The sequence below is a fragment of the Hyalangium sp. genome (assembly GCF_045802625.1).
GTDB lineage: Bacteria > Myxococcota > Myxococcia > Myxococcales > Myxococcaceae > Hyalangium.
Window position 1 is genome coordinate 1 of sequence record NZ_JBJMQP010000029.1, and the last position, 57081, is coordinate 57081.

A 57081-nucleotide genomic window follows, 5' to 3' on the forward strand; every position below is an offset into this window, starting at 1 on the left:
ACCGCTTCGGCATGCAGGGGGTCACTCTGGAGATCCCCGGTGGGCTGGTGGAGCCGGGAGAGGATCCGGCGGTGGCGGCGGCGCGGGAGCTGGAGGAGGAGACGGGCTACGTGGCGGGCCGGGTGGTGCCGCTGGGCTCGGTGCACCCCAACCCGGCGCTGCAAGCCAACCGGTGCCACTCGTTCCTGGCGCTGGACTGCGTGAAGCGCCACGAGGGCCGGCAGGACCACGGCGAGGACATCACCGTGGAGCTGTTCCCTCGCGCGGAGGTGCCTCGACTCATCCTCGAGGGGAAGATCACCCACTCGCTGGTGGTGGTGGCCTTCTTCCTGGAGCGGCTGCGCGCTGAGGCTCCCAAGTAGCTGAGCGTTCCTGCATGCTGGAGGCATGAGCAGAGCTCCTTCGTGGGTGCGCCTGGCCCTACCTTCCCGCAAAGCAGACGGCGACACCCGCCTGCTGAAGAACAAGGCCCAATTGGACGCGAATGGCGACCCCGTATTCGACAAAAGCCCAGGCAACGGTCCCAGGTTCCTCCTCGACGGCACGCTGATCAAGCGATACGTGCCGCCAAGTGTGAGCTTTCCGTAGAAGACAGGGACCGATGGAAGATGGCACTCAAGATAGATGTAGCGCAGATTCGCGATGAGTTGGTGAAGGCTTTCAGATTCGGAGAAGAGGCCCGAGTGCGCGAACTGATACCGCAACTGGGCAGCGGACCCAAACAGGTGAGGGCCGAGCTGGAAGCCATGCTGAGGAATGAGGATTCTCTCGTGAGACAGGCGGCAGCGTTTGGCCTAGGTGAGTTAGGCGGAGCAGCAAGCGTCAGGCGATTGGAGGAACAGCTCACCATCGAAGAAGCACGCGGGAGTTATGGCGGCGACGCTGTCATAGAGGACATCGTCCGGGCGCTAGGGCGCATTGAGGGAGCGAGTGCACGAACTCCTCTGGTCCGCAGACTGGAGCGACTGGCGGCCACGCCCCAGCCCGAACCCTCGGATGTTATCTGGTTGGCACGCGCCCTCTGGAAACGACGACACTCCGATATGCTCCCTGTCGTCCGGCGCAGCCTGGAAACAATTTCGCTGCCTGCGCCCCATGGGTTGCATGGGTTGTTGCCATTGCTGGAAAAGTCTCCAGCCGATCTGGATGCATGGGCGCGCGACCCAATGGTTCCTATTGCCCATAAGATCGAAGTGCTCGTGGTGCTTGAGGAGGATGTCCCGGATACGCTGATACCGATCCTGCCCGCGTTCATCTCCACAGCCGAAGCATTGAGCGAACCATCGTTGCGCCAGAGTCGCGACGAGACCTACTACTGTGAGCACTTGCTTCGCCTGCTGCTCGCGGATCGTGAGCGCCTGCTGCCCGCGCTCCCGGCGAACGCCCGTTCGGCGGCGCGCACCGTCGCGCGCAGACTCATCACTGTGACCTTTCCCAATCCGTCTACTGCAGCCGCAGTCGTGCTGGGAATTATCGGGCGTCCCGAGGATGCGGTCTTCCTGGAAGCCCACTGTCCAGAGTACCCGACCCTGGCCAAGGTCTTTCGTGACGCCGCGCAGGCGCTACGAGCCCTCCACTGAGTTGCGCTGAGTGGAGGGCTCCGCCAGCGTGCCCCGCTACGGCGCCGGGGCCGGTTCGCAGCCGCAACCGCACGCGTCGAAGAACGCCTGTTCCCCCGTGTTGCACATGAACCGGAGCGTCGCGCACTGCGTGGGATCCTGCGAGACGTAGCGCCGGTTCGGATCCTGGTAGTTGCAGGCGGCCTTCGCGGGCTGGCACCCGCAGCCACAATCGTTGAAGAACGCCGTGTAGCCCTCGGAGCACCGGACGTCGGTCGCCGCGCACTTGTCGGGCTCCCGCGAGACGTAGCTCAGCCGCGGATCCTGGTCGTCTTCACACTTGGGCTTCTTGTCCTTGTCCGGCTCGGCGCAGATGCCGCCGCAGTCGCGCCCACCCGCGTTCGGATCGCAGTCGTCGTTCGGATCATCCACGCAGAGGAGGCCCTCGGGGCACGGGATGTTGGCGAAGCCTCCGCAGAACTGCCCCTCCCCCGGCTTCTTCTCCTTCGTCGCATTGGTATCGGAGAAGGCCACGCTCTCCTGAGCAGCCTCGGCGTCCGTAGAACATGCCATCTGCTCGGCAGCCCCCAGGCACAGCAGTCCTAGCGCCAGCAATCGAATGGACATGAAATCCCCCTTTCAGCCGCGTGAGATGGCCCTCCGGGGGGGCATCCGGAAGGGGGGAGGCAAGCGGACAGCCTCTCCTCCGGGAGCCTCCCCCCCCACCCTCTCGGCAGGCTCCCGCCGCGCAGGTCTTGCGCCCTCGCGCACCCCTTGCGCACCCGGGCTGCCTTTCCGCTGGCGCTCCCAGCGCGAGGGCCGCTGGCTCGGAACATGAAGGAAGGGGCTCTCTCTTGCCCTCCCTGGAGCCCCCGACATGAATGCTGCGCCATCCCCGGGCTCCCACGCGTATGTTCTCCCGAGCCCCATGGCGCAAGGACTCGACACAGAGGAGGCGGCTCGCCGCCTGCGGGAGTATGGCCCGAACGAGATCCACCGGGCGGCCGCTCGGCCGCGCTGGCGCGTCTTCCTGGAGCAGTTCCGCTCGCCAATGATCGGCTTGCTGCTGGCCGCCTGTGCCGTCTCCGCGCTGCTGGGCGAGCACGCGGATGCCATCGCCATTGGCACCATCGTCGTGCTCAACGCGATCATCGGCTACGCCCAGGAGTTCAAGGCCGAGCAGGCGCTGCTGGCCCTGCGCTCGCTCACCGCGCCTCGGGCCCGCGTCCAGCGCGATGGGTTCCCCGTGGTCCTGCCCGCGGCGGAGATCGTCCCTGGGGACGTGCTGCTCCTGGAGGCGGGGGATGTGGTGGCCGCGGACGCGCGCCTCGCGGAGGCCCACTCCCTGGCGACGAACGAGGCTCCCCTCACGGGCGAGAGCGTCCCGGTGGACAAGTCCACGCAGCCAGTGCCTCAGGACACTCCGCTCGCGCAGCGCACGAACCAGGTGTTCCTGGGGACGGCGGTGGCGCGCGGCACGGGCCTGGCGGTGGTGACAGCCACGGGCATGCGGACGGAGCTGGGCCACATCGCCCACCTGCTGGCCTCAGCGGAGGAGACGGAGACGCCGCTGCAGCGGAGGCTCACCCGGGTGACGAAGACATTGCTGCTCGCCTGCGTGGGCATCGTGCTGCTGGTGGGGGTGCTGGGGCTGCTGCGCGGCATGGGCTGGCTGGCGGTGCTGCTCTCCTCCATCTCGCTGGCGGTGGCGGCCGTGCCCGAGGGCCTTCCAGCGGTGGTGACCATCGCGCTCGCGATGGGCGTCCAGCGGATGGCGGCCCGGCACGCGCTGGTGCGCCGGCTCCAGGCGGTGGAGACGCTGGGCTCGGCGACGGTGGTGTGCACCGACAAGACGGGCACGCTCACCACCGGCGTCATGAAGGTGCGCGAGCTGTGGGGAGCCGACGAGCAGGCCCTCCTGAGGACGGCGGCGTCATGCAGTGACGCCTCCCTCGGGCCGGAAGGAAAAGAGGGCACGGGAGACCCCACGGAGCTGGCCCTGCTGCGAGCGGCAGCGGAGCGAGGCCTCCGGAGAGAGGACCTCGAGCGCGAGCACCCCCGCGTGGCCGTGCAGCCCTTCGACTCGGACCGCAAGCGCATGTCCGTGCTGCGCTCGGATGGAGTGCTCTCCGTGAAGGGCGCACCCGAGGTGCTGTTCTTGCTCTGCCGCCAGGGTACCGAGGGCGCCCGCGAGGCAGCCGAGGCCATGGCGTCGCGAGGCCTCCGGGTGCTGGCGGTGGCACGGGGCTCGGGCCCCGAGGAGGCCCGGCTCGAGCTGCTGGGCCTGGTGGGGATGGCGGACCCTCCCCGCCCCGAGGCGGTGGAGGCGGTAGCGGCGGCGCGGGCGGCGGGAGTCCGCACGGTGATGATCACAGGAGATCACCCGGTGACGGCGCTGGCCATCGGGAAGGAGCTGGGCATCGTGCGCGAGGGAGAGGATCCCTCCGAGCTCATCCACGCCCGTGTCACCGCCGAGGAGAAGCTGCGCATCGTCCGCCGGTGGAAGGAGCGCGGCGAGGTGGTGGCGATGACGGGGGATGGCGTGAACGACGCGCCCGCGCTGCGCGAGGCGCACATCGGCATCGCCATGGGGCGCACGGGCACCGAGGTGACGCGCGAGGCGGCGGACATCGTCCTCACGGATGACAACTTCGCCACCATCATCGCCGCCATCCGCGAGGGCCGCGCCATCTACGAGAACATCCGCAAGACGCTGGTGTACCTGCTGGTGGGCAACGTGGGCGAGCTGCTGGTGATGTTCATCGCCTCGCTGGTGGGCCTGCCGCTGCCGCTGGTGCCGCTCCAGCTCTTGTGGATCAACCTCGTGACGGACAGCCTGCCGGCGCTCGCGCTGGTGATGGATCCGGCCCGCGCGGAGCTGCTGGAGGATCCTCCTCGCCGCCCGGACGAGCCGATGCTTGGAGCGGCGCAGTGGCGCACCATCCTGGTGGTGGGCTTGATCGAGGCCTCGGTGGTGCTCGGCGTCTTCCTGTGGGCCAATCCCTCGGTGTACCTGGAGCGAGCCCGGGCGCTGGCCTTCTCCACGCTCATCTTCGCGGAGCTGATGCGCTCGTTCGCCGCGCGGAGCTCCACTCGCCTCTTCTGGGAGGTGGGCGCCTTCACCAACCGGGTGCTGCTCGGCGTCATCACCGTCTCCGTCCTGCTCCAAGGCGCGCTCTACCTCTTCCCTGCCGTACGGGGCCTCTTCGAGCTGGCCCCCCTGGGATGGCTGGATCTGGCGCTCGTGTTCGCGCTGGGGCTCATTCCGGTGACGGCCCTGGAGCTCGCCAAGCTGCTGCGCCGCTGGTTCCGCTCCCGCCCGGCGCACTGAGCCCGGCGGGGTTGCGCCGTCGCGCACTGAACGTCCTCGGCGTGTGTCTCCTGGCGAGCACTTCACTGAGAGCAAGGGGTCGGCAGTCCGGAGGGCCGTTCCTAGCTTGACTCTCAAGACCCCCACCGGAGCCAGCGTTCCATGATTGGGCTCGCAGAGACCTACCCGATGAGCGCAAGTGTGCCCCTCCCCGCAGTGCGACGGTGGGTCGTGTTCGAGCACACCGTCGAAGGACTCTTCCTCGTGGCCCTGCGCGGCCGGCTCTCGGCGGCGGCGGCGGCGAGCCTGCGCCGGACGGGGCTGGACCTGTCGAAGAAGCTCCTGCCGGCCTATCCCTTCGAGATCTGGAAGCAGTGCCTGGAGATCGCCGTCCGGGATCTCTACTCGCACCTGCCGCGGCCCGAGGCGTGGCGGCGGATCGGCCACGCCCTCGTGGAGGGCATGGCGCGGACGGTGATCGGCCGGGCGACGGCGGGAGTGGCGCGGCTGCTCGGGCCGCTCCGGGCGCTGCGGCGGCTGGAGGCCACCCTGAAGAGCGCGGACAACTACGTGGAGGCGCGCATCACCGAGCGCTCCGCCACCTGCCTCGAGGTGTCGATCAACGAGGTGATGGGCCAGCCCACCTACTACCAGGGCATCCTGGAGGCGAGCCTGGCCATGACGGGAGCCAAGGGAGGCCGGGTGGAGCTGCTCTCGTGCGAGGGCGGCGGCGCCACCTTCCGCGTGCAGTGGAGCCCGTAGCCCCGCTCAGCGCTTGGAGCCCTTGCGGCCGCGGTTCCAGGTGCCGGAGCGGCCACCGGACTTGTGCTCGAGCTGCACCTGCTCGATGACCATGCCCCGATCCACGCTCTTGCACATGTCGTAGACGGTGAGGGCCGCCGCGCACGCCGCGGTGAGGGCCTCCATCTCCACGCCGGTGCGATCCACGGTGCGCACCTGGACGCGGACCTCCAGCCCGGCCTCGAAGGGCTCGAGCGTCACCTCCACGCCGGACAGCGCGATGGGGTGGCACAGCGGCACCACGTCCGGAGTGCGCTTGGCGGCCATGATCCCGGCGAGCCGGGCCGCGGCCAGCACATCCCCCTTCTCCACCTTGCCCTGCTGGATGCGCGCCAGCGTGGCGGGGAGCATGCGCAGGCGCGAGGTGGCCACCGCCACGCGCTCCGTCTTCTTCTTGCCCCCCACGTCCACCATCTTCACCGCTTCACCCCCTGGGCCACGGCGGCCAGCAGGTCCTCGACGATGTCCTCGGGATCCTCCAGGCCCACGGAGACGCGGATGAGGCTCTCGTGGATGCCGGCCGCGGCACGCTCCTCGGGAGTCATCCGGCGCGCGCTGGCGCTGGCCGCGTGCATGACGAGCGTGCACACGTCCCCGAGCGACGGCCCGGGCCGAGCCACCTTCAGCGCCTCCAGGAAGCGATAGCCCTCGGGCCGGCCCGCGCCTTTGATCTCGAAGGCGACCATGGGGCCGAAGCCGCCCTCCAGCACCTCGCGAGCCACGGCGTGATGGGGGTGCGAGGGCAGGCCCGGATAGAGCACGCGCTCCAGCAGCGGAGACTCCGCGAGCCGCCGGGCCACATGCGCGGCGTTCTCGAAGTGAGCCTTCATCCGCACGTGCAGGGTGCGCAGGCCGCGCTGGGTGAGCCACGCCTCGAAGGGCCCGAGCACATCTCCCGCCATCAGCCGCAGGGAGCGCAGCGGAGCCAGCCGCTCGCGCGAGCCGCTCACCGTGCCGGCCAGGGCGTCGCTATGGCCGTTGATCCACTTCGTGGCGGACTGGACGGCATAGTCCGCGCCCAGCGCGAGCGCGCGCTGCCCATAGGGAGACGGGAAGGTGGCATCCACCGCGAGCGTGGCCCCCACCTGCTTGCACGCCCTGGCCAGGGCGCGGAGGTCCGGCACGGAGAGCAGCGGGTTGGTGATGCTCTCGGCGAGCACATACTTGGGCCGCAGCTCGACGATTCGCTCGGGCGCCTTCGGATCGCTGAGGATGAGCGCGTGCAGCTCCACGCCCGCGCGGGCACACAGCGTCTTGTACAGCAGGCGCGAGACGCCGTAGCCGTCCCCGGGCATGACAATGCGGTCCCCGGCCTTGAGGTTCTGCACCTCGAAGACAGCCCGAAGCGCCGCCATACCGCTGGCGTAGGAGACGCACGCCTCGGCGCCCTCGAGCGCCGCCACGGACTCCTCCAGCAGCGCGGTGTTCTGGGCGCTGATGCGTGAGTAGACGTAGTCCTTGCCGTCCAGGGCCCCGTCCAGCTCCTCGCTGCTGTCGAACCAGCCCACGGTCGACATATGGATGGCGGGCACCAGCGGCTGGGATGTGCTACCCGCCAACCGGCTCCCCGCGTGTACCGCCACTGTCCTGGGATTCAGCCGCTTCTCGCTCATGGCTCTCGTCTGGAGGGGGGGGCTGGGGCTCACTCGCCCTGCTCGATCAGCCAGCGCTCGGCTTCGATGGCGGCCATGCAGCCAGTGCCCGCGGCGGTGATGGCCTGCCGGTAGACGCTGTCCTGCACGTCTCCGCAGGCAAACACGCCGGCGATGTTGGTCCGGGTGCTGCCCGGCTCCGTCTTCAGGTAGCCGTTCTGGTGCGTCTCCAGCACGCCCTGGAAGAGCTGGGTGTTGGGCACATGGCCGATGGCGACGAACAGGCCCGTGGCCTTGAGCAGCTGCGTGTCGTTCGTCTTCATATTGCGCACCACCGCCCCCGTCATCCCCTTCTCGTTGCCGAGCACCTCGTCCACCACGCTGTTCCACATGACGGAGATCTTCGGGTTCTTCAGCACGCGCTCCTGCATGATCTTCGAGGCGCGGAAGGTGTCCCGGCGGTGCAGCAGGGTGACGTGGCCGACGATCTTCGCCAGGTACGTGGCCTCCTCCATGGCGGTGTCGCCGCCGCCCACCACCAGCACGTCCTGCTTCTTGAAGAAGGCGCCGTCACACGTGGCGCAGGCGGACACGCCCCGGTTCTTGAAGGTGTCCTCGCCCTTGACGCCCAGCCACTTGGCGCTGGCGCCCGTGGCGATGATGACCGTCTCCGAGCGGTAGCTCACGCTCTCGCCCTGGATGAGGAAGGGGCGCGAGGACAGGTCCACCTTGACGACATTCTCCATGTGGATGCGGGTGCCAAAGCGCTCGGCCTGCTTCTGGAAGCGCTCCATGACCTCGGGGCCTGTAATCCCCTCGGGGAAGCCCGGGTAGTTCTCCACGTCCGTGGTGATCATGAGCTGGCCGCCGGGCACCCGCTGCGGGTCCTCGAGCGTGGGCCCGCCCGCGAACATCACCGGCTCCAGGTTCGCGCGAGCCGCATAGATGGCCGCGGTGTAGCCCGCAGGTCCCGAGCCAATGATGGTCACCTTGTTGATCTTCTCGTCCGCCACGGCTGTAGCTCCTCTCGGAAGGGGGCCGGAAAGTACCAGAGCGCCCGGAGCGCGTGGTACGAAGGTGCTCCATGGATGCCTCCTTCCTCAAAAAGGTTGCGCTCTTCGAGGGCTTGACCCAGGGCCAGCTCGCCAAGGTGGCCTCCATCGCCCAGCCCCAGCAGTTCGAGGCCGGCGCCTTCATCTTCCGCGAGGGAGACACAGGTCAGGAGATGTATGTCATCGCCGAGGGGCGGGTGCGCATCTCCAAGAACGTGCCGGGGATTGGCGAGGAGGCGCTCGCCATCCTGGAAAAGGGCCAGTATTTCGGGGAGATGGCGGTGATTGATGACCACCCGCGCTCGGCGGACGCCATCGCCCACACGGGGTGTACGGTCTGGGCGATTGAGCGCTCGAAGCTGGACCAGCTGATGTTCACGGACAAGGAGCTGGCCTACGTGCTGCTGTGGACCTTCGTCCGCACGCTCTCCGGGCGGCTCCGGGAGACGGGCGACAAGATCAAGGCGTTCTTCGCCATCTCGCGCTTCTGAGCGGCCTGCGCCATGCTGGGCGAGCAACCCGCCTCGGAGGCGTCCATGCCCGACACCTATCGCATCGCGCGGCTCCCCATCCGGCTGCGCGGCTTCATCTCGCCGGACACGAACTCGCAGTTCGAGGGCTTCGTCGAGCCGGGCGACTACTTCGTGCTCGAGGAGAAGCCGGGCTTCCCCACTCCGGACACGGACTACGCGCGGCTCGAGGTGCCCACCCTGGGCGCCCTGGACACGTGGATCTGCGTGCGCTCCAGCGCCCAGCGGTTCGCGGAGCTTCGCGATGAGGACAAGCCGCCCCCGGCCGTGCGGCTGCCCTTCGACACCGAGCCGCTCGCCGTGGACGAGGGGCGGCTGACCACCCTGCTGGCGGACTTCCGGGACTACCGCTACGAGCTCGACGAGCCGCGCTACCCGTGGCCGCTGCCGAACATCCGCCTGCCGGTGGCGCCGCCCCAGGTCAACAACTGCTGCACGTTCGCCGAGGCGCTGACGGTGAAGGCGTTCGCCGACGCGCACGGCTCGGCCTTCACGTGGGATGCCACCCGCCACCGGCAGATGATGATCTCCTCCACGGAGGACTACTTCTCGCCGACGACGGCCGCCATCGAGAGCGGGATGGCCCTCCACGCGCCGAGCCCGGAGGTGCCGCCGCACCCGTGGACGATGATTCAAGGCTGGCGCAACCAGTGGCGCGACGGGCACACCTTCCTGATCGTCGACCACCACCCCGAGACGGACAAGGTGCTGATCCTCGAGTCCAACTGCGCCCATGGGCTCGACGGCGTCGGCTACCGGGGCATTGGCAACCTGCGCGACAAGGGGCTCCAGCCGCCCGCGAAGTGGTGGACCCTGGACAGCGTGTGGACGTGGCGCAAGGTCCGCACCACGTACCTCTTCCGGCAGCAGGCCTGGCTCAAGGTCAAGAACCGCAAGCTGTCCGGGCTCGAGGGCGCTCCCCGCTGAGCAAGGGCCATGAACCCGCTCTGGATGCTCGAGACGCCCTCCCCGCCCGCGGATGCTCGCATCCAGTACGGGGAGAAGGCACACCAGTTCGGGGACCTGCGCCGGCCTCGTGGCCCCGGTCCCCACCCAGTCGTTGTCATGGTGCACGGGGGCTTCTGGCGTGCCCGGTATGATCTGGAGCACGTGGGCCACCTGTGCGCGGACCTCGCGCGGCGCGGCTACGCCACCTGGAGCCTCGAGTACCGGCGCGTTGGCCACGAGGGCGGAGGGTGGCCGGGCACTTTCGAGGATGTCGCTCGGGGCCTGGACTTCCTGCGCACCCTGGCGGGATCCCACCCGCTGGATCTGTCACGCGTGGTGACCATGGGGCACTCCGCGGGAGGACACCTGGCGCTCTGGCTCGCCGCGCGTGCGCGCCTCCGCCCGGGAGAGCCGCTCCACACCTCGGAGCCGTTCATACCTCGCGGCGTGGTGGCGCTCGCCGGCGTGGTGGACCTCGAGCGAGGCCACGCGCTGCGGCTGAGCCATGACATCGTGACGGAGTTCCTCGGAGGCTCGCCCACCCAGGTGCCCGAGCACTACCGCCTCGGCTCTCCCGCCGCGCTCGCGCCGCTCGGAGTGAGACAGGTCCTCATCCACGGCACCGAGGACGACACCGTCCCCTTCTCCCTCAGCGCCGGCTACCACGCCCGCGCGGCGGCGCTCGGGGATGACGTGCGGCTCATCCCGCTCCCAGGCGCCGGCCACTTCGAGCCCATCAACCCGCTGGCGAAGGAGTGGCCCCAGGTGGTGCAGGCCGTCTCCTCGCTGCTGTGAGCGCCCCGGCGCGCCTCAGAAGCCCTTCATCCACCCGCCATCAATGGCGATGGACTGGCCGGTGATGTAGCCCGCGCGATCCGAGGCCAGGAACGTCACCAGCGCGGCCAGCTCCTCCGGGCGGCCCAGCCGCTTGGCCGGGATCTGCGCCGTCATCTGCGCCAGGGGGAGCTTGAACTCCCGCAGGCGCTCGGTGTCGTGGTAGCCGGGCAGCACGGAGTTGACGGTCACGCCGTGCTCGGCCAGCTCGAGGCTCGAGGTCTTCGTGAGCGCCAGCATTCCGGCTCGGAAGCCGCTGGAGATGCTGAGCCACGGCTGGGGCTCGCGTGCGTACACCGAGGTGAGGAGGATGATGCGGCCCCACTTGCCCTGCTTCATCACCGGGGCGGCGGCGCGGATGGCCTCCACGGCGCTCATCCACAGGCTCTGGAAGCCCTCCTGCCACTGCTTGTCGGTGACCTCCAGGATGCCGCCCGACGGCGGGCCGCCGGTGTTGATGACGAGGATGTCCAGGCCCCCGAGCGCCTCCTTCACCTTGTCCACCACGCTCTGGGTGGCCCCCGGCATGGAGAGATCCGCCGCGACTCCGAGCGCGGCGCCCATGTTCGCGGCGGCGGCGCGGATCCGCTCCTCGCTGCGCGAGCAGAGCGCCACCCGCGCCCCCTCCCTCACCATCTCCGAGGCCACGGCGAACCCCAGCCCCGCCGAGGCCCCCAGCACCAGGGCCCGCTTACCCTTCAAGCCTAAATCCATCCGAGTGCTCCTCTACGAAGGGAACGAGCCGCTCGCGGACGAGCCGGGCAGCGCGATCCAGATCCACTTCCTCCGCGCGGGAGAGGCCCTCGGACAGCTCGGACACAATCCCTCCGGCGATGGAGCCCACCTCGTACGCCAGGCGATACGGCACGCGGCTGAAGCTCACCAGAGTATAGCGGCTGAGGAACTGTCCCGGGAACGCGTTGAGCAGCAACTTCTCCACCTGCTTCTCCAGCAGGAAGCGCGGGTTGGCGGTGCTGTCGCGCATCTCGATGAAGTTCTCCACGGCCATGTCGGCGATGGCGTCCGCGTTGGACTTGCGCAGGCGGAAGAACTCGGAGAAGGCCTCCTCCCAGCGCGAGTGGCGCGAGAGCAGCCCATCGAGCACCCCGCAGTCCTCGAAGCCGCAGTTCATCCCCTGCCCGAAGAAGGGGACGATGGCATGCGCCGCGTCTCCCAGCACCAGCGCCCGGCCGCCCACATGCCACGGCTCGCTCTTCACGGTCACCATGGACCCGGTGGGGTGGTGGAAGAAGTCGTGGGTGAGTTCGGGGATAAGTGGGAGGGCGTCCGGGAACTTCTCCTGGAAGAAGGCGGAGACCTTCCCGGGAGAATCCAGCGACGCGAAGCTCACCGGCCCCTCGAAGGGCAGGAAGAGCGTGCAGGTGAAGCTGCCATCCTCGTTCGGCAGGGCGATCAGCATGAACGAGCCCCGCGGCCAGATGTGCAGCGCGTGCTTCTCCATGCGGAAGGAGCCGCCCGGGCCCGCGGGAATGGTGAGCTCCTTGTAGCCGTGGCTGAGCAGCTCCTGGGTGGACTGGTAGCCCGGCCGCCGGGCCATCTCCTGCCGCACCGCCGAGCCCGAGCCATCCGCTCCGAGCAGCACCGTGGCGCGCTCCTCGCGGGTGGCGCCGCTCGCCTCGTCCAGCACGGAGAGCGCGCCCGAGTCGAAGTCCACGTGCTGGAGGCGCTGCTTGAAGCGGATGCGGACCCGGCCAGTGCCCTCGGCGTGCGTCATGAGGTACTGGTTGAGCCAGGCCCGGGAGATGCTGTTGATGTGCTGCGAGTCATCCTTGCCGTAGGGCTGCAGCGCCAGCGCTCCGGACACGGGGTGGATCATCCGCCCGCGCATGGGGATGGCGTGCCGCCGGGCCTCTTCCTCCAGCCCCACCTGCCGGAGCGCATACAGCCCCCGGGCGGAGATGGCGAGGTTGATGGAGCGTCCGGCGTCCACTGTCTCCCGCCGCATGTCGGGCCGCCGCTCGAGCACCTCCACCTGGAAGCCGCGCCGAGCCAGGAACAAGGCCATCAGCGAGCCGACGAGGCCCGCTCCAGCCACGGTGACGGTCTGGGTCCGATCAATCTCGTGCATGGTCCTCGAGGATCCTCACGAAGCGGTACACATCGAGAAAGCTGCAGTAGAGGGGAGCAGGGGCGGCGCGGATGACGTCTGGCTCGCGGAAGTCACAGAAGGCGCCGGCCTCGGTGAGCCGGGCCAGCAGCTTCCGGGGCTCCTTGCGGAAGCGCAGCGAGAGCTGCGAGCCGCGCTGCTTCATGTCCCGAGGCGTGACGATGCGGACGATCCCCGGCGGGAGCCTGTCGAGCAGGAACTCCAGGTAGCGGGTGAGCAGGTCGCCCTTGAGGCGGAGCGCGGGCATCGTCGCCTGATCGAACAGCTCCATGGACGCGCGCAGCGCCGCGAGCTGGAGGATGGGCGGGTTGGACAGTTGCCACCCCTCGGCGCCTGGCAGCGGCACGAAGTTGGGCCCCATCTCGAAGCGCGTGGTCTTGTCGTGGCCCCACCAGCCCTCGAAGCGGGGGATGCCCGGCATGTGGGCGTGGCGCTCGTGGACGAAGACGCCGCCCAGCGTCCCCGGGCCACCGTTGAGGTATTTGTACGAGCACCACACGGCGAAGTCCGGCCCATCGTCATGCAGCGACAGCAGCAGGTTGCCGGCGCCGTGCGCCAGATCGAACCCCACGCGGCAGCCCCGCTCGTGCGCGGCGCGGGAGATGGCCTTCATGTCGTAGGCCTGGCCGGTGAGGTAGTTCACGTTGCCCATCAGCACGAGGGCGATCTCCGGCCCGCGCCGATCGAGGGTGTCGAGGATGTCCTCCAGCCGCAGCGTGTCCTCGCCGGGGCGTGGCTCCAGGCGAATGATGGCCTCGTTCGGATCAAAGCCGTGGAAGCGCGCCTGCGAGGCCACCGCGTACTGATCCGACGGGAAGGCGCCGCCCTCGATGAGGATGCGGAAGCGCTCACGCGTGGGGCGGTAGAAGGACACCATCATCAGGTGGAGGTTCACCGAGAGGGTGTTCATCACCACCACCTCGAGAGGCAGGGCGCCCACCAGGCGCGCCGTCTGTCCGGTCAAGGTCTCGTGGTAGGGCAGCCACGGGTGGCGGGCGTGGAAGTGGCCCTCCACACCGAACCGCTCCCAGTCCTCCAGCTCCTCCATGACGTACTGCCGTGTCTTGCGAGGCTGGAGCCCCAGCGAGTTGCCCACCATGTAGACGACGGGCTCGCCATCCTTGCGCCGGGGGAAGAGGAACTCGTCCCGGAAGTGGCGCAGGGGGTCCTCGGCATCCATGCGCCGGGCGAAGGCCTCGCCCTCCTCGAAGTGCACCGCGACAGGATTCATCATGAACCGAACTCCTCGCGCGAGCGCCCGAGCCACTCAAGCGCATTGCGCCACAGGAGCCGCTCGCGAAGGGAAGGCTCCAGGTCCGTCAGGGACTCGATCAGGGTGCCCGGACGGTCCTCGCCGAGCGGGAACGGGTAGTCACTGCCGAGCGCCACCTTCTCGGAGCCGAACAGCTTCACGATGAAGCGCAGCGTGTCCGCGTCATGGACGAGCGAGTCCACCCAGAACCGCCCGAGGTAATCGCGTGGCGGCACCTTGTTGTCCACGGCGACCAGATCCGGCCGGGCGTCGAAGCCATGCTGGAGGCGGCCGAACGTCCCGGGGAACGCGCCACCGCCGTGAGCGAAGGCGAGCCGCAGCCGGGGCAGCCGCTCCAGCGTGCCGGAGAAGATGAGCGTGGAGATGGCAATGGCCACCTCGGCGGGCATGCCCACCAGCCACGGCATCCAGTACTTCTCCGTCCGCGCGCCGCCGAGCATGTCCCACGGGTGGACGAACACCGCCGCGCCCAGCTCCGCCGCGGCCTCGAAGAACGGGAAGAGCGCGGGGTCTCCCAGGTTGGTGCCGTTGACGTGCGAGCCGATCTGCACCCCGGCCAGCCCCAGCTCGCGCATGCAGCGCTCCAGCTCGCGCACGGCCAGCGGGACGCTCTGCAAGGGCACGGTGCCCAGCCCGGCGAAGCGGCGAGGGCTGCCGCGCACCACCGAGGCCAGGTGATCATTGAGGAAGCGGGATAGATCCAACCCGTGCTCGGGCTTGGTCCAGTAGCTGAACATCACTGGCACGGTGGAGAGCACCTGGAGGGAGACTCCCGCCGCATCGCACTCCTTCAGGCGCAGCGCCGGGTCCCAGCAGTTGCTCTCGATCTCACGGAAGAACTTCCCATCATCGCGCAGCATCCGAGCCCGGCACGGCGCGTGGTGCTCCAGGGTGATGAACCCGCCATAGCCATAGCGCTCGGCGAAGCGAGGCAGCTCGGCGGGGAGCAGGTGCGTGTGGATGTCGATCTTCACTTGCCGCCGCTCCGAGTCATCTGGAAGCCGCACTGCTTGCAGGTGCAGTGCGCGAGATCGCTGTAGAAGCGATCGAACACGGGCGGCAGCTGCGTGACGATGTCGCTGACGTGGAGGAACTCCTCGTACAGCTTGCTGTCACACCGGGGGCAGAACCACGCGAAGCCGTCCAGCTCGTGGGGCTGGCGCCGCCGCTCGATGACCAGACCCACCGAGCCCGCGGGCCGCTGCGGCGAGTGCGGCACCTTCGGAGGCAGCAGGAAGATGTCGCCCTCGCGGATGGGCAGATCGCGCGGCTTGCCGTCCTCGATGATGCGCAGGTTGATGTCGCCCTCAAGCTGGTAGAAGAACTCCGCGCTCTCGTCGATGTGGAAGTCGGTGCGCGAGTTCGGCCCGCCCACCACCATCACGATGAACTCCTGATCCTTCCACACCAACTGGTTGCCCACCGGCGGCTTGAGCAGGTGGCGGTGCTCATCGATCCACTTCTTGAAGTTGAAGGGCGGCAGCAGGGCCATGGCTCAATCTCCGATGGTGGCGATGCACTTCAGTTCGATGGCGATGGGCGTGGGCAAGGCGTTGATCTCCAGCGTGGTGCGGCACGGCGGGTTCTGGCTGAAGTACTGCGCCCACAGCCGGTTGTAGATGGGGAAGTCCGCCTTCATGTTCGTGAGGTAGACGGTGACATCCACCAGCTTGTCCCACGACGAGCCCGCCTCCTCGAGGATGTAGCGCACGTTGCGGAACACCGAGTGACACTGCGCCTCGATGTCATAGGAGACGATGTGGCCCTGGGCATCCAGCTCCACGCCGGGGATCTTCTTGGAGCCGCGCTCGCGAGGCCCCACGCCCGACAGGAACAGGAGGTTTCCCACGCGCCGGGCATGGGGATAGAGGCCCACCGGCTCGGGGGCCCGCTTCGAGTCGATCCGCTCGTCCTGGCTCATAGCTTCACGCACACATTCTTGGGCTCGGTGAAGAAGCGCAGCGCCTCGAGGCCGCCCTCGCGCCCCACTCCCGAGTCCTTCACGCCACCAAACGGCGTGCGCAGATCCCTCAGCATCCAGCAGTTGATCCAGACGATGCCGCTGTGCAGCTTCGCGGCGAAGCGGTGGGCCCGGCTCAAGTCCTTCGTCCACACGCTGGCGGCCAGCCCGTAGTTGGTGGAGTTGGCCCAGGCGAGCACCTCCTCCTCCTTCTCGAAGGGAGTGAGGGTGGCCACCGGGCCGAAGATCTCCTCCTGGTTGGTGCGGCACTCGGGCCCGAGCCCCTCCACGAGCGTGGGCTCCACGAACCAGCCGTTGCGGCACCGGCCCTCCAGCTTCGCGCGAGCGCCGCCGGCGAGGATGCGGCCCCCCTCCTTGCGCGACAGCTCGATGTAGCTCATCACCTTGTCGAAGTGCTGCTGGGAGACGAGCGCGCCCTGATCGGTGCCGGACTCGAGCGGATCGCCCACCTTGAGCGCCCGCGTGCGAGCCACGAGCGCCTCCTTGAAGCGCTCGTAGATGGGGGCCTGGACGAAGATGCGCGGACCACAGAGGCAGATCTGCCCCTGGTTGGAGAAGGACGAGCGCATGGTGGTGGCGAGCGCCTCGTCGAAGTCGCAGTCGGCGAAGATGACGTTGGGGTTCTTGCCGCCCATCTCCAGGGAGATCTTCTTGAAGAGGGGCGCGGCGGTGCGGGCGATCTCGGCGCCCACCCGGGTGCTGCCCGTGAAGGAGATGGCGCGGATCTCCGGGTGGCGGCTCAGGGCGGCGCCGACCTTGTGGCCCAGGCCGTGGACGATGTTGAGCACCCCAGGCGGCAGCCCCACGTCGCGGCACACCTGTGAGAGCAGGAAGGCCGTCATGGGCGTCACCTCGGAGGGCTTGGCCACCACGCAGTTGCCGATGGCGAGCGCGGGGGCGATCTTCCAGGTGAACAGGTAGAGCGGCAGGTTCCACGGCGAGATGCAGCCGACGACTCCGAGCGGCGTGCGCAGGGTGTAGTTGAGCGCCACGGAGTCGGTGGCGTGGGCCTCGCTGGAGAACTGGGTGGCCGCGTCCGCGAAGAACTCGAAGTTGAGGATGCTGCGCGGGATGTCCACGGAGGAGGCCACCGAGAGCGGCTTGCCGGTGTCGATGGACTCGGCGCGAGCGAACTCGGCGGCGCGGGTGCGGACGGTGTCGGCGATGCGCCGCAGCAGGCGGGAGCGATCGACGGCGGGCGTAGCGGCCCAGGCGGGGGAGGCGTGCGAGGCGGCCTCGACGGCGCGAGCGACATCGGTCTCATCCGAGTCGGGGACGTGGGCGTAGAGCTCGGCGGTGGCGGGCTCGGGCTTGTCGAGCCACTGGTGCGCGCTGGGGGCTACCAGCTCGCCACCGATGTAGTTGAGGACCTTTTGCACGGCGGACTCCTCCTCTGGCTGCCGAGCGGGCGGATAGCACGGGGGACTCGCCGGGTCACGGCTCCCCTGCCCTGCTCCGCACTGGATTTCACATAGAGGGCAGAAGCTGCTTGCGCTGTGCGGCGAGCAGCCTCGAAGCTCGGCCGCCCTGGCTCGTAGGGAGTAAGCACATGTCCATGACGGAACGGAATCATCAGGAGCTGGCCCGGCTGCTGGACCAGGCGCGGCTGGAGGCCCGGGAGGTTCCGCCGCTGACGCGGACGCACACGGACCTGCCGCTGAGAGACGCGTACGCCATCCAGGCCGAGGGCCTCCGGCTGCGCACGGCGCGAGGCGAGCGGGTGGTGGGCCTGAAGATGGGGCTGACGTCCGAGGCCAAGCGCAAGCAGATGAACCTGGACTCGCCGGTGTACGGAGTGCTCACGGACCGGATGCAGGTGCCGGCGGGCGGAGTGCTCCGGCTGCAGGGCTCCATCCACCCGAAGATCGAGCCGGAGATCGCCTTCCGCACCTCGCGCGAGCTGCGCGGGCGGATTACGCGGGAGCAGGCGCTGGAGGCGTGCCCGGTGGCGTTCGCGGCGATGGAGATCCTGGATTCACGGTACGTGGACTTCAAATACTTCTCGTTGCCGGACGTGGTGGCGGACAACTCGTCCTCGTCCATGTTCGTGCTGGGCCCCACGGAGCGGCCGACTCGCGAGCTGGACCTCAAGCAGCTCCCGATGTCGATGGAGGTGAACGGAGTGCAAGTGCAGTCGGCGCTCTCCAGCGCCATCTCGGGAGACCCGCTGATCTCGGTGGTGCAGCTGTGCGAGCTGCTGGATCAACGTGGAGAGTCACTCCCGGCGGGGAGCATCGTGCTCGCGGGCGCGGCCACGGCGGCCCACATGTTGAAGCCGGGGGATCAGGTCCGGCTCACGGTGGAGGGGCTGGGCAGCGTCTCCGTGTCCGTGGCAGCTTGAACCTCCGAACATAGCGTGCCATACCATACCGTGCACTCGCTTGACGGGGCCAAAACTCCCGTGGTGACGTGGAGGCTTGTGAGAGAGCGCCTCCCAATCACCCTGAGCATTCTGCTCATCGCCTGTGCGGTGCCAAGCCCGAATCCGAATGTCATACAGCCCAAACCCGGGGAAACGCTGACGAGTGTTCCGGGGCCCATGCCGAACTTTGGGCCGTTCGAGAGCGTTGGGGATGCCATCCTCGCTGCTTGCCCGGTTCTCATGCGTCAGCCACATGCGCTGATTCCTGTCCCAAAGACCGATCAGAACTTCAGCGTCTACTGGAGAACGGCGAGCGAATACTGCGCGTGGCTGTACTCCGTAGATGGTGAGCACGTAGACATGAGCCTGATGGCAGCCAGCCCCGTTCAAGACGACCCGTCAAAGCGGCGGTGTGACTTGCCGGCGCGAGTTGCTGACAGTCGCCATCCGGATGGCACCATTGCCTATCTCGTGATGCTCCATAATCACGCCTCCGGCGAGATTCTCTCGCCACTTGACCTCAACGCCATTGCTGAGATGGCAAGTATCCATGGAGCCACGACGCAGTTTATAGGGCAACAAATCTCGATCAGTATTGTTGCGTACTTTGGCCAAGAACGAGACGGGAAGCCGGAGTGTGCAGGCTTTTACCATTACGTACCGGCCCGCAGTGATGAGATAATGAGATACACGGTCGACAATGGACGCTTGACGAAGAAAGTCATAGCGCGTGTTGCTTGGTCAGACAAGGGAAAGCCGAGCATCCTGCTCATTGAGGAGCGGCCATGAAGGCAAACATCCTTTTGCTGCTGCCCATCGTCATAGCTCTGGGGTGTATTAGCCATCGCGATCGGTTTCAGCGTCAGGATTCGAGCATCCAGATGCTCAGCTATGACTCCATTACCGCGGGCGCACTCATCGATGGCCCTACGCTTCGGGCGCTCCAGGTTGCTGCCGACGATTTCTTCCCTTCTTGGAGCCTTCCACGCGCCTGCATCGATACGCCCGAGGCACACAGGTATTACGCCGTCAGGCGCGGTGAAATCATCTATGTGGCGATCCTCCAGGATCCCGGCTACTGCGGTCGCGCGTACTCCTCGCTCGACTCAGGAGTCAGGTACGCAATCAGCGTTGATGGCCGCATCCTCCGCCGTCTGCTCGATGGAGAGCCGGATCTGAATGCACCGGCAGAGGGCGGAGCCGAGCCAGTCATCCTCGATGGAGGGGCCGCGGCAATCGACGTGACTGTCCCTTTGGATGCGCGGGTCAGTTTCCCAGCATCCGCCGACGCAGGCACTTCACCGCCCGACGGGGGGACGCCGCAGCACGATAACGAGAGTTCGTCGTCTGAGATCATGCAATAGCGCTCAGCATGCTGAGGGAATGCCTCAGGACTGGAGCTGGGCGATTGGTGTGCTTGCCCACAAACGTCACTCTCGCGGTGATTTCACTCAAGAGGCCAAAGCCTCACGCCACCTCGAGCACCGTCCACTCGTGCACTTCGCCCGCGAGGGTCACCTCGATGCAGTCTCCGGCGCGCCGCCCCATGAGGGCCTTGCCCACTGGCGAGGCGGGGGTGATGACGGAGAGGAAGCCATCGCCTCCGGGGCCCGTCAGCTCCGTCCCCGCGCCCACCGGCAGCAGGAAGAAGGTGCGCTCGTCGTAGCCCGTGTCGTCCTCGGTCCGCACGTCCACGATGGCGCCCAGTGACACCGGGCTGGTGCGCCCGAAGCGCGGCAGTTCCCCCTCTCGGAAGGCCGTGAGCGCTCCCAGCTCCTCCTGGACGCGGCGAGCCCGGGCGGCCTGCCCCGTGGCCAGACTGCCGTACTCAATGGCGGCCCGGCCGTCCTCCTTCTTCTCCGATTCCGTCGCCAGGCTGCGAGCGGCCTCGCGCGCCTCGGCCTGGGCGCGCACGGCGATCCGGTCGCTGTGCTGAAGGCGTTCGGCGAGCTGAGTCATCAGCTCTCTCTTGTCGAGTCCCATGCCACAGAACTGTAGCGGTGGTACGGCGGGCCTCCAGTTTCTAGACCGCCGTCACGGGTTGAGTGTGAACGTGCGGTGCACTCGCGTGCCGTCCATCCATCCACCTCCGAAGGGCACGGGCATCGTGTCCGCGGGGCGCTCGGTCGCCGTGGAGGCCTCCGCGGGCCAGCCTGCGGTGTGACTGCTCACCACGCATTTCAAGGGCACATCGGTGGAGGCTTCGAGAGTGACCTCGAAGCCCTCGGGAGGTGGCGCCCAATAGCGCAAGACCGCGCTGCCCCGTCGCGCGATCAGCTCGGCCAGCCTCGTGCCTTCCACACGCTCACCGGCGAGCTGCACCGCCCGCAGGGCGGAGACGGGCTCCAACCGCAGATCCACATAAGACGCCCCCTCTCGCCCGGCGGCCACCTTCACCTGGAGCTTCCGGAGGGGCTCGGTGCGCTGGTCGGCGAGGACGGTGAGCTCGGGCTCCGGCAGCGCCACGGCGGGCGCGGGGGCGAAGAGCAAGGGCGTACGCCGCTCCGGGAAGAACTCCGGCAGGCGCTCGGACCGAGGAGAGGCTCCGAGGCGTGATGCCGTCCACGCGCTGGGCTCTGGATCACTGGAGACCCACTGCGCGGTCCGCGTGTCCGCATCCAGCAGGTACACGAGGTGGGACGGCCGAGGATGCCGCGGATCGAAGTGCTGCCCCCTCATGGCGTAGCCCGCGACCCCCACCGCCGCCATGACCGCCACCGCGGCGCCGACAGGCAGTGCTCGGCCGAACAGCGCCAGCAAGCACGGCGCGAGCAGCGTCAGCATCAAGCCTCCGAGCAGCGCCGGCACCCACGCCATACCCAGGGTCAGCGCTACCACGGCCGTGAAGAGCACGGGCACCATGAGCAACACCGCGGGCAACGCGCTGGCCCCCAAGGCCACGAGCTGGCCGGGCGAGGGGCTCTGCCTCGTGCGAACCAACAAGGCGAGCGCCCCCGTGGCGGCGAGCAGCGGCCAGACGAACAGCGCCCCGGCCCCGGGAGCTGCCAAGGAGATCCCCACCGTGGGCAGGGCCCACAACATGCAGCCCGCGGCGCTCACCTCGACGAGCTTGGCCCCCCGCCGCGACGAGAGGACCGCCAGCACCGCCCCGAGCACCACCAGCCCGCACGCCCCGATGTAGTCCGCCGTCGCGTACGTCTCATACCGGAGGAAGGCGTAGTCCTTCTCCAGCCCGGTCACCGCGTGCCAGCCCAGCCAGACGGCGGCGCCCGCGGCCAGCACCGCCAGCACCAGCACCGCCAGCTCTCGGAGCACTCCGGTGACGCGCAGCCGCCGGGTGACGAAGCCCCACACCAGCACCCCACCCAAGAAGGCCATCGCCACGAACAGCAGCGGCAACGTCCACGAGCCCGGGTAGTCGACAAAAAAGGGACCCAGGTTGAAGAAGACGCGATCCGACTCGCGCGGGTGGCTCAGGTCGGCCTCGCTCAGGCGGCGCACCAGCCCCAGCAGCACCTCTCCCTGCTGCTGGAGCGTGCGCGGATCCACGGCCTCCACCGTCTCCAGCCGGCTGTGGTAGCGCACGAGGCCCTCGATGTTGGCGAAGTTGAGCCCCGGCCGTCCCGCCTTGCGGAACACGGTGAAGTCCGTGTCGTTGGGCATTCGCCGGTACACCTCGACGGCGGCCGAGCTGCCCTGTGCCCTCGGGACGGCGGTGAGCTGGCGCACCAGGCCGCCGCTCTGATCGCCCGTCTCGAACATCAACACGGGGCCCGTGTTGCCTCGCGCATCCACGTTGAGCACCACCACCGCATCCCTCGCCCACGCGTGCGTGTCCTCGAACGCCTGCGCTCCCAACAGCGACAGCTCCTCCGCGTCCGAGAAGAGCACCATCACGTCATTGCCCAGAGGGGGCGAGGCTCGCAGGGCTCGCGACACCTCCAGCAGCGAGGCCACCGCGGCTCCGTCGTCGCTCGCGCCCGGGCCCGTGGGCACAGAGTCGTAGTGCGCGACCAACAGCACCGCGCCCGACGAGTGCGCCCCCCGCAGCCGGCCCACGACGTTCTCGGCCGTCACGGCGGGAAAGGGAAAAGCGCGCTCCGGGGCGAAGATGGGACGGACCTGGAGCTCCGCCTCGAAGCCCAGTTCCCGGAGCTGCGTCAGCAGGTAGTCGCGCACCCGCGCATGGTGAGCGGAGCCCACGAACCGAGGCTCGGAGGCCACCACCTCCAGGTGCTTCTTCGCGCGTTCGGCCGAGAAGGACTCCGCGGGCGCGGTCGCCGGCAAGGGCTCGGGGGGCCGTGTCAGGGCCAGGGAGAGCCACAAGGCGAGCACCAGCCCGCCTCCGACCACTCCCCTGGCCCATCCCAACTGCAATGAGGCAACGGGTCGCACCTTCTCCTCTGCCTGTGGCGTCATGAGCTGAAGTCCCCCTTCGCCCCGTGAATTGCTCCCGCCGCGTCGTAGAAGAAGTAGCGGCGCGGAGCCAGCACGTTATCCACGCGCCGCACCGGCCCCTTCGAGCTGCTCCTCCGGGGGCTCTTCTCAAAGCTCCGGGCCTGGGCTAACTCTTGCCCGGCTCCGGACTCCCGAGCCCTTCTCCTCACCCCTGATCCCCATGCGCTCCTCTCGACTCATCCTGGTCGCGCTCCTGGCGGCCTGCGCCACGCCGCCTCCTCCCCCTCCCGCGCCCGCGGCGCCCGCTCCCGTCGCGGCGGCGCCTGCTCCCGCGCCCGCTCCCGCGCAGCTCGCACCGCCCGTGGCCAGGCGCGTGCCGCACCCCGTCACGCTCCACGGAGACACCCGGCAGGATGACTACTTCTGGCTCCGCGAGAAGGAGAGCTCCGAGGTCCGCACCTACCTGGAGGCCGAGGACGCGTACACCGCTCAGGTGATGAAGCCCACCGAGGCCCTGCAGAAGAAGCTCTACGAGGAGATGCTCGGGCGCATCCAGCAGACGGACCTGCAGGTGCCCTACCGCAAGGGCGACTACTTCTATTACTCCCGCACCGAGGAGGGGAAGCAGTACCCCATCTACTGCCGCAAGAAGGGCAGCCTGGACGCGGCGGAGGAGGTGTTGCTCGACGCCAATGCGCTCGCGCAGGGCCTGCCCTTCTTCCAGGTCGCCACCTACGCGGTGAGCGATGACGGCAACCTGCTCGCGTACGCCGTCGACACCACGGGCTATCGCCAGTACACCCTGCACGTGAAGGATCTGCGCACCGGCCAGCTCGGCCCGGAGCAGATCGAGAAGACGGAGGGCTACGACGCGGCCTGGGCCGCCGACAACCGGACCTTCTTCTACGTCACCGAGGACTCCGCCAAGCGGCCCTACCGGCTGTGGCGCCACACCGTCGGCACCGACGGGAAGAACGACACGCTCGTCTACGAGGAGAAGGACGAGCGCTTCATCGTGAACGTCGCGCGCACGCTCTCCAAGGCGTACCTCGTCATCAGCTCCAACAGCTCCACCACGAGCGAGGTTCGAGTGCTGCCCGCCAGCCAGCCCACGGCGGCGCTCCAGGTGGTGGAGCCCCGGCAGCAGGACCACGAGTACAGCGTGGATCACCACGGCGACCTCTTCTACATCCTCACCAACTCGGGGGGCCGCAACTTCCGGCTCGTCACCGCGCCGGTGAAGGCGCCGGGCCGAAAGAACTGGAAGGAGCTCATCGCCCACCGCCCGCAGGTGAAGCTCGAGGACACGCTGCTCTTCAAGAACCACCTCGTCGTCTTCGAGCGCGACACCGGGCAGCAGCAGCTCCTCATCACGGATCTGCGGACGCACCAGAGCCACCGCGTCACCTTCCCCGAGCAGAGCTACACCGTGCTCCCCTCCTCGAACGTGGAGTTCGACACGCCGGTGCTGCGCTTCCGGTACACCTCGCTCGTCACGCCCTGGTCCGTCTTCGACTACGACATGGCCAGCCGCGAGCGGAAGCTGCTCAAGCAGCAGCCGGTGCTGGGCGGCTATGACGCCTCCCGCTACGAGACCGAGCGGCTGCTGGTGCCCGCCAAGGACGGCGCGCAGGTGCCCGTGAGCCTGGTGCACCTCAAGGGGCTGAAGAAGGACGGGAGCGCGCCGCTGCTGCTCCAGGGCTACGGGGCCTATGGCATCCCCAACGAGGTGTACTTCGACTCGGCGCAGCTGTCCCTGCTGGAGCGCGGCGTGACGGTGGCGATTGCTCACGTGCGCGGCGGCGGAGACCTGGGCAAGCCCTGGCACGACGACGGCCGGATGCTCCACAAGATGAACACCTTCACCGACTTCATCGCGGTGGCCGAGGCGCTCATCGCCCAGGGCTACACCTCGAAGGAGCGCCTGGCCATCACCGGCGGCAGCGCGGGCGGCCTGCTGATGGGCGCGGTGACCAACCTGCGCCCGGAGCTCTTCAAGGTGGTGGTGGCGCACGTGCCCTTCGTGGACGTGCTCAACACCATGAGCGACGCCAGCCTGCCGCTCACCGTGGGCGAGTTCGAGGAGTGGGGCAACCCGCAGGTGAAGGCCGAGTACGAGTACATCCGCCAGTACAGCCCCTACGACAACATCGCCGCCAAGGCCTACCCGACGATGCTGGTGAAGACGAGCCTCAACGACAGCCAGGTGGGCTACTGGGAGCCGGCCAAGTGGGTGGCGAAGCTGCGCTCGCTCAAGACGGACAAGAACCCGCTGCTCCTGCAGATCAACATGAACGCCGGCCACGGTGGCTCGTCCGGGCGCTACGACGCGCTCAAGGAGCACGCGTTCGACTACGCCTTCCTCCTCACGCGGCTCGGCGTGGAGAAGTAGCGCGCCGCGGAAGCTCGCCTGCCCACGCGGAAGGGCGAGCATGTGGGCACTCGCGTCCGCCCGCCCCTCCGCATGCGGAACAGGCGGGCCTGGGAGCGCGGGGAAATCCTTGGAGCCCCTCTCGGTTGCGGGGGGCCATGAAACGCACCTTCCTATTCCTTGCTCTCCTGGTGCTCGGGGCCTGTGGGCCCGAGCTCGCTGACGCCTCTGGCGCGGACTCTCTCTCCACGGGCGAGTCCGCCCTGGTGGGCTCCGTCTCGGGCTCCATCCCCAAGGGCATGCCCGCGCGCCTGCTGGTGGGGTTGTTCGAGGACACCGGACAGACGTGGATGAAGGACAGCGCCGTGCCGTGGAACGTGCGCTACCGCTACTTCGTCAAGGGCTGGCTCAACAACTGGGGCTGGAGCCCGGCCGACGGCACGTGGGGCCTGCAGTACATGAAGGAGTGTGACGCCCAGGGCTTCCTGCCGGCCATCCAGTACTACCAGATGAACGGCGAGGCGGGCGGCGGCGAGGATCAGTTCCTCGCCAAGGCGCAGAACACCGCCACCATGAAGAGCTACTTCTCCGACTTCAAGGTGCTCATGCAGCGGGCGCGCGAGTTCGGCAAGCCGGTCATGGTGCTCGTGGAGGCGGACGGCTTCGCGCTGTTGCAGAAGGAGAGCCAGAGCAACCCCAACGCGTACGCGGCGGTGGCGGCCACGGGGCTGCCCGAGCTGAGCGGCCTGCCCAACACCGTGGCTGGTTGGGGGCTCGCCTTCCTCCAGCTGCGCAAGGCGGTGGGCGCCAGCAACGTCATCCTCGGCCTCCACATCTCCGCGTGGGCTGGCGATGGGGATCTCGCCTACTTCTCCGTGACGGCTCCGCTGCAGAGCGATGTGACGAAGGTCTACACCTTCCTCAAGCCGCTCGGTCTGGCCTCCAACGCCACCGGCGCCACGTGGGATGTGCTGGTGGGAGATCCGCTCGACCGCGACGCGGAGTTCTACAAGCGCGCCATGGGACAGGACCGGTGGTGGGACGCGAGCGACTCGGCTTCGATCGGCTCCAAGAGCTTCAATCGGTATGCGGAGTGGCTGCGCCTGTGGAACGTGATGTCCGGCAAGCGGTGGGTGCTGTGGCAGATCCCGCTGGGGAACTCGAACCACCTGGACGTGGACAACACGGCCAATGCTCCGCGCGCCGGCTACCGGGACAACCGCACCGAGTACTTCTTCGGACCCAACGGCGCCGCGCACCGGGAGAAGTTCGCCAGCGCCGGTGTGATTGCCCTGCTCTTCGGGAAGGGCGAGGGCCGGCAGAGCTCGTACACGAATGACTACTACACGGACGGCCAGCTCTTCATGAAGAGCCGCGCGGGCGCCTTCCTGAAGGCGGGCGGTCTGGCCATCCCCGCGACGGGGAGCACTCCGACGCCGACTCCGACGCCGACGCCCACTCCGACGCCGACGCCGTCCTCGGATCCGACTCCGTTCAACTTCGAGAGCGGCCTCCAGGGGTGGACGAGCTGGGGTTCAATCGTCCAACGCGTCTCCGTCTCCACCGCTCGGGCTTGGGGCGGCAAGCAGTCCCTCGCGGTGACGGTGGCGGGCGCTCCCAATTCGCTGGCCAAGATCATGATCCCCGGCCCCTCGGTGCCCGCGGGCAAGGCGGTCTCCTTGCACGTCTGGGTCCCCTCCGGCAGCCGCATCACCGGGTTCCAGCCCTTCGTGCAGCAGGCCGATGCGGGCGCATGGCAGTGGACCGGCGCCTGGTATTCGACCACGTCCCTGCAGGCGGGCGCCTGGAACACCATCACCGTCCAGATCCCCGCGAACGCGGTGTCTCCATTCCATGAGCTCGGAATGGAGTTCCGCACGGACGCCGCCTGGAATGGCACGTTCTACGTCGACTCCGTGAGCTGGTAGCCCACGCTCACGGCCCACGGGCCCCTGCGAGCCCAGCTCTGGTTCTCAGAGCGGGCAGCCTCCCCCCTCGCAGGGGTCCACTGGCGGCGGTTTGGGCGGATTGCCGATGGCCAGCCTCATGCCCACCAGCGCGCCCACCACCCCGGCCGCGATGCCGCCGCAGAGCAGCAGCGTCCGGCCGTAGTCGAGCTCACGGATGCTCGCGGACTGGACCTCGCTCAAGGGGACCTCGATGGTCCTGCGGAACGCATCCTGGGGAACCCCGCGGAAGCGCTCCGTGTCCACGCTCACGTCGAGGAACTTCTCGGCGATGACCGAGCCGTCGCGCCGGACGAGCACCAACGGTGTGTCCTCGGTGAACGGGTGCTCTTGGCCTTCGGTGTCGTGCAGCTTCACGCTGTCCGGAGCCGCGAGGTGCCCGTCGCTCGGGTGCTTCGCGACCAGATCCGGAACGAACCAGCCATTGAGCCGGGAGATCTCCGTCTTCGGCAGGTTGTACGTGGTGCTGCAGCCCGTCGCCGTGAGCAGCAGTGCCAACGATGCACGAATACGCATGAGGCCCCCTTCATGTGTCCTCAGGTTATCTCGGAACGGGCCCGCGCGTTGAAGCGGGTTTCTTCCCTGGTGCCCGGAGTGTCAGATGCGGCGGTGATGCGCACCTCTCCCCTCTTCCGGCTCGTCCCCCTCCTGCTCCTCACCGGTTGCGCCGCGTCCAGCTCCCGGGAGGCTCCTGCCCAGGGAGCGCCCTCGGCCGCCACGTGGCAGAGCCCGCTGCTTCGAGACCATCCCCTCGCCGGTCACATCTGGGACGTGTCACAGGGCCGCTGGGTGGAGGAGCCCGCGCTGCGAGAGGAGCTCGCGAAGGCGCGCTTCGTCCTGCTCGGCGAGCAGCATGACAACCCTGATCACCACCGCCTCCAGGCCTCGCTGGTGCGAGCCCTCGCCGGGACCGGGCGCCATCCCGCGCTCGCCTTCGAGATGCTCGACGTGGATCAGCAGGCCCCGGTCGACGCGGCGCTCTCCCGCGAGCCCGGCAACCCCGACGCCATCGCCCAGGCCGTGGACTGGGCCCACAGCGGCTGGCCGGACTGGGCGCTCTACCGGCCCATCTTCGCCGCGGGGCTCGAGCGCGGGCTGCCCATCATCGCCGCCAACCTGCCCAAGGCTCAGGGCAAGGCGCTCGCATTCAAGGGCACGTCCGCCCTGCCCGCCGAGCTCGTCACCCGGCTCGGGCTCGACACTCCGTTGCCCGAGGACGTCTCCCACGCCATGCGCGCGGAGCTGTTCCAGGCCCACTGCGGCTACATGCCCGAGGAGCAGATGGATCCCATGGTGCAGGTCCAGCGCGCGAGAGATGCGCAGATGGCGGAGCGCCTGATCGCCTCCGACAAGGGAGATGGCGCCCTCCTCATCACCGGGGCCGGGCACGCGCGCACGGATCGCGGAGTCCCGGCGCACCTCGCCCGCAAGGCCCCTGGAGCCCCGGTGCGCAGCGTGGCCTTCCTGGAGGTCTCGGCCGACAAGCGCCAGCCCCAGGACTACGCGGAAGCCTCCAGCTCCGGGCGATTGCCGTACGACTACGTCTGGTTCACCCCGGTCGCCGAGCGGGAGGATCTCTGCGCCAAGCTGAAGGAGCGGATGCAGCACGGCAGCCCGCCCCCGCCCAAGACTTAGCTCGGCCCGGTGGCTCGCGGCGGATGGCACCAGTTCGGCCCGGTGGCTAGCGGCGGACAGGTGCGTGCAGATGCGGGCGCGCGAGCGACCAAGCAGGCAGGACCGCCGCAGCAGAGCAGCGCTACGTGGTGAGGAGCAGGGACGTGGCGAGCGTCCAGGCGTCAGCTCGCGCGGAGGCTGCCCCCGCAGGGCGTCCGGAGGTGAGGCACAGGCGCCACCCGGCGGCTCCTCCTCTTCGCCGTTGCAGCCCTCTACCCTGATCACCTCCTCGCACGAAGGGGTGACACATGCTGCTATGGCGAATGCTCTGGAAGGCCGAAGCGCTGTTCCTTGCGCTGCTCGTGGGGTGCGCCAGCATCCCTCGGGTCGCCCTCGTGGAGAGCATCGGCCAGGGCAAGGCCATCGTTCACGTTCCCCGCTCGGCGGACCTGCAAACGGTGGAACTGGAGGAGGAGGAGTTCCAGCAGGCCGTCAGGCGCCTTGCGCGCGAGGTACGGCTGACAGGCACGCCGCGCCAGACGGCGGAGCAGGCGTTTCAGATGGACCCGCAGAGCGGCAATTACCTTTACCTGGAGCGGGATAAGAAGCTGGTGCCAGCAGGGCCCGGCGAGCCCTGGGGTGGCACGTTGACGAAAGAAGACAAGGAGCTGGCGGAACGCTATCGGCTCTGGTGCCAGAGCGCTTACAACTTCTACGGCGACTGTCTCGGGGGCGCGCTGGTGGCAGGGCGCTACCTGGACATGCAAGGCCGTTACGTCTGGGCGCTGGCCATGAGCAAGAGCCCCGTCCTGGACGAGATGAAGAAGGCGCTGGGAGAGATGGTGGAATTCCGCGCGCTCATCAGTGCGGCCCTGTGGACGTTGGGTTCCATGCTGCTGATCCTGCTCCTCAATCCCGTGGCTCCGGCGCTGGTGGCGGCGCTGGGCGTCGGGATGCTCCTGTATGTGGGCTATGACACGCTCCGCAACCTCGTGACGGGCTGGGGAGAATTGACGGAGGCGGCGAAGGCCGCCACCACCTTCGAGGAGCTCCGCGAGGCAGGCGAGCGCTTCGGGAAGATCATCGGGCGAGAGGCAGCGCGCGCGTTCGCCATGCTGCTGGTGGCGGCCATTGGCTCGACGGCGCAACTGTTCGCGGCGAAGGTGCCGACGCTGCCCGGCTCGGCCCAGGTGGCCATGCAGGCCGAGGAGCAAGCTGGAATCTCTCTGCCCGCGCTGGGGGCGGTGGAGGAGATCGCGGTCACTGCCGAGGGCGTCAGCATCACCCTTCCCGCAAACGCGGTAGCCATGGCGGCGCGGCCCAGTCGCGGCACGGGCCCCTGCATCGAGACGCACCACATCGCCACCATCTGCAACGACAAGTCCACCGCGCGCGGTGGTCCGTGGACTCCGCGATTCCGCCGCATCTTTGCCAAGGCGGGCATGTCGATGGAGGACCCGGCGAACAAGATGCCTCTTCCGGGGCACTACGGACCGCACCCCGAGCGGTATCACCAGATCATCTTGGACGAACTTGCCGATGCAACGGCGACCTGTCGCAGCGTCGTGGAGTGTCAGGCGAAGCTGAAAGCGGCCCTCAAGGAACTAGCGAAGCAAATCGCCACCCCAGGAACTGAGCTGGACCAACTCGTCACCCGGCCGTAATCGCGCTATCTGGAGCCCATGCCCCAGCGTTTCTTCAGACTCTCCGACGATGTGAAAGTTCCGAACCGCTGGGACCTGGACACGCCGACGGACAGTCAGGGCCGACAGGTGGATGACGGGCAGTTCAGGCTTGGAACGCCGGTCCACGTCACGGACCGTTTGAGAATTCCTGTCGAGATCGCGGGGAAGCCGCTGGACTTCACAGAGGCGGGCATCATGATCCCGGTGGTTCATGTCCGGGTCGCATCCATGTTCGCGGAGCTGGCGCCGGACGACGTGCAACTCATACCCGTCGACGTGGAGGGCCACCCGGATCAGTACCTTGTCCTCGTAGCCACGCGCCTTATCCGCTGTATCGACGAGCAGGCGTCTCGGATCCAGCTCTGGACCCACGAAAACGGAATTCCGGACATGGTTGGGAAATACTTCTCCGTGCGTGACATGCGTATCGACAAGGCCAAGGTGGGAAGCGCCAAGGTGTTCCGGTGCGAGGGGTGGACGGGCCCACTGATCGTCTCAGGGGAGATCAAGGCCGCCTTGGATGGCATGCGCGCCACGGGCACGAGGTTTGAGGAGGTCTAAAGGCCCCGCCCCGGACGAGGGGCAGGCAGGCATGACCCCGCTGGGTCATGCAAACGCCGGGGGCGCGGCGCTATACATGGCGGGCATGCGTGCTCCCCTGGCCCCAGAGCCTGCTTCTGCCGAGCCCCCCGAGCTGGGCCCCCTCGTCAACTTGCTGCGAGGCCGCCGCATCGTGGTGCTCACCGGCGCCGGATGCAGCACCGAGTCCGGCATCCCGGACTACCGAGGCCCGGGCACCCGCGCTCGCGCTCGCAACCCCATCCAGCACATGGAGTTCCTCAACCACCCCGAGGTGCGTGCGCGCTACTGGGCCCGGAGCCTGATCGGCTGGCCGCGGTTCTCCTCGGCCCGGCCCAACGCGGCGCATCATGCGCTCGCGGCCCTGGAGCGGGATAGGCACGTGGTGGGCCTCATCACCCAGAACGTGGACCGGCTGCACCACGCGGCGGGCAGCACGCGCATCATCGAGCTGCACGGAGCGCTGGCGGACGTGCGCTGCTTGTCCTGCGGCGAGCGCGAGGCCCGCGAGGCCGTGCAGCAACGGCTGCTCGAGCTCAACCCCGGCTTCGTGGAGCATCAGGTGGAGCTGAGGCCGGACGGTGACGCCGAGCTCCCCGTGGAGGCCGTGCGCTCGTTCCGCGTCGCCGACTGCCTGCGCTGCGGAGGGGCGATGAAGCCGGACGTGGTGTTCTTCGGCGACAACGTGCCCCGCCCCACCGTGGACGCCGCGTTCGAGATGCTCGAGGAGGGGGACGCGCTGCTGGTGGCGGGCTCCTCGCTGGCGGTCTTCTCCGGCTACCGCTTCGTCCTGCGCGCCTCCGAGCGCCACATGCCCATCGCCCTGATCAACCTCGGCGAGAGCCGCGGAGACGATCTGGCGGATGTCCGCGTGGAGGCACGGGTGGGCGAGGTGCTCCCGCGCCTCGCCTCGAGCCTGGCCCCGCCTCGCGTGGGAGCCTGAGAGCACCGCTCCCTTGGGAGCACTCCGGCGCTCCTCTGTCTGCCTGCTCCTCGGCAGGCCCAACGCACTCCAGGCGGCCGTTCCTACCTTTCGGCAATGCACGGACACGAGAGCAGTGCCGCCAACAAGGCTGGAACGGACCCCACTCTCGCCGAGGTGAAGCGGGAGCCCGCGGAGCTCAACGCCAGAGCCCGAGCCCTCCGGCTTCTGCTCGACGTGGGCGTTCCCTTCGTCGTGGGTGGCGCCTACGCCTACGCCCACCACACCGGCATCCATCGTGACACGAAGGACTTGGACCTCTTCCTGCGCAAGGCCGACGCGGACCGGGCCATCGCGCTGTTCGAGGCGAACGGCTGGCGCACCGAGCGCAACACCCATGGCTGGCTGCACAAGGCCTTCTGGGGCGAGTGCCTGGTGGATCTCATCTTCAGCGCGGGCAACAGCATCGCCCAGGTGGACGACGCGTGGGTGGGGCACGGGGTGGAGGGCGAGGTGCTGGGGCAGCGCTGCCTCATCTCGCCGGCGGAGGAGATCCTCTGGAGCAAGGCGTTCGTCCTCGAGCGCGAGCGCTTCGACGGCACGGAGCTGAACCACCTCATCCGCGCGGCGGGACCTCGAATGGACTGGGAGCGGATCCTCCAGCGCTTCGAGCGCTACTGGGAGGTGCTGCTGGGGCACCTGATGTTCTTCCGCTTCGCCTACCCCTCCGAGCGCGAGCACGTGCCCGCCTGGGTCATGTGGGATCTGCTGGGCCGAGGCTTCGACAGCGTGCGAGGCGGCAACTGGAGCGGCAAGCTCTGCCGAGGCCGGCTCCTGTCCCAGCCCGGCTACCGGGTGGATGTCGAGGAGTGCGGCTACGAGGACGGGCTCACCTGGGACGAGCAGGAACGGGCCCGGGCCACCAGTGCTCCCAAGCGGCCTCTGGGCGAGCACTGAGTCCACGGCGGGCACGCTTTGTCTCGAAAGCTGGACGGATCCCCGGGGAACCGGACCGGAGAGGGAGGGTTCCTCCGAGGGGACGTGCCACGGCACGCCCATTGCTAAGCCTTCCGGACGCAGACGGAGGGCGGGATGGAGCGGGCGGTGGAGGACGGGATGGAGCGGGGGGCGAAGGGCGGGCTGGGGCGGGCGGCGGAGCTGGGGAGGGGGCGGGAGGAGGACTCTGCGGGTGACGGTTCGGTGAGGGTACAGCCCCACGGCGTGGAGGAGGTGCGGGGGCGCCTCTTCAAGCTGGGGGCCTCGGCCCTCACCGAGCCGGAGCTCTTGTCGGTGCTGCTGGGGTTGGGGGTCCGCTCGCCGGGGCTGGCCGAGGAGCTGCTCTCGCGCAGTGGGGGCCTCAAGGCGCTGCTGCTGAAGGATCCGCTGGAGCTGAGCGCGCAGCCGGGGCTGGGAGCCGTGCGTGCGGGGCAGCTGCTCGCGGCGCTGGAGCTGGGGCGCCGGGCCCAGCGCGCCACCGAGCGCCGTCCCCGGCTGCGCCACCCCAAGGAGCTCTACGCCTACCTGTTCCCCACCCTGAGCGCGCTGCGCCGCGAAGTCTTCCACGTCCTCTGCTTCAACCCGCGCAACGTGCTGCTGGCGGATGTGCGGGTGGCCGAGGGGACGATGAACACGTGCCCGGTGGATCCGCGAGAGGTGTACGCCGCGGCGCTGACCACGCGCGCCTCGGCCATCGCGCTCGCGCACAACCACCCTTCGGGGGACCCCGAGCCCTCGGCGCAGGACCTGCAGCTCACGCTACAGCTCGTCGAGGCTGGCCGCCTGCTGGGCATCAAGGTGTTGGACCACCTGGTGGTGGGAGATGGGACGTACGTGTCGCTGATGGAGCGAGGATTCCTCGCGAATAACGAGGGCAAGAGCCGATGGACCGCGGCTGGAGGGGACTGGTGATGACGGCGGTGATGGGGTGTGGCGGCGCGGGGCAGGGCTCCGGCCAGGGGGTGCAGGTGGACGTGCTGGAGGACGGGCGGGCGCGCGTGGTGGAGCTGGGCACGGGAAAGGCCCGGACGGTGGAGCGGAGCAGCCTGCCCGCGGGGGCTCGGGAGGGAGACGTGGTGGTGGACGGCCGCTTGGATCCCGAGCTGAGGGCCCAGCTGACCCGGGAGGTTGCGGAGGCCCGAAAGCGGCTGGCGGTCCCCGTTCCCCCGGGATTGGACCTGGGGGGTAGTGAGGATCCCCCGTTGACGATCCGACGGGAAAAGTGAATATGCGGAGGATGCAGACAGAGGACCTTCCTCACTTCACAGAAGCCCAGGAAGGCCTTGTCCGCCACTTCGGCCTGGCGGGGTTCCGGCCCGGGCAGGCCGAAGTCATCGACTCCGTGCTGAGCGGGCGGAACACCGTGGTGGTGATGCCCACGGGCGCGGGGAAGAGCCTCTGCTACCAGCTGCCGGCCATGCTGCTGCCGGGGGTGACGCTGGTGGTCTCCCCGCTCATTGCCCTGATGAAGGACCAGGTGGAGCAGCTCTCCGCGCGAGGCATCCCCGCCACCTTCATCAACTCCTCGCTCACGGAGCTGGAGCGGGCCGAGCGGATGAAGCGGCTGCGGGCCCGCGAGTACAAGCTCGTCTACGTGGCGCCCGAGCGCTTCCGGAGCTTCACCTTCCTGGAGGCGCTGAACGAGGTGGGCGTGGATCTGCTGGCGGTGGACGAGGCGCACTGCATCTCCCAGTGGGGCCACGACTTCCGGCCGGACTACGCGCAGCTCGGACAGGTGCGCAAGCGCCTGCGCCCGCCGCGCACGGTGGCGCTCACGGCCACGGCCACGCCCGAGGTGCGCGAGGACATCGTCCGCGTGCTCTTGATGAAGGAGCCGCGGGTGTTCGCCCAGGGCTTCGACCGGCCCAACCTCTTTTTGGAGGTGATGAGCGTCAGCGGGGACGAGGAGAAGCGGCAGGCGTGCGCACAGCTCGCGGCGCAGGGAGGCAGCGGCATCATCTACTGCGCCACGCGCAAGGCCGCGGAGGGGATGCACTCGGCGCTGCTGGAGCGCGGAGTGAACGCCGTGCTGTACCACGCGGGCATGGAGGACGAGGCCCGGCGCCTCGCGCAGGAGGAGTTCATGGCGGCCAAGGAGGCGGTGGTGGTGGCCACCAACGCCTTCGGCATGGGCATCGACAAGCCGGACATCCGCTTCGTGGCCCACGCCAACATCCCCAAGGCGGTGGAGGCGTACTACCAGGAGATAGGCCGCGCGGGGCGAGACGGGCAGCCGGCCACCGCGGTGCTGCTCTTCAACCACGCGGACGTCTACACCCAGGAGCGGCTCATCGAGGGCAACCACCCCTCGGAGGTGGTGCTCGGGGACCTCTGGAACGTCCTGCGCACGGGGGCCGAGTTCAACAGGGGCGTCGGGGTGCTGGCGGGCATGGTGGGCGCCAGCGAGTTCGAGGTGTCCGCGGCGCTGCGCATCTTCGAGCGCGAGGGGAAGATTGAGCGCGGCGGCCGGGGCGAGGGCGAGTACGGCATCACCCTCACGGAGAAGGCCTCGGACACCCACCCGCATGCGGCGGACGCGCGGCGCCTGCTCCAGTCGCTGATGGAGACCTTCCCCGTGGGCCGCTCGAACACCACGGAGCTGCCCGTCCTGGCCCGGCGCACGGGGCTGGGAGAGGAGGAGGTGCGGCACGCGCTCGGGCTGCTGGAGAAGACGGGAGCGGTGAAGGTGCGCAAGCCCTTCTCCGGGCGCACCATCCGCGCGCTGGAGCATGTACCCTTCCGGGAGCTGGGCGTGGACCTGAACCGGGTGCGCGAGCAGGAGCGCCGCGCCCTGCTGCAGCTCAAGCTGATGACGGACTACGCGTACACGCGGCGGTGCCGCCGGGCGTTCATCCTGGGCTACTTCGGCCAGACGGATCTCGAGGCCAACTGCGGCCACTGTGATGTGTGCGCGGGCAGCCGGATGCCGCGCCTGGCGCCGGTGGCCCGCCCCGCGTCCGTGCCGGGCAAGCCCGAGCACTACAGCGAGCTGGCCGCCACGGAGCTGCGGCGCTGGCGCAAGGCGCTGGCCAAGGATCTGGAGATCCCGCCCTTCATCATCTTCAACGACGCCACGCTGCTGGGGCTGGCGGCGGCGCTGCCCACGGATCGGGACTCGTTCCTCGCGGTGAAGGGCACGGGCGAGAGCCGCTGGGAGCGCTTCGGCCCCAAGGTGGTGGAGATCTGCCTGATGGCGCGCGCCGCCGGCCACGAGCCCGTGGCCGTCACGGAAGCACCCCGGGCGCGCAAGAACCGCAAGGCCTGAGCCGCCCGCCCTACCCCGGCCGGCGCGGGCTGGGTTTCCTCAAGGCCCGGCGCTCCATATAGCCGCGCAGGCTGCCCACGAGCATGCCCACCACGAACGCCAGCACGAAGATGATGACGATGGTGGTGCCCGCGAAGATGAGGCGCACCTGGTAGTCGGGGATCTTCCCGTTGAGGTAGTCCGCGCGCAGGGGCTCCAGCGCTCCGAGGAGATCCAGCGCCCGGGCTGGCAGCGAGTCCAGGGACAGCGAGAGCCGCTGGACGAGCCGCGTGGGGTAGAGCCGCCGCGCGGCCTCCACCACGATGCCCACCAGCAGGTAGACGATGGAGAGCAGGAAGGCGTTGCTCCCCATGATGCGCAGCAGCGGATAGTGCTGCGCTGGATAGGGTGGCTGCGGTTGCGGAGCTGTCTCCACGCTACTTCACCCGTTTTTTGAGGAGGGGCAGAGCCTTCTTCACCCGCTTCGCCTCGTTCGAAGAGCCTGCGAGCTTGAGGAAGGACTCATACTCCTGAATGGCGTGGGGAAGCTCGTCCTGCTTGCGCACGAGCACATCCGCCAAGGCCAGGTGCGCCATCCCGTTGGCCGGATCGTACTCCGCCGCCTTGGTGAGGGCCGCGATCGCCGTGTCCATCTGCCGCTCCTTGACGGAGACCAGCCCCAGCGCCAGCTGCGCCCGCGCGTCGAAGGGATCCAGCTTCACCGCCTCCTCCGCCGCCGTGCGGGCGGCCTTCACGCTGTTGGCGCTCAGCAGCACCCGGGCGATGGCCGCCTGCGCGAAGGCCTTGTCCCAGACCGTGGGCGCCTTGGCCGCGATGGCCTTCAGCGCGTCGGCCGCCGCCTTCCCACCTTCCTCCGGGTTGACGTAGTGCACGCCCACCGCGCCACACGGTGCGTCCGGCCCATCCGTCCGGGCCTTCTCGTAGGCGCCGGCCGCGTCCTCCTTCTTGTCCTGACGCAGGTAGACCTGGGCCATCTCGCAGAACGTCTCCGGATTCGAGGCGATCTTCGCGGAGGACTGCAGGGCGGCGACGCCTCCCTTCACGTCTCCGTTGGCGAAGAGGATCTCCGCCTTCAGGCGGTACCCGGCGGCGTCGTTCGAGCCGAGCTTCACCGGGCGGATCGCCTCCGCGGCCTGCTGGCGCTGGCCCGTGCGGAAGAGCGCCAGGGCATAGCCCCGCTGGGCCTCGGGGTTCTCCGGGCTCTCCTTCTTCCACTGCTCGAACTGCTTGAAACCCTCGTCGGTGCGCCCCAGCGCCAGCAGCGCCCGGCCCAGCGCGTCCCGGGCCTCACCGTGGAAGCCGTTGCGCTCCACCGCCTGGGTGAGCGGCTTGAGGGCCAGGTCCGGCAGGCCGCGCGCGAGCATCAACCGCCCGAGCGAGCACGGGGCCTCATAGTCCCGAGCGTCCTTCATGGCCTCCTCGAACTGGCTCTGCGCCTTGTCCATCGTGGCCTGCTGCCAGTACACCCGGCCCAGCGCCAGCCGCAGCTCGGGCCGAGGCTGCTTCGCCGCGGCCACCGCCTTCTCCAGCACCTCGCGCGCCTGATCGCCGCCGTTGCCGTCCAGCGTGTCCGCCATGGCCAGGTAGGCGACGGCCTCGGGCACGTAGCGGTTGTTGACCTTGGTCTTCTCCAGCTCCTGCCGGACGCGCTTCCACTCGGACTGCCGAGCGTAGGCCGCCGCGCGCACCAGCGACACCCGGCGCCCCTCGCTCCCGGCCAGCTTCTCGAGCGCCTCCTTCACGCGGTCGCGATCCAGCAGCGTCCGCCCCAGGCCCTCGCGAGCCACCTCGCTCTTGGGCTGCAGCGCGAGCGCGGCCTCGTAGGCCTGCTGAGCCTTGGGCAGATCTCCGGCATCGCGGCTCGCCTCGCCCAGCGCGAGCTGGAAGTCAAAGGCGAGCGGCCCCTTCGTCCCGCTCTCGAGCATGGGCAGCGCCTCGTTGTACCGGCCCAGCTCCGCGAGCAGCCGCCCCTGGGCGAGCTGCTGGCGCGGGCGCAGCGAGTCCGCCAGCGTCGTGTCCCCGCCCACGGCCTGCACATCCGCCAGCCCCATGTCCAGCTCCTGCCCCAGCGCGAGCCGGCTCTCGGCCAGGCCAATGCGCGCCAGCGGGTGCTCGGGGGAGATCTCCCGCGCGGTGGTGTAGACCTTGAGCGCGTTCGGGTAGTCCTCGAAGTCCTGGTAGTACTGGCCAATCGCCACCAGCGCGCGCACGTTGCGCGCGGAGAGCTCCAGGGCGCGCTTGAAGTGCTCCAGCGCCTTCTCCGGCTTCCGCTCCTCCAGCAGCAGCGCGCCCGTGAGCGTGTGCAGCTCGGAGGAGTCGTCGATCTTGGACTCCAGCAGCGCTTTGCGGGCGGCGGGCCGCGACTTGTCATCGGCCACCAGCACGTCCGTGGCGAGGCTCAGCCCCGGGTACGTGGCTCGCACGCCGGACTGATCCAGCGCCATGAGCGCCTGCTGCCGCTCCTCGGCGAGGCCGCCATGGTCGGCGTAGAGCAGCGCGTGCGTGTACGCTGAGAGCGCCCAGGCCCGGCTGTTGCCGTCATCCATCTCCAGGGCGCGATCGAGCAGCGCGAGCGCATCCTTCAAGGAGGCGCGGGTGTCCAGGGAGATGGCGCGCTCGGTGCGCTCCAGCACCTCGATGAGCGTCTGGCCCCCCTGCTGCGCGCGCCGGAAGCGGTACACGCCCAGGCCCACGCCCAGCACCAGGAGCACCACCGCGCCCACGGCGAGCTTCACCCCGTAGCGCGCGAGGAACGAGGGGTTCTCCGTCTTCTTGGCGAGCTTCTCGCGCAGCTCCTTCTCGTAGGCGGCGGCGGCGGCGGCGGCGTCCACCTGGGAGGTGGCGGCGCGCGGAGCGGCGGCCTGACGCTCAGCGGCCTCGGGGATGTCGCCCAGCAGCGAGCGCTTGGAGCCCGCCTTCGCGCCGCGCGAGCGAGCCGCGGAGGAGCCCTTCGCGGAGTCGGACACGCGAGCCGCCGCGGGCACGGCGGGCAGATCCTCTTCGTCCGGAAGAGGCAGGTCGCCCAGGAGCCCTCCTCCCGAAGAGGCGCTGCGTCCGGCCGCGGCGGCCGCGGGCTGGGTGTCCGGCTCGGGCGGCGGCGTCTGCTCTTCAGCGTCGTCCTCCCCCGAGCCAGCGCCGGCCGCGTCCACATCGGGCAGCAGCCCTCCCGAGCCCTCCTGGGGAGGCGGAGGCGGCGGCTCGGAGGCCGCGGCGGTGATGGGCGTGTGCTCGTCGGCCTCGTGCCGGCCTCCGAAGGGAGGCGGAGTGTCCGCGAGATCATCCTCCTCGGGAGGCGGAGGCGGAGGCGCCGCGCGCGGGCGCGGCGGGAACATGTAGACCTTCACCTTGCCCGGCTGGGAGATGACGGTCAGCGCCGAGCCCTGGGGCTGGCTCGGGGCAGGCGCCTGATCCGTGTCCAGCTTCAGCTGGGAGAGGTTGATGGACCGGGTGATGTCATCCCCCCCCATCTCATCCGCCTCGGCAGGCAGCCCCTGGGCCTCGGCGGGTGGGGGCGGCGGAGTCGATGCATCCGGCTGCTGAGCCTGGAGCGCTTCAGGCGCGGGCGGCTCCGCCTTGGGAGCGGGCTGCACCTCCTCCAAGGGCTTCGGCGCGAGCTCGTTGGAGGTGATCGCCGGCAGATCCGCCAGCACGGGCGCGGGGCCTCCCGAGAGCGCCTGCTGGGTCTGATCCAGCCACAGCTTCACCCGCCCATCATTGGGCTGCAGCGCCGCGGCCTTGCGAAGGATGGGCAGCGCCGAGCGGAACAACCCGCGCTGCACCAGCACCTCGCCGATCAGGTTGTAGGCGTGGGCGTTCTCCTTATCCACGGCGATCGCCTGATCAAACTGCTCCATCGCCTGCGCGGGCTTGCCCAGGTGCAGCAGCGCCTTGCCCCACAGCACCCGGCCAATCACCGACTGCGGGTGGTGGCCCAGCCCCTGCTGGCACACCTCCATGGCACGGGTGTGCTCGCCCTTCTCGAGAAGCACTTTGGCCAGCTCGACAAACACCGCGGATTGGGGGTCTTGCAGCAGAAGCTGCTCGTACCGCTCCACCATCGACTTAGCCATGGACTTTCGGAACTCCGGTGCGCAGGCGGGGACCGGACGATAGCACCGGAAATTCCTTGTGGTGCACCTCTGGGTGCTACCGTGCCCTACCACCATGCGCTCGCTTGCCCTGTTCCTCTTCCTCGCCCTGCTGGGTGGGGCCTGTGCCCACACCCCCAAGAGTACGGGGATGGAAGGCCTCAAACCCATGGTGGAGGACTTCCACAAACGCATCCGCTGGAAGGACTTCCGGGGAGCGGCCCGGCACATCGTCCCCGAGAGCCGCGAGCCCTTCCTGCGCGGCCGGGAGGAGAAGCACGACGATCGAGACTTGTCGATCACCGACTTCGAGATCCTCGAGATTGGCCTGGCGGCGGATGGGATGCGGGCCACCGTCACCACGCGGCTGGGTTGGATGCGCCTGCCCTCGCCCTCCGAGCAGACGGCCACCGTCACCTCGGAGTTCGTCTTCCGGGACGGGGAGTGGCTGCTGGAGCGGATGGAGGGCGGGCCCTTCGCGGGCGAGCTCCCCTAAAAAAAAACCGCCCGTCGACTCGGGGCCGGCCGAGGCGACGGGCGTCGAAGGTTCCCCTATGGAACCCCCTAACCATGCCTTCCCTTAGAGCAAGGCTGATGCCAGGGCCTCGGAAGCCCCAGGCTCCCTGTAAACTCAAGAGCTTGCGGGTGGAGCTGGGCTCCAGCGCCATGCCCGCCGGGGCGTGGAGGCTGACACGCCTGTCAGGCACCCGGCACCTGGATGGCACAGGTGCCCTGACATGGCTGTCACGGAGAGGGGCTACTCGCCCATGACGGAGCGGATGGTCTCTCGCATCGAGTGGCGAGGCTTCCAGCCCGTCTCCTTCTGCCAGCGGGAACCATCCACGTTGCAGAGGAACTGGATGTGGTCCAGCTCGGGAGGCGGGAAGCTGGCCAGGCGGTACTTGAAGAGCATGCCCAGCAGGGGCCGGGCGACGGGGTGCGGCACGGGGATGGGGGTGTGGCCCAGCTCGCGCAGCGCGGCGGACAGGGGCACCTCGCCGGGGCCGGTGACGTTGTAGACGCCCTTGAGCTCGGGGCGGAGGGCCTCGACCAGGGAGCGCCCCACGTCCTCCACGTGGATCAGCTGCACGATGGGATCAAACCCGGCCAGCATCCACGGGTGGCGCAGGCGCAGGTAGTTGGAGGGGGCGTTCTTGATGGTGGGGCCGACGATGTGGACGGGCCGGAGGATGACGGTGTTGATGTCCGGGTGCCGCCAGAAGAAGCCATGCGCCAGCATGTCCACTTCGATCAAGTCGCGCACGCCCGAGAAGCGGCTGGCCGCCATGAGCGGCGCGTCCTCGGTGAGGAAGTTCGAGTTGTCCGGGCTGGGCCCATAGACGTTGGCCGAGGAGAGGACGACCACCTTCTTCACGCCGTACTTGGCGCAGTACTCGAGCAGGCGCGTGGTGCCCACCACGTTGAACGAGTGGTGCTCCTCCTCGCTCATGCGCGGGTCATGCATGATGCCCATGTGGATGACGGCGCCGACCTCGTTCTTGCGGAAGACGTCCTCGGCCTTCTTCTTGCGCAAGTCGAGCTGATACATCTCGACGTCCTTCGGCCGGCCCACGAAGGGGCGCCGATCGATGCCGATGATGCGCTCGCTCTTGTGGAGCAGCTTGGCGAGCGAGCGGCCCAGATTGCCGCTGATGCCCGTGACGACGACCGCCGGTCTCATGGAGCCCCCCTCCTCGTGCGTTCCCTGGCGCTCACCAGAAGATGCCCCTGCGCTCCTTGAGCCCTTGGTGAATCATCCCCTGGATGGCGGTCTTCACGTTGCGCACCTTCTTGTCCAGCTCGGTGTCCTCGTCATCCGGGCGGCCGGTGAAGTGCAGCGGATCGCCGAAGTAGATGCGGTACTTGGAGGGCAGCGGGAAGGGCAGCCCGGTGGGAGTAATCGGGAACGCCGGGAAGCCGAGCAGCTTCGCCACCGGCTTCAAGTCCAGCAGCGCGGGGGCCTGCTCCTCGCCGCCGATGACGGCCACGGGGACAATGGGCGTGCCCGTCTCGAGCGCCAGGCGCATGAAGCCCAGGCCGAACTCCTGGAGCTGGTAGCGCTGCGGCCACAGCTTGGAGATGCCGCGAGCGCCCTCGGGGAAGACGAGGATGGCCTCGTCCGATTCCAGCAGGCGGCGGCAGTTCTCCGGCGTGCCGACGATCTGCCCCACCCGGGCAAAGAGCGTGGAGATGTACGGCAGCGTGGGGACCCACTTCTCCACCATGCTGCGGATGGCGCGCGGGGGGTGGGCCTCGATCATCATCGCCACGCCAATCATCATGCCGTCCACGGGGAGCTGGCCCGAGTGGTTGGAGATGAGGAGCACGCGGCCGCGAGGCACCTTCTCGATGCCGAAGGTCTCCACCCGGAAGTAGTGGCGGTAGAGCCAGAGCAGGGGCGCCACCGCGGCGAGGCTGTACTCCAGGTTGAACCCGAACGAATCGATCCCGTATTCGTTCTCCGTGCGAGCGAGCGCCTGGAGCTGCTGCTTGCGCTCCTCGCCCGCCATCTGCTCCGTCCAGCCCTTCAGGCGCTGCCGGACCTTGTCGCCAAGCCCCTCGAACATGGGGGCTCTTTACACCACCCAGTGCGGAGGGCGCATCATGCGTGCATGCGTTTCCAGGCCCTGCTCCTGACGATGTGGCTGGCGGGAGGGTGTGCGACAGGGACGGTGGCGCTTCCGTCTCCCTCCGCACACTCGGTCCCCGCCCATCCCCCGGTGCTGCTGGTCCATGGCATCCACGACACCGTGCACGGGTTCGACACGCTCAAGGGCCAGTTGGAGGGCGCGGGCTGGCCCGTGGTGCGAGCCGTGCCGCTGCAACCCAACGACGGGAGCTTGACCATCCCGGAGATGGCCGCCCAGGTGGCTCGCGCGGCCGAGGCCCTGCAAGCGGAGACCGGGACGCCCCGGATTGACGTCATCGGCTTCAGCATGGGGGCGCTGGTGACGCGCTACTGGGTGCAGAAGCTGGGCGGCAGGGAGCGGGTGCGGCGCTTCATCTCCATCTCCGGGCCGCAGGCGGGCACGCTGACGGCCTACGTGCATCCGGGCGCGGGGGTGAAGCAGATGCGGCCTCGGAGCCCGCTGCTGCGCGAGCTGGCGAGAGACCCGTACCCATGGGGCAAGGCCGAGGTCTTCACCTTCTGGACTCCGCTGGACATGATCATCGTCCCCGCAAACAGCGCACAGTTGCCCGGCGCCACCGAGCGTACGTTCCCGGTCCTGCTGCACCACTGGATGATCCAGGACACCCGCGTCATCAACGCGGCCATTGAGGTGCTCGGAGCCCCAGACGCTCCGACGGCGAGATCGCGGTAACTCCCACCATGAGCCCCCCACAAGCGCCGGAGACACCTCTGCATGGCCCTGGATCCAACCCGGATCCGGCGCCTCTTCCGGATTGGCGGGCCCGGCTGGCGGAGCGCGGCTTCCCGGGGGCCCGGCAAGTCCCGTGCATGCACGGCGCGGCGGTGCTCCGCTCGTGGGGTGAGTCGCTGGCGGCGGAGGCGGCGCTGCGCGAGTTGCTCGGGCGCTACCCCGATGACGAGGGGGCGCTGCGGATGTTGGCGAAGCTGCTGGACGAGGGGGGCCGCTCCGACGAAGCGGTGCAGGTGCGCCGGCGCCTCCACCTGCGCCGCTGCCGGGAGCTGGGCCTCTCCGGGGACGCGGCGGTGGCCTTCCTCGATGCCGCCGAGACAGGCTCCCCTCCCCCTCCGCGCGCCGACGAGGGCTATGTGGCCGCTCTCTTTGATCAATACGCCGAGCACTTCGACGAGAAGCTCCGCGGCCAGCTCGGCTACCGCGCGCCCGAGTGCGTGCTGGACGCCGTCCTGGAGGTGCTGGGCGGCAGACGGGGACTCGACGTGCTCGAGCTGGGCTGTGGCACCGGCCTGGCTGGAGTGCTCCTGCGGCCCTTGGCCCTGCGCTTGACGGGCATCGACTTGTCGCAGGGAATGCTGGACCGGGCGCGCGAGCGCGGCATCTATGACGCGCTGGTGACGGGGGAGATCACGCAGACGCTCACCTCGTCCGAGGGTAGTCACGAGCTCATCGTCGCGGTGGATGTGTTGGTGTACTTCGGTGCCCTGGAGGCGCTATTCGAGCAGGTGGCGCGGCATCTGGTCCCGGGGGGGCTGTTCGCCTTCACCGTGGAGAAGAGCGAGGAGCCGGGGTACCAGCTCCGGTCCACCGGGCGCTACGTCCACTCGCTCGGGTACCTGCGCGACTGCGCCAGAGCAGCAGGACTGCACCCAAGGGTCGAGCGACAGCACGTGCTGCGTACCGAGAAGGGTGAGCCGGTTCACGGCCACGTGGTGGTACTCCAGCAACAGCAGGGGCCGCTTCAGGACAGGCTCGGCCGTTGATGGCGATGGGGAGCACCACCGCGCGACCTCTACCCCTCCGGGCCGAGTTACCGCCCGCGACGTCCGCCGCCACCGCCGCGACGCGCGCCACCGCTGGGGCGTGACGCGCCGCTCGGGCTCCGCGCCTCCGCCGATCGTGCCGCCTGCGAGCTCTGCTGCCGCTGGGCCCCGTCCGCGCGGGCCTGGGCCTCGGAGTTCAGGTCACGTGACGAGGCGCGCTCCCGTGCCGCGTCGCGCTGCTCCGGAGTCGCGTTCGCCGCGCGCTCTCCGGCGGCCTGACGTTGCTCCGGCGTGCCGCGCTCGGCGTTCTTCCAGTTCCCGTTGTCGTAATTCTGCCAGCCGCTGTCGGTCCGGCGGTACACGTTGCCGTCTTTGCCCGCGTAGACGTTGTTGTCCGCGCCTCGCGCGACGGTGCCCTGGCCGCGCGCGCCCGAGTACGTCACCGCGCTTCGACCCGAGGAGGTTCGAACGCCCGCCGCGCTCCCACGCGCGCCGGAGGCGTGACCCGTCTCGGCCCAGCGCCCGCCCGGCCCAGTCGCCACCGAGCGCCCCCAATTCCCGTACGGGTTCGCGCGCTGGTAGCTTGCCGAGGCCACGCCGGTGCGAGGGTTGTACGCTCTGGCCGCCGAGCCGCGCTGATACGGCCCATAGGCCGCCACGCCGCGCGAATAGCGTCCCGTCGCCGGGTTGTAGCGTGCCGAGGCGCCGACTCCGCCGTACGGTCCATACGCCGCACCGCCTCGGTAGTACGCGCCGGTCCGCGCGTTGAAGTGAACGCCCGCGCCGTAGGTGTACGGCCGGCCGAAGTAGACCGGGGCGCCGTGGTAGGGGCCGATCCACGGGCGGTACCAGTAGCCCGTCCCCCACGTCAGGATGCCGGCGGTGATGAAACCGCCGATGTACCCGGCCGTGAACCCGAAGAGGACCGCGTCATCATCCGAGTTGTACACGTTGACGTAGGTCACATTGTAGACGGGGGAGCTGGGCGGGATCTTGTAGATCTCCGCGGGCACCTTGTCGGTCACCGCGAACGGGCCCGTAGGCGACGGCCCGGAGAACCAGACGCCCTGGTGGCACACGTAATAGGTGTTGCCAGCCTTCACGACGTCGAACTCGGTGTTCACCGCGTACGCGAGGTTCGTTCCCTCAACGGGCTTGAACTGCGGTTCGCCGACGTAGCTCACCTTCACCTGGGTCTCCGCGCGGTTGACCGTGGCCAGCTGAGGGATCTCCGCCTCGAGCACCGCCTCGCGCGCCTGCGTCGTGCCGGGAACGGCCGCCAGCACGGAGCCCTTGGGCGAATCCGGTGGGATCCGGGCAAAGTCCGCCGGCAGCTTCGGGGTGGTGTAGGTCCACGGGCCCTGCAGCGACCCCGCACGGAACCAGCGCCCCGCAACCAGGAAGTAGTAGTTCTTGTCCCCGTCGTCCCAGAAGAGCTGGCTGTCCGTATTCTCGACGTACTTGAGCGCGGTGCCGGAGATGGGGACGAGCTTGGGCTTGCCCTTCGTGAGGATGATCTCCGCGGGCTCGGTGCTCACGAAGATCTTCGCGACCGCCTGCTCGTTCCGGGGCTTGATCGGGAGCGCCGCGCGCACGTCCTTCCACTGATCGCTGTTCGGCAGGGACGAGAAGCCCTTGGGGAGGGAGGCGGCCGCGCGCCACGAGCCCTTCACGTCATCCGCCTCGAGCCAGGTCTTCTCGTCGAGCAGGTAGTACTTCTTCGTCGCTGGGTCTCGGAACACCGGCCAGTTCGTGTTCACAGCGAACTCCAGCCCCGTCTTCTCGATCGGGTTGAACACGGGCTCGCCATCGAAGACGACCAGGCGCGCCGGCGTCTCGCTCACGAAGATCTTGGGCGGAGCGTTCTTCAGCGTGACCGACTTCGCCCTCTCCTCGGTGCGCGCCACGTCCGCGATGAGGCGGTCCAGCGAGTACTCTACCGGGCCTTTGGGGAACAGCTCCCGGGTGAGCTTCTCGCCGGTGGCCTTTCGTTTCGCGTCGGATTCGGAGAAGCGCATCAGCGTGACGTTGATCGAGTCGATGCGCACGGTCCTCGTGTCGAGGTCGACCGCGGTCTTGCCCTTCGCCTCGACCATCCCGACGATCGGCTTCTGCTCGCCGCTCGGGAAGACCTCGACGGCGACGAGCGCGGTCAGGTCCGTGTTGTTCTTCCACGAGTCGACCTGCGGCTGGTAATAGACCAACCGATTGCCCCCCTTCTCGATCGTTCGGGGCCAACCGGGATCAGTGGGCTCCTGCCCGGTAGCTTGAGAGGTGGTGCCGGGCTTGGCGTCCTGCGCGGGCGCCTGCGCCGTCGAGCCCTGACTGGCGGCCGTTTGAGCCGGGGCCTGCGCGGCGGTCATCACAGCGAGTACCAGGGCGGACCACTTTTTTCCGGAGATCATTTGAGTCTGTGAGTGAGCACCCCTCTTCACCTATGCAACGAGCAGGCAGAAGCACCCTCCGCCTACTCGTGAAGTAGGCTGTTGGGGCTGAAGGGAGTCCTCTCTCCAACTCACGAGGCCCAACCCATGGAGCACCTGTCTGTCCCGGAGCTGGACCCCGCCCTGCTTCCTGGAGGCACCGTCGTGGGGCGCTGGCGCGTGGTGGCCTGGGCGGGCCAGGGCTCCCATGGCGCCGTCTACCGCGCCGTCCCCGTGGGCCAGGAACATGCTCCCGCCGTCGCACTCAAGCTGGCGGTGCTCCCGGACAACCCGCGCTTTGCTCGCGAGGCCGCGCTGCTCTCGCGCCTGCGCCATCCCAGCATCCCCCGCCTCTGGGACTCCGGCACGTGGCAGGTGCCGGGCGGCGCGCTCCATCCCTTCATCGCCCTGGACTGGGTGGATGGAAAGCCCCTCTACGAGCAGTCCCTCTACCCTCCCTTCTCCCCTCAGGTGGCGGGGGTGCTGGCTCAGCTCGCTCGCGCCCTTCAGGAGATCCACGCCCTGGGCGCGGTCCACCGTGACATCAAGGGCGACAACATCCTGGTGCGCTACGCCGATGGCCGCGCCCTGCTCATGGACTTTGGCGCCTGCCATTACCCGGGGGCGGCCACTCTCACTCCTTCCGCCATGCACCCGGGCACTGCCGCCTACCGTGCTCCGGAGTCCTGGTGCCGCGAGTTCAACCGCGATCGCTCGCAGCAGCACCGCGCCCAGGCCGCCGATGACCTGTTCGCCCTGGGCATCACCGCGTGCCGGCTCGTCTCCGGCGAGTACCCTCGGCTTTCAGCACCTCGCAGGGATGAGCACGGCAACTGGCACGTGGACGCGGTGACGGCTCCGGCCGCGCTGCGAGACAAGCGCATCGAGCCGCGACTGCGCTCCTGGATTCTGCGGCTGCTCTCGGCGCGCCCGGAGGAGCGCGGCACCGCGGCACAGCTGGCCGAGGCCCTGGAGCAGCTCGCGGCGTCCCGGCCCGCGCACTCCCCTGCTCCGCGCTCCACCCAGGCGCCCAGCCCGGCGCGGCCACCGGAGGAGACGGCTGCGGCTGCACCCGGGCTCAAGAGGAGCACGCGAAGGGGGCGGCTGCTGCTCGCCCTGGCGGCGGCGGTGGTGACCCTGACCGTGGGAGCGTGGTGGCTCGGGACTCGGCGGACGGTGGACACTGCCTCCCTGGCGCATTCCGAGGCTTCGGCAGCCAACCGCTCGGAGCAGGAGATGACGGGGCTCGGCGAGGCCGCCACCTCCACGACGGCCCCTGCTTCACTCCACGAGCCCCAAGGCCTGGCGGAGGACACGCTGCCCGCGCCACTTCCCGAGCAGGTTCGGCCCGACTCCAAGGGGCGCTGCCCTCACAAGAAGCAGGTGGCCCTCAACGGAGGCTGCTGGTGGGAGACGCCACTGGATCAAGAAAACTGCGAGGCAGCGAACCAGAGCGGCTACCTGGGCAGCCTGTTCAAGAACAAGTGTTACATGCCGGTCCTGCCCCACGGGCGCCAACCCAACTCCAGCCCCACCACCCCACCGTGAGCTTGGCCTGGGACTGATAGGAGTCGGCGGGTTCGATTCCCGCCGCCTCCATCCCGAGAAGCCCAGCAATCTTAAAGGGTTGCTGGGTTTTTCTTTGTCCTCGTTTTCTTCATGTGCCCTCAGTGTGCCCCTCTGGCGTCTCTAGCCCAGAGCGGCGCGTGGCTGGGGGATGGGCCGATCCAACTCCTGCACCGCGCTCTCCCGCGCCTCGGGTGACAGGTGCGCGTACCTCATAGTCATCTCGATGGTCGCGTGCCCCATCAACTCCTGAATGACCTTGAGGGCCACGCCCCGCATCGCGAGGTGGCTGCCGTAGGTGTGCCGCAGGTCGTGCCAGCCGATCGAACCCTCCGGGCGGCTGACTCCTGCCCTACGCAGCGCTCGCAGGAGCGGGTGCTTGGTCATCCCAGCGGTGAGCGGGCGACCGTCCGTCTGGCAGAACACGTAAGGGCCGCACAGGTGGCGGTGTGCCTTGAGTGCTTCCACGGCCGACGTGGGCAGGTCCACGGTCCGTTCCCGTCCTCCCTTGGGCAACCCCACCACGCCGCGCCAGATCGTTCGGCGCACGTTGAGTTTGCCGCGCTGCAAGTCCAGGTCTGCCCACTGGAGCCCGATCAGTTCCCCAAGCCGCAGCCCCGTCTTGAGCGCCACGAGGATCAACGTCCGCCACTCCGGCTCAGCGGCATTGCTCATGCGCTCAGCTTCCTCGAAGGAGAGGAAGTCAAAGGCGGGCTTGTCCGTCTTGAACAGCTTGACGCGCGGGACGTGTTGGAGCACGCCCTGTTCTTGAGCCAGTGCCAGCAACTTGTGCAGGACCGTCAGAACGTTGTTGATCGACTTGAGGGAGAGCAGCTTCACCGCACCGGAGCCCTTGCGCTTGAGGAGGGCCGCCCGCGTGGGGGCTTCCTTCCGTGCGCGCGCCCCCGAGGGCTTCTTACGCATGGCCGCTTTGAAGTCTTCGATCTCCGCTGGACCGATGGCATCAAGGGGCATGTTGCCGAACGCGGGGATCAGGTGATCCTCCAGGATCTGCCGCTTGGTGACGACGCTGGAGTGCTTGTTGTTGTTCTCGCTGTACGTCAGGAAGCGCGGGACGAACTCCCCGAGGGTGAGAACCCGACCCGCGCCGTTCTCCTTTCCGAAGGTGCCGGTCAGGAGTGCATGGCGAATCTGACGCTCGTACTCTTCAGCCCCCCTGCGGGTATTGATGGGCGAAGCCTTGCGGATCCGCTCCACCCTGCCGCTGGGGTGCTGGTACTTGACGTCCACCCACCACGCCTCTTGCACCTTGCCCTCCTGGGTCTTCCACTGCCGCAGTCTGACGCTCATGACTTCGAATCTCCGAGCTCAGGTCTGCTGTTACCGGGGCTCCACGTTAGCAGCGTGTCCCGGTGGATGCGGAGGATTCGCCCGAGCCGAGCAACGCCGGGCACCTGTTCGAGCCGGATCGCCTCGTAGAGGGTTTTCCGGTTCACCCGCAGAAGTTCGGCGGCTTCCTCCACGGTGAGAAACGCGGGCGCGGTGTTCGCAGCCAGAGGGGACGCGCTCATGGCTATTCCCCCTCCTGCGGCGTCGCCTGGAGTGACCAGCGACGCGCCCTGGCGTTGCTGCTGGCGTTCCTAGCGTTGTTACCGGAGCTTCTGCCAGTGTTCACGCCGGTGTTCTCGGCGTTTCTGCCAGTGGTATTACCGGCCAGCCAACGGCGCACGACTGCGCCGCATATGGAGGGTTGCCCCTCCAGGGAGTTGATCCCACCCATCGCCCTGCCCGCCCTTCACAAACTCGCCCACCTGCCCAGAACTACCCAAAGCAGGAGTGACACAGCGCAGCGCCTTGTGTCCAGACGCGGGGCGAAGCACGAGCAGTGATTGGCAAGCGTGCAGCCGGGCAACCAAGGGCCCATGCGGGCGGGTGGATGGAGCGTGCGCGGTGCAGGGCACGGTGCGGCTGAACCGTGGCGGACGCGAAGCGGTGACGGGACTTCATACGGGACTTCTACGGCCCTTCTACGGGGTGCAGCTCGGCGCCACGCCCGGTGCCACCGGAGCCCACGCCCGGCGTCACCGGAGCCCACGCCCGGCGCCACCGGAGCCCACCAACGGCCCGCGCCCGGCGCCACCATACGCGTATCGGGCAGGCCTGTGCGCCAGTAGACCCCGTGCGTCGGACAGGTGAAGTTGCGCCCGGTGGAGTCTCCCGCTTCCAGGCTCACCTCCTGGGCGCGTGGAGCCCTCGCGCATGAGTCGTAGCGTGCGCGGTGGAGCCGTGAACGGCACGCGGAAAGGAAGCCGACGTCTGGAGCATGGACAGCCCCTGACTTCGACGCGGGGGCGCTCCCCTGTCTGCTACTCTGGGGGCCTACCCGGGAGGTTCCCCCGCCTTGTTCCGACCCTTCACCCCAAGTTTTGCGCTCGCCTCCCTGCTGGTGGGCCTTACAGCGACGGTACAGGCCGCGCCCGCAGGGCGCTCCGTCGGTCTCACGGGCAGGTCGGGCGAGTCCCCGGTGCTCTACGTCGCGCCTGGCACCGTCACGGTGATCCTGCTTGGCGCTCCAATCCTGCGTGAGTCTGTCCAGGTGGAGGGCCGCGCCCGCTTCGCTGTATTCGAGGTGGGGGATGCAGGCGTGACGCTCTCGCCCGCCGTGGCACTCGGGACTGGCGAACAGCTCGCGTTGCGAGTCACCTACCGCGAGGGCTCACCCGCAAGCGTCCTGTTCCTGCTGACCGGGCAGCCGGGCACAGCGGATGGCTTGGTCAACGTGAGCCGCCCGCAGCAAACCGTCGAGGCGTGCCGCGTGGAACTGTCGGCCACACGCGAGCGGTGCGAGGCGCAAGCCAAGGAACTGGAGGCGTTGAAGGCACGGCCCGCAGCCTTGAGCCCGGCAGCCGTGGCGCTAGGGGGCTTCGTAACAGAGAAGGGCTTGAGGGGAGCAGAGTTTGATCTCGGGTGCCTATACGCGCGCGGGCATGAGCTTCGCCCCACACGGTGCTGGGGCCTTGGGGGGGCAACGTGGAGCGTGGCTGTCTTCGAAGTGAGCAACACTGGGGAGGAGCCGTGGGCGCCTGCGTGGGCCGAAGTCACGCCCGCAGGAGGGGAACCGCGCCGCGCCCGCGTGGTGCTATCAGGGCAAGCAACCATCTCCCCGGGCGGTGTGATGGGCGTGGCCGTGGAAGTGGAGATGCCCGCGCGTAAGTGGGAAGCATGGCTGCGAGCGCAGCACTCGGTGCGGGTGTGCAATGGTGATGGGAGCCGCTGTCTGTCCATTCCCGAGGTGACGCTGTAGCCACTGGCGAGAGGTGCGCGGCATGTTCGCGGATTTTGATCCCTTGGACTTGAAGCCCGGCCAGATGGTGAGCGACTGGCGCATTGTCCGACGTATCGGAAGGGGCGGGTACGCCGTCGTCTACGAGGTAGAGAAGGACGGCCAACGCTTCGCGCTCAAGGTGGCCTGTCAGACAGAGCGCAGCATTGATCCAAAGCAGACGGACGCACGCGCGCGTCGCGAGGCGGCCTGTCTCCAGCAACTGAACCACCGCTACATCATCCGCATGCTGGGGCAAGGTCGGTGGCCGGACGCGCGCTCAGGCTTCCACTACATCGTTCTAGATTTCGTGGACGGCTACACGCTCGCGCGGTGGGTTGAGCGGACCCACCCGACGCCGCATGAAGTCGTCGTCCTGTTCCTCAAGCTGTTTGATGCCCTGGAGCACATGCACGCCAAGAACGTGCTCCATCGAGATTTGAGCCTGAGAAACATCATGGTCACCAAGGACGGCGAGCCGGTGATCATCGACTTTGGAGCAGCGGACTACGCAACAGCCGAGGAATTAACGGATGGGCCACTCCCGCCAGGGACGGCGCGTAACCGCAGCCCCGAGGCTCAGAGTTTCTGGGATGAAAACCGCCTCAGGCACGGGGCCCGTTACACGTTCAAGGCGACGGACGATATTTTCGCGCTCGGAGCCAACCTCTACGACGTGCTGACGGACCCCACACCGGAACGCACCGAGGAGCGGCCCGTGCTCAATAGCATGTTGCTGGTGCCGCCTACCCCGCTGCGAAAAACCAAGGGGCGCGTGCCAGCGGAGTTGAGCGCCTATGCGATGAAGCTGATCCATCGTGACTTGGAGGTGCGGCCAGCGACGGCGAAGGATGCGCGGCGCCTCCTGGCAGACTTGGAGCGCTACGAGGGGGCCGATTGGCGCGAGTTCCCCATTCACCCGGCATCCTCGCAGCTACCGCCAGAGCCCCCGGAAGCGGAGCCCTTGCCAGTGGAAGCGCGACAACCCGAGGGGCCGCAGGAGCCGTTCCCTTCCCATCCGCTCCCGGTACAGGTGGGGCCAGCGGATGCGGCGCCCGTGCCTTCTCCGGTGCAGGTAGCGCCAGCGGATGCGGCGCCCTTGCCTTCTGCTGCGCGGGCTCCTGTGCAGCACAGCCCGCGACGTGCGAGGTTGCGTCCGGTGTTCCTCGGGGCGTTGGCGCTCTCTGTCTTCGCGGCAGTCGTGGCCGCATCCCTGCTGCACAGACCAGCGCAACCCGAGCGGCCCCCCGTGGCCAGGAGCACACCAGCGGACCAGCTCCCAGCCTCAAGCACTCTGGCCGAAAAGCCGACAAGCCACCCCGAACGGTTAGCCTCCCCTCTCCCTACCCAGAAGGAGGCGAGCCCGTCCGTGAAGCTGCCCGACAACTCCCCGACGCTCACCAATGGCGTACCCGACCCGCGGCAAGTCCAGAGAGTCAGCGCGCGGCGCGCGGTCATAAAGAAGTGCGCGGCGCTCGTGGCCTCCGTCGCATGGCTTGAAGCGGGCTGCACTGGCGTGCAGACGCGCCCGGATCCCGAGCCGTGTCCCGAAGGAGCCCTGAAGGCGATGGAAGAGCTAGGGTGGTCAGTGGGCTACGAAATCCCCGGGCCCGGCATCCTGCTGGACGTGACCAAGGGGACCTATGAAGAGGCACGCGAGCAACCTCATGCCGTTTGGAAGGATGGGCCCGTTACGGGGGCCCTGATCAGGGCGGAAGGCAAGGCGCCTGCGGGGATGAGGGTAGATGGGCATCTGTGGACGACGGGAGATCGCATCTATGGACGATACGTCCGTGCCCACCTTCCAGGCGGGCGCACCGTGCCGATCTGCCTCGAACTGGCAAACAGCGGCGAATTGGGCTCGCCCCTGCGAGAAGGCTCGAAGCCGGGCGCCCCGGTGGCGGTCAAGGTGTCCGGGACGGTGGCCGTTGAGCGGTGGAGGTGAGCCGGGCCCGGTAGAGCGCTTGCGCGTATTGGACAGGCAACGCGCGTCGGCCAAGTGAAGTTGGCCCGGTGGCTCCCTCCCTCATCGAAGTGGGCCTACCGAGGCGTTCCGCTGATGCTGTAGCCAGAGCTCGCGCCGCGTCCGGCGCAGAAGCCTTTCACCTCCAACAGACACACTGGAAACGATCTTCCAATAACGAGGGATTTCGATCCCGCCGATCGCGACGGAGCGCGGGAACGAATCCCGCGCTCCAACGATCGCCGTAACTTTCACCTATGGTCATGACGAGTGCGGCTTGCCGCCCACAGCAGAGAATGAGCTACTTTCTTGTTCAGGAACCCAGCGGCAGAGCGGAAGTTGGTGCCACGTACACCCATCGGGCGCCTGGAGGTCGAGCAAGAGACCAGGAAGAGCCATCGACAGCGATGGTTATCCGACCCGCGCTCGCCTGATCGCCCCTGTGCACCAAGGATCGCGCACCTCGCGATCGAAACGCTGCGCTTCCGGCAGATCGTCTCCACATGTAGAGGATGGCGTTGAGCACATCGCATCGGCGATGCACTACCGTCGGCGGGCCGACGGGGTTGCCTCGAACGAAGGGCTCAACCAGTTACCACTGCGCGTCGTTCAAATCCGAGGATAATGCTGTCGGTCAGCAACCTGGGGCGTAGGGCTCATGGCCCGGGCCATAGAATACGGGGCGGCATTCCGGGCAACCTGTCACGTAGGACGAGCAGTGTCCCACTTAACAGAACAACATGCTAGGCAGCCGCCACGGTGGCTGCCTGCTGCGGGCTGTGCTCGATAGGCTGTCAGGGGAACGCTACATCTTGGGCCTGCTCACCTCAGTTCAACACCTTCCGAGGGCGCTCCACTGGCCTGTTGTACACTTGGAACAGGGCCGCACGGCAGGGCACTGTATCGTCTATCCATCTCCTAGAACTTACCCGAGATCATTGAATGGCAACCACCACTCAGAACTTCGACATTCACCCCCTCGACCTCGTCTATGCAGTTTCCCAGCAGCATCTGAACGCATCACTGGCGACCTACTTTATGGCGTTGAACCACAAGATCGAGTTCAACTATTACATCGACGACAACGGCAATTATGTGCCGACGGCTCTTGAGAAGACGCCGGACATCTCCTTCAGCGGCACCGTCTTCCCAGTGGTCGACTCCGAGGGGAATGTGAAGGTCGATCTCATTGACATGTCGGCTGCCGGGGCCCTGCAGCCCAATCAGGTCCGATTCCAGCTGACTTTCGCACCAGGTGCTACCTTCAGCTATATGGGCCGCAAGTTCCGCCAGGACGATCCGCTAAATGCCCCTTGGGTGATCTCCATGACCACCAACCTCACCTCAACGGTCCTATCCGACAACATCCCTGAGGCGCTGCGAGAGCAACTGGCGCTCTTGATGAAGAACTACGGAGAGGTGTTCTCGCTCCAGCAAATCGCCACCGACCTGGCGACCGCCTCCGCAGCAGCGGGCATTGCCAATAAAGATAACTCGCAGTCGAAGATTGGCCAAGCCATCTGGTCTCCTCTCGTCGATGTGATGGTTCTGCACCTCAAAGCGAATGCTGCGGCGGGGAAGATCCCGCTCGGCTATGTCATCACGAAGAGCACTCCCGCAGCCGCCACCTCGAAGTTGAAACCTACATCCACTCCGGAGCTAACACCTACATCGGCTCAACTCGTGGTGGTGCCCAACAAAGATACGCCAGCACTTAGCGCCTTGGTCTTCCCGATGATGACCCAGGATCGGGCTATGCCCACCAACTTCGCGTCGCTCTTCTCCGACGTGAGCCTTTTTGGCGATGTCCGGACCGCCGCTGGGGTAGCTATAGTGAGCACCAACCTTGTCCGGACAGTCCTGCGGGCCAACCTGGATAAGGAGGGTGTCACCGCAAAGGCGTCTCAGTTTCTCAAGGTCGCTGCCAACAGCAAGTCCCCGACCACGTACACGTTAGCGGAAGGCACTGGGGGGATTTACGAGGATACAAACCCCACCGGGTCCGCCCCCCCGGGGACCTATCTCTCCTTTTCCTTCGCGCAGCGCTCTTCGGATAGCTGGAGTTTCCTCTCTGCGCATGGCGGTGGGACTAGCTCTATGCAATGCAATTTTTCCGTTTCTGGTTCCACTGCCTCCAAAGACGGCGGAAGCCTCCTCACGCTCAAAGGCACCTACCGGTTGACCGCTAGCGAGACCCAAGGCTCTTTGGGCTGGCAGATGCCCTGGACGACATTCCCCTGGTCCATCCAGTTCGTCATCGGCAACAGCAACACACCTGGTAGTTACGGGGCAATCACTTTCACCAATCAGAATGAAGATTTCGGCTCAACTCCGCAGCCCGAAGACCCGAGCAGTTGGGAGAAGTTCCTCGACGCTATCAATCCATTTGTCAGCATGGCAAAGGATATCGGCGGCATTCGAGGCCACCTCAGCAAACTTCTCCAGGAGAAACTTCGTCCTGCCCTGATAGCCTCATTTGCGCCCCTCAACAAATTCGTGATGATTGGCGGCAATGTCTTCACTTTCTCTAACGTCCATCTGAATTCGAACTATCTCCTTGTCACAGACATCGCCTACCAGAGCCCCACCGCCGCTCCGTCCCCCCCTCCCGTCGAAGGCTAGGCGTCTGTGTCCATTTATCCAGCTACCCACCGCTCCCCGCGACGCGCGCCTCATACGACTTGATCACTTCACTATCTCTCAGAGGAAGATTTACCTGGGAGGACTGCTGAGCGTTCAAAGAAGTGATCGAGTAGTACTAACGCCATAAACTCACGAGTCCATACCCATGCCTGTGACAAAGATTACCCATAATTCTCAGTATATGGAGAACCACCGAGCCGTGCAGCCGCTGGCGGCCCAGTCAGCGCTGGCTGCTGCCAAGACCTCTGGCGGGGGCGCGCTTCTGCTATCCATCGACCAAGGCGGGTTGCTGCGTATCACCGCTAGGCTGGATGGCCATGCAGACGGCTGGATCAGCCATACGGTCAGTAGCGAGTTGACCGACAAGTATCCTGTAGGCACAACCGTCAAGGCCAAAGCTTTCGGCGTCACCCAGTCCCAAGATACCGGCCCGATTACCATCCTAGTGGTTGTCAACATCAAGGAGCCTGGGGTGACGGGAACTAGTTACGACGACGTGTGGATGCTGTCCGGGCTCGACAGCTCTACAACGGCACGGTGGCTGACCGACCCTGCTGCTCGCGCATGGGTGACCCGCCGCTTCGACTTCACCAGTTCCGACTTCCCAAGCCTAGGCGC

49 protein-coding genes (1 of these 49 only partly in view) are annotated in these 57081 nt (G+C 68.1%); 28 read left to right on the forward strand and 21 right to left on the reverse strand.

Annotation, left to right across the window (positions count from 1 at the left end; genetic code table 11):
* Together ACJ8AT_RS04905 and ACJ8AT_RS04910 are read left to right on the forward strand one after the other, a co-directional pair.
* On the forward strand, positions 1–362 hold a 362-nt coding region (locus ACJ8AT_RS04905; RefSeq protein WP_407736384.1), incomplete at its 5' end, for an NUDIX hydrolase.
* Positions 363–608: 246 nt separating this feature from the next.
* Positions 609–1580: a HEAT repeat domain-containing protein gene (locus ACJ8AT_RS04910; protein ID WP_407736385.1), complete on the forward strand. Its 972-nt coding sequence runs from the start codon at positions 609–611 to the stop codon at positions 1578–1580.
* A 36-nt stretch (positions 1581–1616) separates the two neighbouring features.
* Here ACJ8AT_RS04910 and ACJ8AT_RS04915 read toward each other — a convergent pair whose 3' ends face one another.
* Positions 1617–2186, reverse strand: coding sequence for a hypothetical protein (locus ACJ8AT_RS04915; protein ID WP_407736387.1), 570 nt, complete (start codon positions 2184–2186; stop codon positions 1617–1619).
* A 301-nt stretch (positions 2187–2487) separates the two neighbouring features.
* On the opposite strand from ACJ8AT_RS04915, the gene ACJ8AT_RS04920 reads away from it, so the two are divergent.
* Entirely contained in the window at positions 2488–4890 is a 2403-nt protein-coding gene (locus ACJ8AT_RS04920) for a cation-translocating P-type ATPase (protein WP_407736388.1), read from the forward strand.
* A 195-nt stretch (positions 4891–5085) separates the two neighbouring features.
* On the forward strand, positions 5086–5631 hold the full coding sequence (locus ACJ8AT_RS04925; protein ID WP_407736389.1) for a DUF2378 family protein: 546 nt from the start codon (positions 5086–5088) through the stop codon (positions 5629–5631).
* A 6-nt stretch (positions 5632–5637) separates the two neighbouring features.
* Here ACJ8AT_RS04925 and moaC read toward each other — a convergent pair whose 3' ends face one another.
* From moaC to trxB, 3 genes are read right to left on the reverse strand one after another with little or no spacing between them, the layout of a single operon-like run.
* Positions 5638–6090 (reverse strand): cyclic pyranopterin monophosphate synthase MoaC, encoded by a 453-nt coding sequence (gene moaC, locus ACJ8AT_RS04930; protein ID WP_407736391.1) that lies wholly within the window; start codon positions 6088–6090, stop codon positions 5638–5640.
* Positions 6087–7283, reverse strand: a complete 1197-nt coding sequence (locus ACJ8AT_RS04935; protein WP_407736392.1) for a trans-sulfuration enzyme family protein — start codon at positions 7281–7283, stop codon at positions 6087–6089. Before ACJ8AT_RS04935 ends, moaC begins: the two co-directional genes overlap by 4 nt.
* A gap of 29 nt (positions 7284–7312) precedes the next feature.
* Entirely contained in the window at positions 7313–8275 is a 963-nt protein-coding gene (gene trxB / locus ACJ8AT_RS04940; protein WP_407736394.1) for a thioredoxin-disulfide reductase, read from the reverse strand.
* 71 nt (positions 8276–8346) lie between these two features.
* On the opposite strand from trxB, the gene ACJ8AT_RS04945 reads away from it, so the two are divergent.
* From ACJ8AT_RS04945 to ACJ8AT_RS04955, 3 genes are read left to right on the forward strand one after another with little or no spacing between them, the layout of a single operon-like run.
* Positions 8347–8805 carry a cyclic nucleotide-binding domain-containing protein gene (locus ACJ8AT_RS04945; RefSeq protein ID WP_407736395.1) on the forward strand — a complete coding sequence of 153 codons (459 nt, stop codon included), beginning with the start codon at positions 8347–8349 and terminating at the stop codon, positions 8803–8805.
* Positions 8806–8850: 45 nt separating this feature from the next.
* Complete coding sequence (locus tag ACJ8AT_RS04950) at positions 8851–9771, forward strand: hypothetical protein (protein WP_407736396.1); 921 nt, start codon at positions 8851–8853, stop codon at positions 9769–9771.
* 9 nt (positions 9772–9780) lie between these two features.
* Complete coding sequence (locus ACJ8AT_RS04955) at positions 9781–10587, forward strand: alpha/beta hydrolase family protein (protein WP_407736398.1); 807 nt, start codon at positions 9781–9783, stop codon at positions 10585–10587.
* Between the two features lie 15 nt (positions 10588–10602).
* Here ACJ8AT_RS04955 and ACJ8AT_RS04960 read toward each other — a convergent pair whose 3' ends face one another.
* From ACJ8AT_RS04960 to ACJ8AT_RS04990, 7 genes are read right to left on the reverse strand one after another with little or no spacing between them, the layout of a single operon-like run.
* Positions 10603–11340 (reverse strand): SDR family oxidoreductase, encoded by a 738-nt coding sequence (locus ACJ8AT_RS04960; RefSeq protein ID WP_407736400.1) that lies wholly within the window; start codon positions 11338–11340, stop codon positions 10603–10605.
* On the reverse strand, positions 11318–12715 hold the full coding sequence (locus ACJ8AT_RS04965; protein ID WP_407736401.1) for an FAD-dependent oxidoreductase: 1398 nt from the start codon (positions 12713–12715) through the stop codon (positions 11318–11320). The genes ACJ8AT_RS04960 and ACJ8AT_RS04965 overlap by 23 nt, the downstream gene beginning before the upstream one ends.
* The gene (kynU, locus tag ACJ8AT_RS04970; protein ID WP_407736445.1) at positions 12702–13985 is read right to left on the reverse strand and encodes a kynureninase; all 1284 of its coding nucleotides are present in this window, start codon (positions 13983–13985) and stop codon (positions 12702–12704) included. Before kynU ends, ACJ8AT_RS04965 begins: the two co-directional genes overlap by 14 nt.
* The gene (locus tag ACJ8AT_RS04975; protein WP_407736402.1) at positions 13985–15001 is read right to left on the reverse strand and encodes an amidohydrolase family protein; all 1017 of its coding nucleotides are present in this window, start codon (positions 14999–15001) and stop codon (positions 13985–13987) included. Before ACJ8AT_RS04975 ends, kynU begins: the two co-directional genes overlap by 1 nt.
* Complete coding sequence (gene nbaC, locus ACJ8AT_RS04980; RefSeq protein ID WP_407736403.1) at positions 14998–15519, reverse strand: 3-hydroxyanthranilate 3,4-dioxygenase; 522 nt, start codon at positions 15517–15519, stop codon at positions 14998–15000. Before nbaC ends, ACJ8AT_RS04975 begins: the two co-directional genes overlap by 4 nt.
* Positions 15520–15522: 3 nt before the next feature.
* Complete coding sequence (locus tag ACJ8AT_RS04985) at positions 15523–15948, reverse strand: RidA family protein (protein ID WP_407736404.1); 426 nt, start codon at positions 15946–15948, stop codon at positions 15523–15525.
* The gene (locus ACJ8AT_RS04990) at positions 15945–17387 is read right to left on the reverse strand and encodes an aldehyde dehydrogenase (protein ID WP_407736405.1); all 1443 of its coding nucleotides are present in this window, start codon (positions 17385–17387) and stop codon (positions 15945–15947) included. Before ACJ8AT_RS04990 ends, ACJ8AT_RS04985 begins: the two co-directional genes overlap by 4 nt.
* A gap of 176 nt (positions 17388–17563) precedes the next feature.
* On the opposite strand from ACJ8AT_RS04990, the gene ACJ8AT_RS04995 reads away from it, so the two are divergent.
* The 3 genes from ACJ8AT_RS04995 (at position 17564) to ACJ8AT_RS05005 (ending at position 19734) form a co-directional block, all read left to right on the forward strand.
* Complete coding sequence (locus tag ACJ8AT_RS04995; RefSeq protein ID WP_407736406.1) at positions 17564–18349, forward strand: 2-keto-4-pentenoate hydratase; 786 nt, start codon at positions 17564–17566, stop codon at positions 18347–18349.
* A gap of 198 nt (positions 18350–18547) precedes the next feature.
* Positions 18548–19159 carry a hypothetical protein gene (locus ACJ8AT_RS05000; protein ID WP_407736407.1) on the forward strand — a complete coding sequence of 204 codons (612 nt, stop codon included), beginning with the start codon at positions 18548–18550 and terminating at the stop codon, positions 19157–19159.
* Positions 19156–19734 (forward strand): hypothetical protein, encoded by a 579-nt coding sequence (locus ACJ8AT_RS05005; protein WP_407736408.1) that lies wholly within the window; start codon positions 19156–19158, stop codon positions 19732–19734. Before ACJ8AT_RS05000 ends, ACJ8AT_RS05005 begins: the two co-directional genes overlap by 4 nt.
* A gap of 103 nt (positions 19735–19837) precedes the next feature.
* Here the strand turns inward: ACJ8AT_RS05005 and ACJ8AT_RS05010 are convergent, their stop codons facing one another.
* Positions 19838–20353, reverse strand: coding sequence for a GreA/GreB family elongation factor (locus ACJ8AT_RS05010; protein ID WP_407736409.1), 516 nt, complete (start codon positions 20351–20353; stop codon positions 19838–19840).
* Positions 20354–20404: 51 nt separating this feature from the next.
* Positions 20405–22666, reverse strand: a complete 2262-nt coding sequence (locus tag ACJ8AT_RS05015) for a M28 family peptidase (RefSeq protein ID WP_407736410.1) — start codon at positions 22664–22666, stop codon at positions 20405–20407.
* 283 nt (positions 22667–22949) lie between these two features.
* Here ACJ8AT_RS05015 and ACJ8AT_RS05020 point away from each other — a divergent pair, with 283 nt between their 5' ends.
* Together ACJ8AT_RS05020 and ACJ8AT_RS05025 are read left to right on the forward strand one after the other, a co-directional pair.
* Positions 22950–25121 carry a S9 family peptidase gene (locus ACJ8AT_RS05020; protein ID WP_407736411.1) on the forward strand — a complete coding sequence of 724 codons (2172 nt, stop codon included), beginning with the start codon at positions 22950–22952 and terminating at the stop codon, positions 25119–25121.
* Positions 25122–25258: 137 nt separating this feature from the next.
* A complete protein-coding gene (locus ACJ8AT_RS05025) occupies positions 25259–27028 on the forward strand; it encodes a hypothetical protein (RefSeq protein ID WP_407736412.1) in 1770 nt (589 codons plus the stop codon).
* A 45-nt stretch (positions 27029–27073) separates the two neighbouring features.
* Here the strand turns inward: ACJ8AT_RS05025 and ACJ8AT_RS05030 are convergent, their stop codons facing one another.
* Positions 27074–27583 (reverse strand): hypothetical protein, encoded by a 510-nt coding sequence (locus ACJ8AT_RS05030; protein WP_407736413.1) that lies wholly within the window; start codon positions 27581–27583, stop codon positions 27074–27076.
* Positions 27584–27679: 96 nt separating this feature from the next.
* Here ACJ8AT_RS05030 and ACJ8AT_RS05035 point away from each other — a divergent pair, with 96 nt between their 5' ends.
* The 8 genes from ACJ8AT_RS05035 to ACJ8AT_RS05070 all read left to right on the forward strand — a co-directional run bounded on the left by ACJ8AT_RS05035 (position 27680) and on the right by ACJ8AT_RS05070 (position 36128).
* Positions 27680–28702: a ChaN family lipoprotein gene (locus tag ACJ8AT_RS05035; protein WP_407736414.1), complete on the forward strand. Its 1023-nt coding sequence runs from the start codon at positions 27680–27682 to the stop codon at positions 28700–28702.
* Positions 28703–29076: 374 nt separating this feature from the next.
* Entirely contained in the window at positions 29077–30345 is a 1269-nt protein-coding gene (locus ACJ8AT_RS05040; RefSeq protein ID WP_407736415.1) for an AHH domain-containing protein, read from the forward strand.
* A gap of 18 nt (positions 30346–30363) precedes the next feature.
* A complete protein-coding gene (locus tag ACJ8AT_RS05045) occupies positions 30364–30927 on the forward strand; it encodes an imm11 family protein (protein ID WP_407736416.1) in 564 nt (187 codons plus the stop codon).
* Positions 30928–31012: 85 nt separating this feature from the next.
* The gene (locus tag ACJ8AT_RS05050) at positions 31013–31888 is read left to right on the forward strand and encodes an NAD-dependent protein deacetylase (protein ID WP_407736418.1); all 876 of its coding nucleotides are present in this window, start codon (positions 31013–31015) and stop codon (positions 31886–31888) included.
* Between the two features lie 96 nt (positions 31889–31984).
* Complete coding sequence (locus tag ACJ8AT_RS05055) at positions 31985–32824, forward strand: nucleotidyltransferase family protein (RefSeq protein ID WP_407736419.1); 840 nt, start codon at positions 31985–31987, stop codon at positions 32822–32824.
* A gap of 135 nt (positions 32825–32959) precedes the next feature.
* Positions 32960–33775, forward strand: a complete 816-nt coding sequence (gene radC, locus ACJ8AT_RS05060) for a DNA repair protein RadC (RefSeq protein ID WP_407736420.1) — start codon at positions 32960–32962, stop codon at positions 33773–33775.
* A complete protein-coding gene (locus ACJ8AT_RS05065) occupies positions 33775–34089 on the forward strand; it encodes a DUF3006 domain-containing protein (RefSeq protein ID WP_407736421.1) in 315 nt (104 codons plus the stop codon). Before radC ends, ACJ8AT_RS05065 begins: the two co-directional genes overlap by 1 nt.
* A 2-nt stretch (positions 34090–34091) precedes the next feature.
* Positions 34092–36128, forward strand: coding sequence for a RecQ family ATP-dependent DNA helicase (locus ACJ8AT_RS05070; RefSeq protein ID WP_407736422.1), 2037 nt, complete (start codon positions 34092–34094; stop codon positions 36126–36128).
* Positions 36129–36138: 10 nt separating this feature from the next.
* Here ACJ8AT_RS05070 and ACJ8AT_RS05075 read toward each other — a convergent pair whose 3' ends face one another.
* Both ACJ8AT_RS05075 and ACJ8AT_RS05080 read right to left on the reverse strand, forming a co-directional pair.
* Complete coding sequence (locus ACJ8AT_RS05075; protein ID WP_407736423.1) at positions 36139–36543, reverse strand: hypothetical protein; 405 nt, start codon at positions 36541–36543, stop codon at positions 36139–36141.
* Between the two features lies 1 nt (position 36544).
* Positions 36545–40198, reverse strand: coding sequence for a tetratricopeptide repeat protein (locus tag ACJ8AT_RS05080; protein WP_407736424.1), 3654 nt, complete (start codon positions 40196–40198; stop codon positions 36545–36547).
* A gap of 94 nt (positions 40199–40292) precedes the next feature.
* Between ACJ8AT_RS05080 and ACJ8AT_RS05085 the strand changes: the two genes are divergently transcribed.
* Positions 40293–40712: a hypothetical protein gene (locus ACJ8AT_RS05085; RefSeq protein ID WP_407736426.1), complete on the forward strand. Its 420-nt coding sequence runs from the start codon at positions 40293–40295 to the stop codon at positions 40710–40712.
* 261 nt (positions 40713–40973) lie between these two features.
* On the opposite strand, the gene ACJ8AT_RS05090 is transcribed toward ACJ8AT_RS05085, so the two are convergent.
* Both ACJ8AT_RS05090 and ACJ8AT_RS05095 read right to left on the reverse strand, forming a co-directional pair.
* Positions 40974–41897 carry an SDR family oxidoreductase gene (locus tag ACJ8AT_RS05090; protein WP_407736427.1) on the reverse strand — a complete coding sequence of 308 codons (924 nt, stop codon included), beginning with the start codon at positions 41895–41897 and terminating at the stop codon, positions 40974–40976.
* A gap of 31 nt (positions 41898–41928) precedes the next feature.
* Positions 41929–42783, reverse strand: coding sequence for a lysophospholipid acyltransferase family protein (locus ACJ8AT_RS05095; protein ID WP_407736429.1), 855 nt, complete (start codon positions 42781–42783; stop codon positions 41929–41931).
* A 45-nt stretch (positions 42784–42828) separates the two neighbouring features.
* Here ACJ8AT_RS05095 and ACJ8AT_RS05100 point away from each other — a divergent pair, with 45 nt between their 5' ends.
* Positions 42829–43539 (forward strand): lipase family alpha/beta hydrolase, encoded by a 711-nt coding sequence (locus ACJ8AT_RS05100; RefSeq protein WP_407736431.1) that lies wholly within the window; start codon positions 42829–42831, stop codon positions 43537–43539.
* Positions 43540–43547: 8 nt separating this feature from the next.
* Complete coding sequence (locus tag ACJ8AT_RS05105; protein ID WP_407736432.1) at positions 43548–44585, forward strand: class I SAM-dependent DNA methyltransferase; 1038 nt, start codon at positions 43548–43550, stop codon at positions 44583–44585.
* Between the two features lie 47 nt (positions 44586–44632).
* Here ACJ8AT_RS05105 and ACJ8AT_RS05110 read toward each other — a convergent pair whose 3' ends face one another.
* The gene (locus ACJ8AT_RS05110; protein ID WP_407736433.1) at positions 44633–46948 is read right to left on the reverse strand and encodes a hypothetical protein; all 2316 of its coding nucleotides are present in this window, start codon (positions 46946–46948) and stop codon (positions 44633–44635) included.
* 168 nt (positions 46949–47116) lie between these two features.
* Here ACJ8AT_RS05110 and ACJ8AT_RS05115 point away from each other — a divergent pair, with 168 nt between their 5' ends.
* Complete coding sequence (locus ACJ8AT_RS05115; protein ID WP_407736434.1) at positions 47117–48556, forward strand: serine/threonine protein kinase; 1440 nt, start codon at positions 47117–47119, stop codon at positions 48554–48556.
* 141 nt (positions 48557–48697) lie between these two features.
* Here the strand turns inward: ACJ8AT_RS05115 and ACJ8AT_RS05120 are convergent, their stop codons facing one another.
* Positions 48698–49885, reverse strand: a complete 1188-nt coding sequence (locus ACJ8AT_RS05120; protein WP_407736436.1) for a tyrosine-type recombinase/integrase — start codon at positions 49883–49885, stop codon at positions 48698–48700.
* Positions 49882–50106: a helix-turn-helix domain-containing protein gene (locus ACJ8AT_RS05125; RefSeq protein WP_407736437.1), complete on the reverse strand. Its 225-nt coding sequence runs from the start codon at positions 50104–50106 to the stop codon at positions 49882–49884. Before ACJ8AT_RS05125 ends, ACJ8AT_RS05120 begins: the two co-directional genes overlap by 4 nt.
* An 875-nt stretch (positions 50107–50981) precedes the next feature.
* Here ACJ8AT_RS05125 and ACJ8AT_RS05130 point away from each other — a divergent pair.
* The 4 genes from ACJ8AT_RS05130 to ACJ8AT_RS05145 all read left to right on the forward strand — a co-directional run.
* Positions 50982–51839: a DUF2381 family protein gene (locus ACJ8AT_RS05130; RefSeq protein ID WP_407736446.1), complete on the forward strand. Its 858-nt coding sequence runs from the start codon at positions 50982–50984 to the stop codon at positions 51837–51839.
* A gap of 22 nt (positions 51840–51861) precedes the next feature.
* A complete protein-coding gene (locus ACJ8AT_RS05135) occupies positions 51862–53802 on the forward strand; it encodes a serine/threonine protein kinase (RefSeq protein WP_407736439.1) in 1941 nt (646 codons plus the stop codon).
* Between the two features lie 960 nt (positions 53803–54762).
* Entirely contained in the window at positions 54763–56442 is a 1680-nt protein-coding gene (locus tag ACJ8AT_RS05140; protein ID WP_407736440.1) for a hypothetical protein, read from the forward strand.
* A 220-nt stretch (positions 56443–56662) separates the two neighbouring features.
* On the forward strand, positions 56663–57081 hold the start of the coding sequence (locus tag ACJ8AT_RS05145) for a hypothetical protein (protein WP_407736442.1). The gene runs 3031 nt beyond the window's last position; the window shows 419 of its 3450 coding nt (coding positions 1–419); its start codon is at positions 56663–56665; the stop codon falls past the right edge of the window.

Coding starts and splice junctions, on each gene's coding strand:
- ACJ8AT_RS04910 (WP_407736385.1), top strand. CDS start 609: ATGGCACTCAAGATAGATGTAGCGCAGATTCGCGATGAGTTGGTGAAG.
- ACJ8AT_RS04915 (WP_407736387.1), bottom strand. CDS start 2,186: ATGTCCATTCGATTGCTGGCGCTAGGACTGCTGTGCCTGGGGGCTGCC.
- ACJ8AT_RS04920 (WP_407736388.1), top strand. CDS start 2,488: ATGGCGCAAGGACTCGACACAGAGGAGGCGGCTCGCCGCCTGCGGGAG.
- ACJ8AT_RS04935 (WP_407736392.1), bottom strand. CDS start 7,283: ATGAGCGAGAAGCGGCTGAATCCCAGGACAGTGGCGGTACACGCGGGG.
- ACJ8AT_RS04945 (WP_407736395.1), top strand. CDS start 8,347: ATGGATGCCTCCTTCCTCAAAAAGGTTGCGCTCTTCGAGGGCTTGACC.
- ACJ8AT_RS04950 (WP_407736396.1), top strand. CDS start 8,851: ATGCCCGACACCTATCGCATCGCGCGGCTCCCCATCCGGCTGCGCGGC.
- ACJ8AT_RS04955 (WP_407736398.1), top strand. CDS start 9,781: ATGAACCCGCTCTGGATGCTCGAGACGCCCTCCCCGCCCGCGGATGCT.
- ACJ8AT_RS04960 (WP_407736400.1), bottom strand. CDS start 11,340: ATGGATTTAGGCTTGAAGGGTAAGCGGGCCCTGGTGCTGGGGGCCTCG.
- ACJ8AT_RS04965 (WP_407736401.1), bottom strand. CDS start 12,715: ATGCACGAGATTGATCGGACCCAGACCGTCACCGTGGCTGGAGCGGGC.
- kynU (WP_407736445.1), bottom strand. CDS start 13,985: ATGAATCCTGTCGCGGTGCACTTCGAGGAGGGCGAGGCCTTCGCCCGG.
- nbaC (WP_407736403.1), bottom strand. CDS start 15,519: ATGGCCCTGCTGCCGCCCTTCAACTTCAAGAAGTGGATCGATGAGCAC.
- ACJ8AT_RS04985 (WP_407736404.1), bottom strand. CDS start 15,948: ATGAGCCAGGACGAGCGGATCGACTCGAAGCGGGCCCCCGAGCCGGTG.
- ACJ8AT_RS04995 (WP_407736406.1), top strand. CDS start 17,564: ATGACGGAACGGAATCATCAGGAGCTGGCCCGGCTGCTGGACCAGGCG.
- ACJ8AT_RS05000 (WP_407736407.1), top strand. CDS start 18,548: ATGCCGAACTTTGGGCCGTTCGAGAGCGTTGGGGATGCCATCCTCGCT.
- ACJ8AT_RS05005 (WP_407736408.1), top strand. CDS start 19,156: ATGAAGGCAAACATCCTTTTGCTGCTGCCCATCGTCATAGCTCTGGGG.
- ACJ8AT_RS05010 (WP_407736409.1), bottom strand. CDS start 20,353: ATGGGACTCGACAAGAGAGAGCTGATGACTCAGCTCGCCGAACGCCTT.
- ACJ8AT_RS05020 (WP_407736411.1), top strand. CDS start 22,950: ATGCGCTCCTCTCGACTCATCCTGGTCGCGCTCCTGGCGGCCTGCGCC.
- ACJ8AT_RS05025 (WP_407736412.1), top strand. CDS start 25,259: ATGAAACGCACCTTCCTATTCCTTGCTCTCCTGGTGCTCGGGGCCTGT.
- ACJ8AT_RS05030 (WP_407736413.1), bottom strand. CDS start 27,583: ATGCGTATTCGTGCATCGTTGGCACTGCTGCTCACGGCGACGGGCTGC.
- ACJ8AT_RS05035 (WP_407736414.1), top strand. CDS start 27,680: ATGCGCACCTCTCCCCTCTTCCGGCTCGTCCCCCTCCTGCTCCTCACC.
- ACJ8AT_RS05045 (WP_407736416.1), top strand. CDS start 30,364: ATGCCCCAGCGTTTCTTCAGACTCTCCGACGATGTGAAAGTTCCGAAC.
- ACJ8AT_RS05050 (WP_407736418.1), top strand. CDS start 31,013: ATGCGTGCTCCCCTGGCCCCAGAGCCTGCTTCTGCCGAGCCCCCCGAG.
- ACJ8AT_RS05055 (WP_407736419.1), top strand. CDS start 31,985: ATGCACGGACACGAGAGCAGTGCCGCCAACAAGGCTGGAACGGACCCC.
- radC (WP_407736420.1), top strand. CDS start 32,960: ATGGAGCGGGCGGTGGAGGACGGGATGGAGCGGGGGGCGAAGGGCGGG.
- ACJ8AT_RS05065 (WP_407736421.1), top strand. CDS start 33,775: ATGACGGCGGTGATGGGGTGTGGCGGCGCGGGGCAGGGCTCCGGCCAG.
- ACJ8AT_RS05070 (WP_407736422.1), top strand. CDS start 34,092: ATGCGGAGGATGCAGACAGAGGACCTTCCTCACTTCACAGAAGCCCAG.
- ACJ8AT_RS05080 (WP_407736424.1), bottom strand. CDS start 40,198: ATGGCTAAGTCGATGGTGGAGCGGTACGAGCAGCTTCTGCTGCAAGAC.
- ACJ8AT_RS05085 (WP_407736426.1), top strand. CDS start 40,293: ATGCGCTCGCTTGCCCTGTTCCTCTTCCTCGCCCTGCTGGGTGGGGCC.
- ACJ8AT_RS05090 (WP_407736427.1), bottom strand. CDS start 41,897: ATGAGACCGGCGGTCGTCGTCACGGGCATCAGCGGCAATCTGGGCCGC.
- ACJ8AT_RS05095 (WP_407736429.1), bottom strand. CDS start 42,783: ATGTTCGAGGGGCTTGGCGACAAGGTCCGGCAGCGCCTGAAGGGCTGG.
- ACJ8AT_RS05100 (WP_407736431.1), top strand. CDS start 42,829: ATGCGTTTCCAGGCCCTGCTCCTGACGATGTGGCTGGCGGGAGGGTGT.
- ACJ8AT_RS05105 (WP_407736432.1), top strand. CDS start 43,548: ATGAGCCCCCCACAAGCGCCGGAGACACCTCTGCATGGCCCTGGATCC.
- ACJ8AT_RS05110 (WP_407736433.1), bottom strand. CDS start 46,948: ATGACCGCCGCGCAGGCCCCGGCTCAAACGGCCGCCAGTCAGGGCTCG.
- ACJ8AT_RS05115 (WP_407736434.1), top strand. CDS start 47,117: ATGGAGCACCTGTCTGTCCCGGAGCTGGACCCCGCCCTGCTTCCTGGA.
- ACJ8AT_RS05120 (WP_407736436.1), bottom strand. CDS start 49,885: ATGAGCGTCAGACTGCGGCAGTGGAAGACCCAGGAGGGCAAGGTGCAA.
- ACJ8AT_RS05125 (WP_407736437.1), bottom strand. CDS start 50,106: ATGAGCGCGTCCCCTCTGGCTGCGAACACCGCGCCCGCGTTTCTCACC.
- ACJ8AT_RS05135 (WP_407736439.1), top strand. CDS start 51,862: ATGTTCGCGGATTTTGATCCCTTGGACTTGAAGCCCGGCCAGATGGTG.
- ACJ8AT_RS05140 (WP_407736440.1), top strand. CDS start 54,763: ATGGCAACCACCACTCAGAACTTCGACATTCACCCCCTCGACCTCGTC.